At 52.4% G+C, this 57671-nt stretch carries 48 protein-coding genes, 3 pseudogenes and 1 riboswitch (2 of these 52 running past the window's edge); of the genes and pseudogenes, 3 read left to right on the top strand and 48 right to left on the bottom strand.

The genetic code is table 11. The features are described from left to right. The 4 genes from H3M12_RS09080 to H3M12_RS09065 form a co-directional block, all read right to left on the bottom strand. Positions 1–155: the 5' portion of a YozE family protein gene (locus tag H3M12_RS09080; RefSeq protein ID WP_129031449.1), read on the bottom strand. It extends 67 nt beyond the left edge of the window; the window shows 155 of its 222 coding nt (coding positions 1–155); it begins with the start codon at positions 153–155; its stop codon lies off the left edge, out of view. 20 nt (positions 156–175) lie between these two features. Next, positions 176–772, bottom strand: coding sequence for a YpmS family protein (locus tag H3M12_RS09075; protein WP_129031450.1), 597 nt, complete (start codon positions 770–772; stop codon positions 176–178). Positions 773–788: 16 nt separating this feature from the next. After that, a complete protein-coding gene (locus H3M12_RS09070) occupies positions 789–1709 on the bottom strand; it encodes an SGNH/GDSL hydrolase family protein (RefSeq protein WP_129031451.1) in 921 nt (306 codons plus the stop codon). A 74-nt stretch (positions 1710–1783) separates the two neighbouring features. Then, positions 1784–2635, bottom strand: a complete 852-nt coding sequence (locus tag H3M12_RS09065) for a DegV family protein (protein WP_129031452.1) — start codon at positions 2633–2635, stop codon at positions 1784–1786. A 137-nt stretch (positions 2636–2772) separates the two neighbouring features. Between H3M12_RS09065 and trhA the strand changes: the two genes are divergently transcribed. Then, positions 2773–3414, top strand: coding sequence for a PAQR family membrane homeostasis protein TrhA (gene trhA, locus H3M12_RS09060; protein ID WP_182150644.1), 642 nt, complete (start codon positions 2773–2775; stop codon positions 3412–3414). 168 nt (positions 3415–3582) lie between these two features. On the opposite strand, the gene H3M12_RS09055 is transcribed toward trhA, so the two are convergent. The 4 genes from H3M12_RS09055 to H3M12_RS09040 are packed head-to-tail and all read right to left on the bottom strand — an operon-like array spanning position 3583 to position 8183. Next, positions 3583–4074: a dihydrofolate reductase gene (locus H3M12_RS09055; protein ID WP_129031454.1), complete on the bottom strand. Its 492-nt coding sequence runs from the start codon at positions 4072–4074 to the stop codon at positions 3583–3585. A gap of 13 nt (positions 4075–4087) precedes the next feature. Further along, a complete protein-coding gene (locus H3M12_RS09050; protein ID WP_129031455.1) occupies positions 4088–5038 on the bottom strand; it encodes a thymidylate synthase in 951 nt (316 codons plus the stop codon). 19 nt (positions 5039–5057) lie between these two features. Further along, a complete protein-coding gene (locus tag H3M12_RS09045) occupies positions 5058–6950 on the bottom strand; it encodes an ABC-F family ATP-binding cassette domain-containing protein (protein ID WP_129031456.1) in 1893 nt (630 codons plus the stop codon). Between the two features lie 33 nt (positions 6951–6983). Beyond that, positions 6984–8183 carry a CCA tRNA nucleotidyltransferase gene (locus H3M12_RS09040; RefSeq protein WP_182150643.1) on the bottom strand — a complete coding sequence of 400 codons (1200 nt, stop codon included), beginning with the start codon at positions 8181–8183 and terminating at the stop codon, positions 6984–6986. A 171-nt stretch (positions 8184–8354) separates the two neighbouring features. Here H3M12_RS09040 and H3M12_RS09035 point away from each other — a divergent pair, with 171 nt between their 5' ends. Next, entirely contained in the window at positions 8355–9248 is an 894-nt protein-coding gene (locus H3M12_RS09035; protein WP_129031458.1) for a YitT family protein, read from the top strand. A gap of 143 nt (positions 9249–9391) precedes the next feature. Here the strand turns inward: H3M12_RS09035 and H3M12_RS09030 are convergent, their stop codons facing one another. The 40 genes and pseudogenes from H3M12_RS09030 to H3M12_RS08835 all read right to left on the bottom strand — a co-directional run bounded on the left by H3M12_RS09030 (position 9392) and on the right by H3M12_RS08835 (position 56703). After that, on the bottom strand, positions 9392–10663 hold the full coding sequence (locus tag H3M12_RS09030; protein WP_129031459.1) for a tetratricopeptide repeat protein: 1272 nt from the start codon (positions 10661–10663) through the stop codon (positions 9392–9394). Between the two features lie 116 nt (positions 10664–10779). Further along, positions 10780–11055 (bottom strand): HU family DNA-binding protein, encoded by a 276-nt coding sequence (locus H3M12_RS09025; RefSeq protein ID WP_011667553.1) that lies wholly within the window; start codon positions 11053–11055, stop codon positions 10780–10782. 245 nt (positions 11056–11300) lie between these two features. Then, positions 11301–12608, bottom strand: coding sequence for a ribosome biogenesis GTPase Der (gene der, locus H3M12_RS09020; protein WP_129031460.1), 1308 nt, complete (start codon positions 12606–12608; stop codon positions 11301–11303). A gap of 100 nt (positions 12609–12708) precedes the next feature. Beyond that, positions 12709–14019: a 30S ribosomal protein S1 gene (gene rpsA, locus H3M12_RS09015; protein ID WP_129031461.1), complete on the bottom strand. Its 1311-nt coding sequence runs from the start codon at positions 14017–14019 to the stop codon at positions 12709–12711. A gap of 73 nt (positions 14020–14092) precedes the next feature. Beyond that, a complete protein-coding gene (gene cmk, locus H3M12_RS09010; RefSeq protein ID WP_129031462.1) occupies positions 14093–14779 on the bottom strand; it encodes a (d)CMP kinase in 687 nt (228 codons plus the stop codon). Positions 14780–14819: 40 nt separating this feature from the next. After that, the gene (locus H3M12_RS09005; protein WP_182150642.1) at positions 14820–15446 is read right to left on the bottom strand and encodes an SAG1386/EF1546 family surface-associated protein; all 627 of its coding nucleotides are present in this window, start codon (positions 15444–15446) and stop codon (positions 14820–14822) included. A gap of 60 nt (positions 15447–15506) precedes the next feature. Next, positions 15507–16940 (bottom strand): RecQ family ATP-dependent DNA helicase, encoded by a 1434-nt coding sequence (locus tag H3M12_RS09000; protein ID WP_182150641.1) that lies wholly within the window; start codon positions 16938–16940, stop codon positions 15507–15509. Next, positions 16937–17983 (bottom strand): helix-turn-helix domain-containing protein, encoded by a 1047-nt coding sequence (locus H3M12_RS08995; protein WP_129031465.1) that lies wholly within the window; start codon positions 17981–17983, stop codon positions 16937–16939. The genes H3M12_RS09000 and H3M12_RS08995 overlap by 4 nt, the downstream gene beginning before the upstream one ends. Positions 17984–18086: 103 nt before the next feature. Next, positions 18087–18665, bottom strand: a complete 579-nt coding sequence (locus H3M12_RS08990; protein WP_129031466.1) for an ECF transporter S component — start codon at positions 18663–18665, stop codon at positions 18087–18089. Positions 18666–18772: 107 nt separating this feature from the next. After that, a riboswitch (FMN riboswitch) is annotated at positions 18773–18893 on the bottom strand. Between the two features lie 62 nt (positions 18894–18955). Beyond that, entirely contained in the window at positions 18956–19681 is a 726-nt protein-coding gene (locus H3M12_RS08985) for a pseudouridine synthase (protein ID WP_129031467.1), read from the bottom strand. Further along, on the bottom strand, positions 19657–20274 hold the full coding sequence (scpB, locus tag H3M12_RS08980; RefSeq protein ID WP_129031468.1) for an SMC-Scp complex subunit ScpB: 618 nt from the start codon (positions 20272–20274) through the stop codon (positions 19657–19659). Before scpB ends, H3M12_RS08985 begins: the two co-directional genes overlap by 25 nt. Beyond that, positions 20252–21037, bottom strand: a complete 786-nt coding sequence (locus H3M12_RS08975; RefSeq protein WP_129031469.1) for a segregation and condensation protein A — start codon at positions 21035–21037, stop codon at positions 20252–20254. Before H3M12_RS08975 ends, scpB begins: the two co-directional genes overlap by 23 nt. After that, on the bottom strand, positions 20991–21386 hold the full coding sequence (locus H3M12_RS08970) for an N-acetyltransferase (RefSeq protein ID WP_129031470.1): 396 nt from the start codon (positions 21384–21386) through the stop codon (positions 20991–20993). The genes H3M12_RS08975 and H3M12_RS08970 overlap by 47 nt, the downstream gene beginning before the upstream one ends. 22 nt (positions 21387–21408) lie before the next feature. After that, complete coding sequence (gene xerD, locus H3M12_RS08965; protein WP_129031583.1) at positions 21409–22290, bottom strand: site-specific tyrosine recombinase XerD; 882 nt, start codon at positions 22288–22290, stop codon at positions 21409–21411. Between the two features lie 31 nt (positions 22291–22321). Further along, positions 22322–23215 (bottom strand): CvfB family protein, encoded by an 894-nt coding sequence (locus H3M12_RS08960; RefSeq protein ID WP_129031471.1) that lies wholly within the window; start codon positions 23213–23215, stop codon positions 22322–22324. Between the two features lie 254 nt (positions 23216–23469). Continuing rightward, positions 23470–25227: a pyruvate kinase gene (gene pyk / locus H3M12_RS08955; RefSeq protein ID WP_129031472.1), complete on the bottom strand. Its 1758-nt coding sequence runs from the start codon at positions 25225–25227 to the stop codon at positions 23470–23472. A gap of 247 nt (positions 25228–25474) precedes the next feature. Beyond that, positions 25475–26206 (bottom strand): transaldolase, encoded by a 732-nt coding sequence (locus H3M12_RS08950; RefSeq protein WP_129031473.1) that lies wholly within the window; start codon positions 26204–26206, stop codon positions 25475–25477. A 93-nt stretch (positions 26207–26299) separates the two neighbouring features. After that, on the bottom strand, positions 26300–29635 hold the full coding sequence (gene dnaE, locus H3M12_RS08945) for a DNA polymerase III subunit alpha (RefSeq protein ID WP_129031474.1): 3336 nt from the start codon (positions 29633–29635) through the stop codon (positions 26300–26302). A 104-nt stretch (positions 29636–29739) separates the two neighbouring features. Further along, positions 29740–30438 carry a glycerophosphodiester phosphodiesterase family protein gene (locus H3M12_RS08940; protein WP_129031475.1) on the bottom strand — a complete coding sequence of 233 codons (699 nt, stop codon included), beginning with the start codon at positions 30436–30438 and terminating at the stop codon, positions 29740–29742. Between the two features lie 53 nt (positions 30439–30491). After that, positions 30492–31856 (bottom strand): annotated as a pseudogene (locus H3M12_RS08935) (ABC transporter substrate-binding protein). Further along, positions 31856–32677 carry a carbohydrate ABC transporter permease gene (locus tag H3M12_RS08930; RefSeq protein WP_129031477.1) on the bottom strand — a complete coding sequence of 274 codons (822 nt, stop codon included), beginning with the start codon at positions 32675–32677 and terminating at the stop codon, positions 31856–31858. The pseudogene H3M12_RS08935 and the gene H3M12_RS08930 overlap by 1 nt, the downstream one beginning before the upstream one ends. Next, positions 32677–33624 (bottom strand): annotated as a pseudogene (locus H3M12_RS08925) (carbohydrate ABC transporter permease). Before H3M12_RS08925 ends, H3M12_RS08930 begins: the two are co-directional and overlap by 1 nt. Then, positions 33581–34699, bottom strand: coding sequence for an ABC transporter ATP-binding protein (locus H3M12_RS08920; protein WP_129031479.1), 1119 nt, complete (start codon positions 34697–34699; stop codon positions 33581–33583). Before H3M12_RS08920 ends, H3M12_RS08925 begins: the two are co-directional and overlap by 44 nt. A gap of 193 nt (positions 34700–34892) precedes the next feature. Beyond that, positions 34893–37508, bottom strand: coding sequence for an ATP-dependent chaperone ClpB (gene clpB, locus H3M12_RS08915; RefSeq protein ID WP_129031480.1), 2616 nt, complete (start codon positions 37506–37508; stop codon positions 34893–34895). 137 nt (positions 37509–37645) lie between these two features. Further along, positions 37646–38887, bottom strand: coding sequence for a peptidase T (gene pepT / locus H3M12_RS08910; protein ID WP_182150640.1), 1242 nt, complete (start codon positions 38885–38887; stop codon positions 37646–37648). A gap of 39 nt (positions 38888–38926) precedes the next feature. Next, positions 38927–39736, bottom strand: a complete 810-nt coding sequence (locus tag H3M12_RS08905) for a Nif3-like dinuclear metal center hexameric protein (RefSeq protein WP_182150639.1) — start codon at positions 39734–39736, stop codon at positions 38927–38929. Beyond that, complete coding sequence (locus H3M12_RS08900; protein ID WP_129031483.1) at positions 39723–40430, bottom strand: tRNA (adenine(22)-N(1))-methyltransferase; 708 nt, start codon at positions 40428–40430, stop codon at positions 39723–39725. The genes H3M12_RS08905 and H3M12_RS08900 overlap by 14 nt, the downstream gene beginning before the upstream one ends. A 143-nt stretch (positions 40431–40573) precedes the next feature. Then, a complete protein-coding gene (locus H3M12_RS08895; RefSeq protein ID WP_233449237.1) occupies positions 40574–43960 on the bottom strand; it encodes an MMPL family transporter in 3387 nt (1128 codons plus the stop codon). Between the two features lie 43 nt (positions 43961–44003). Continuing rightward, positions 44004–44528, bottom strand: a complete 525-nt coding sequence (locus tag H3M12_RS08890) for an RrF2 family transcriptional regulator (protein WP_129031485.1) — start codon at positions 44526–44528, stop codon at positions 44004–44006. Positions 44529–44786: 258 nt separating this feature from the next. After that, a complete protein-coding gene (gene rpoD / locus H3M12_RS08885) occupies positions 44787–45917 on the bottom strand; it encodes an RNA polymerase sigma factor RpoD (protein ID WP_404820002.1) in 1131 nt (376 codons plus the stop codon). Positions 45918–45927: 10 nt separating this feature from the next. Continuing rightward, the gene (gene dnaG, locus H3M12_RS08880) at positions 45928–47778 is read right to left on the bottom strand and encodes a DNA primase (RefSeq protein ID WP_170954932.1); all 1851 of its coding nucleotides are present in this window, start codon (positions 47776–47778) and stop codon (positions 45928–45930) included. Positions 47779–48014: 236 nt separating this feature from the next. Next, complete coding sequence (gene pepI / locus H3M12_RS08875) at positions 48015–48893, bottom strand: proline iminopeptidase (RefSeq protein WP_129031487.1); 879 nt, start codon at positions 48891–48893, stop codon at positions 48015–48017. Between the two features lie 292 nt (positions 48894–49185). Continuing rightward, a complete protein-coding gene (gene glyS, locus H3M12_RS08870; RefSeq protein WP_182150637.1) occupies positions 49186–51261 on the bottom strand; it encodes a glycine--tRNA ligase subunit beta in 2076 nt (691 codons plus the stop codon). Next, entirely contained in the window at positions 51261–52187 is a 927-nt protein-coding gene (gene glyQ, locus H3M12_RS08865) for a glycine--tRNA ligase subunit alpha (RefSeq protein ID WP_129031489.1), read from the bottom strand. The genes glyS and glyQ overlap by 1 nt, the downstream gene beginning before the upstream one ends. Positions 52188–52476: 289 nt before the next feature. Next, positions 52477–53271 carry a DNA repair protein RecO gene (gene recO, locus H3M12_RS08860; RefSeq protein ID WP_129031490.1) on the bottom strand — a complete coding sequence of 265 codons (795 nt, stop codon included), beginning with the start codon at positions 53269–53271 and terminating at the stop codon, positions 52477–52479. A gap of 18 nt (positions 53272–53289) precedes the next feature. Next, positions 53290–54195, bottom strand: coding sequence for a GTPase Era (era, locus tag H3M12_RS08855; protein ID WP_129031491.1), 906 nt, complete (start codon positions 54193–54195; stop codon positions 53290–53292). A gap of 12 nt (positions 54196–54207) precedes the next feature. Next, the gene (locus tag H3M12_RS08850; protein ID WP_129031492.1) at positions 54208–54612 is read right to left on the bottom strand and encodes a diacylglycerol kinase family protein; all 405 of its coding nucleotides are present in this window, start codon (positions 54610–54612) and stop codon (positions 54208–54210) included. Beyond that, a complete protein-coding gene (gene ybeY / locus H3M12_RS08845) occupies positions 54590–55078 on the bottom strand; it encodes an rRNA maturation RNase YbeY (RefSeq protein ID WP_129031493.1) in 489 nt (162 codons plus the stop codon). The genes H3M12_RS08850 and ybeY overlap by 23 nt, the downstream gene beginning before the upstream one ends. Beyond that, the gene (locus tag H3M12_RS08840) at positions 55078–56049 is read right to left on the bottom strand and encodes a PhoH family protein (protein WP_170954935.1); all 972 of its coding nucleotides are present in this window, start codon (positions 56047–56049) and stop codon (positions 55078–55080) included. The genes ybeY and H3M12_RS08840 overlap by 1 nt, the downstream gene beginning before the upstream one ends. A 207-nt stretch (positions 56050–56256) precedes the next feature. Further along, entirely contained in the window at positions 56257–56703 is a 447-nt protein-coding gene (locus tag H3M12_RS08835) for a GatB/YqeY domain-containing protein (RefSeq protein ID WP_129031495.1), read from the bottom strand. Positions 56704–56847: 144 nt separating this feature from the next. On the opposite strand from H3M12_RS08835, the pseudogene H3M12_RS08830 reads away from it, so the two are divergent. Then, positions 56848–57671: pseudogene (locus tag H3M12_RS08830) on the top strand (zinc-binding alcohol dehydrogenase family protein); it runs 185 nt beyond the window's last position.

Raw genomic sequence — 57671 nt, 5'->3', positions numbered from 1 at the left:
GCATTTTCTTCTAAATATTTGGATAACGCATCAAAATCCGTGGCTTGTTTGGGAAACGCACTGTCATAAAAGGCGTTGTTAGCAAACGTCGCCACCGGGTCATAACTTTCTGGATTGCGCTGCGTCATTAAGAACTGATAAAATGTTTTGCGCATGAGGCGCCTCCTTTGCTGAATTACTGGGGAATCCGGGCTTGGAAGACGAACTTCCCGTTGCCGGAGAGATCGATTTTTTTCGCCGCATACGACAATTTCTTGCCGTTGCCGATGGCGTTCAAGTGCAAGGTCACCGTCTTGTTGGCACTGTCCATGGCCACCCACTTGGGTAACGGATAGGTCTTGGCGACATAGTTCATCACGAAACTGACGGGCACCGGTAACGACCCAATCGACAGTTTTTGAGCGGTCAAGCGCACGTTACCGGACGGCAAAACCTTGGGCTTGAAGAGTAACGCAAAGTTCACGTGGGCGCCTAAGACCTTGGTGGAGCCGGTCAAAAGAGCGTGGTCGGTGACCTGAAAGCGGTACTTCATCGATTGGCCCGATAGCGACTTATCGACGTAGTAATCAGCTAAGGCGTTGACCTGTTTCTTGTTTAAGGTCACGTTCACGTTGGTGGTGGCCCCCTTAGTTGGCTGGGCGGTTGAGGCGACCTTTACGGGCCGCAAGACCTGAATTCCCACCACGATTAAGCCTAAAACGAGTAGCGTGACTAAAGTTAGGCAACTGATTTTCCACCAGTTACGCGACCGCGTGGCCTGATGTTCTGGCATTGTTGATTAAACCTCCTTATTTCTCTAACCACTGTGGGTGCGCCTGCATTTTAGCAAATAACTTGCGGGTCATCAAACGGTACCCTTTGGCATTTGGGTGGAAATGGTCCGCCGTAGACAGGTAGTAGTTGAGCTCGTCATGGGTGTTACTGGCGAGAATCTGCTTTTGAAAGTTCTGTGCCGATAGCTTGCCATTGTTAGATTCCTGCGCGGCACGTTTAAGCTTAGCTTGCTGCGTGATTGACTTATACTGACCCACTGATAATGCTCGGTTGATATCGACCACGTACAGCGCCTTTTGGTGCCGGACCGTGGCCTTAGTGGTGGCATTCCAATCATCGACCGCGTTGGTGATCTGCGGTAGATTAGCGAAGTACACGTAGATTGGATTGTAAATGGTGTAGAGATAAATTGGGGCATGTGGGTTGTATTTTCGAATTGCAGCTAGCAAATGGGTCAGCTTCTTGGTATAAGCGTGTTCAGCCCGGGTCAGTTGGCTGGTCAACTTAGACTGTTGGCTAATGGTCACGTTTTGCGTCAACGTTTGTAGCAAGTCGTTACCCCCAACTGTGAGTGTAATGGCTTGCGCCCGCTTAACTTGATGTTGCATAGGCTGACTGGTGACCAAGCGCTTTTCGATTTGGTCACTGCGGTCGCCCGCGACCCCGTAATTATGCATCGTTACTTTGACGTGTTCGGTCCGGCGAATCTTCGTGGCCAACCGGCCGGGGTAGCCCCCCTTTTGTTGCTGGTCACCGACACCGGCCGTGAGCGAATCACCGAGGGCTACGATGCGCACGTGGGTCCGTTGATTGCTCTGCTTTTCGGTTTGTAACGTGCGGGTGCCCGGGTGCCAATAAGTTAAGGCAGCCACCACCACTAAAATGATGAAGAGTACACTCCCCAGTAGGCGACCGAGATGTTTAACCTGTTTCACGGCACGTCCACCTCCTCCTTGATAAAGAAAAAGCGGTGACCAGGCCACCCCTTTTTCTTTGGTTGTTTAACGTGTTATTTAGTTGGATCCGTGTAGTACATCAAGGCAAAAGCCCCAAGCCCCCCGTGGGTGGCGATAATCGGCACCGTTTCGCGGACTAAGATATCCTTGCCCGGTAGAAAGGCGTGGATGTGGTCCTGGACGCTTTGGACACTGTCGTAAGCTTCGACCTGTGAAATACCAATGGATTGAATTCCTGGTGTCTGTTCCATCAAGTCGTAGACCTTATCGAAGTACTTGTCGATGGTCTTCATCCCCCGGCCCTTGGCCCGGATCTTGAGCTGACCGCCGGTGACTTCCAGCACGATCTTGATGTTGAGCAGTGACGTCAATAAACCAGCCGCTCGACCGAGCCGGCCACCCTTTAAAATGTTATCGAGCGTCACGATCCCCATAAACAAATGCGTCCGGTCACGGACTGCCGCCGCGCGGGCGATGATAGTCTCTTTATCCGCCCCGTCCGCGGCTAATTTAGCCGCTTCGATGACCTGAAAGGCCAACGCTTGGTCGGTAAACTGACTGTCGACTACGCTGACCGTAGCCTTGGACAACTTCGCGGCTTGTTCGGCCGCGTGAATGGTCCCACTGATTGCTTCAAGCATGGTGAAGCAAATAATTTCACTACCATCGGCACCTAATTTGTCAAAAGTCTCGACGAATGACCCAATCGAAGGTTGACTCGTTTTCGGCAACGTCTTCGACAATTTCATCTGGTCGATGAACTCTTTATTCGTGATCGATTCACGTTCTACGTAGATAGTATCATCGATCATAACGGTTAACGGTACGATGGTAATGTGATAATCTTGGATTTGTTGGTCGGTCAAGCCCGCCGACGAATCCGTCACAATTTTGATGTTAGCCATGGGAATCCCACTCTTTCTGACCAAAAATTTGGTTTATGATACAATATTCGTAATGGAACATACGGTAACAGTATAGCAGACTCACCGGCTTTTTTCAGCTGTTGCCGTAAATCTCACCTAAATTAGGAGGATGTCGTTTGGAACCAACACGCAGTCGGAGTTATCGCATCGTGAGTGAGGTCTTAAACGCGGCCACTCACGGGATTGGCGCGGGACTGAGCATTGCCGGTCTGGTCGTTTTATTGCTACAGGCCAAGGCTGAGGGGGGAGGTCTACGCATGACCACCTTTGCCATCTATGGGTCGATCTTAGTCCTGTTCTACCTGGCGTCAACCTTGTTTCATAGCCTAGTCTTCACCAAGGCTAAGCACGTGTTTCAAATTTTTGACCACTGTGCCATCTACTTATTGATTGCCGGGACCTACACCCCGTACACGCTATTAGTTATCGGTGGTGGTCTGGGCTGGACCATGTTTGGGATTATCTGGGCCATGGCCGTCTTGGGAATTATCTACAAAGCCATTTGGTTAGGTCAACACCAAGTTCTCTCAACCGTCATTTACGTGGTCATGGGCTGGATGTGCTTACTAGGCATCAATCCCCTTTACCACGGCTTAGGCCCTATTGGCTTTACCATGCTCTTTGGTGGTGGCGTGGCCTTTACCGTCGGCGCCATTCTGTACAGCTTCAAACGGATTCCCTTTGGTCACGTCATTTGGCACCTGTTCGTGATGCTAGGCACCGCGCTGATGTACTTTTCTATTTTATTTTACGCGTAACCCCGGGTCGGTGAACTTTCCGTGGGTCAACGTGTCGGCTCAATCTAGTCTTCAAAACTAGCTAACATCATAATAAAGCAGGCCACAGATTAGATAGCAAATGCTATAATCTAATCTGTGGCCTGCTTTTAGCTTGCCTAATCTTAACCTAAATTTAATTTCTGCCTTTTAGCGCCGTTCAAAGCGCTCGAATTCGAAGTCATACGGGTTGGTGGCATCCCGTTGACCAACCCGCTCACCAATCTTGATGAATTGGTCATAGTTAATGGTGGGCATCCAGGTATCTCCCGGAAAATCGGCGTGAATCGTGGTCCGGTATAACCGGTCGACATCGTTGAGCAGACCCGAAAATAATTGGGCACCCCCCACAACGTACAGTTGGTCTGTTGAGTGTGCCTGAGCATATTGGCGCACGGCATCTAGCGAGTTCAAGACCGTGACCCCCGTGGGGAAAGCACTTGCATCGCGGTGGCTAACCACCACGTTGGTCCGGTGCGGTAACGGCCGGCCAAACGACGCGAAGGTCTTGGCGCCCGCGATGACGGTATGACCCGTGGTCGTGGTCTTGAAGTAGTGCATGTCGGCTGGCAAGTGCCAGGGCAATTGTCCCTGATAGCCAATCACGCCGCCATTACTTTCGGCCCAGAGAAAAATTAACATACGCGTCCCTCCCTTAGACGGCAACCGGCGCTTTAATCGCCGGGGCTGGGTCGTAATCGGTCACCTTGATGTCGGTCATGTCGTAATCGAAGATGCTGGACTTATCGGGGTTCAACCAAAGTTTAGGTGCGGCCTTAGGCGTCCGTGTCAATTGAGTCTTGACCTGTTCCAAGTGGTTCTTGTAGATGTGGGCATCGCCTAAAGTGTGTACAAAGTCTCCCGGTTCCAAACCGACTTCTTTGGCAATCAAGTTGGTTAATAAGGCGTAACTGGCGATATTGAAGGGTACCCCCAAGAAAATATCACCGCTGCGCTGGTAAAGCTGGCAACTCAAGCGGCCATCATTGACGTAGAACTGGAACAACGTGTGGCACGGTGGTAATGCCATAGATGGCACGTCGGCCGGATTCCAGGCTGAGACAATCATCCGCCGTGAATCCGGGTGAGTCCGTAACGTTTGAATCACATTGGCTAACTGGTCGATGGTCTGACCGTTATGGCCCTCCCACGCGCGCCATTGCCGACCATAAACGAGGCCTAAGTCGCCATATTGATCACCAAATGCTTGGTCGTTTAAGATGCGGTCGCAAAAGGCCTTTTTTTCGGCTTGGTACTGCCGGTTGAAGTCGGCATCAACGAGCGAACGGCGGCCAAAGTCGTGCATATCAGGGCCGTGATAATCGGCACTTTCGACGTAACGTTGAAAGGCCCATTCGTCCCAGATGTGGTTATGGTGTTGCAACAGAAAGCGAATGTTGGTCTCGCCGCGCAAGAACCACAGTAGTTCTGACTTGATCAGGCCAAACGGGACTTTTTTGGTGGTCAACAACGGGAACCCTTCCTGTAAATTGAACCGCATCTGGTAGCCAAATAGACTGATGGTCCCGGTACCGGTCCGGTCGGTCTTCTCGTGGCCCTGTGTTAATACGGTTCGTTCCAAATTCAAATAAGCGTCTTCTAGCATAGTTCTGGTGTGTCCCCCTCTAATCTTCGGCATACTCGCTGAGATATTCCCAGCGGGCTACTTTTTCGTCGAGCTGTTTGTCTAGGTCGTCAAGCTGCTGCTGCAGGTCAGCTAACTTATCATAATCATCACCGTTGGCGTTCATGTCCTTTTGCACGGCGGCCTTCTTGGCTTCGAGCCCGTCAATCACGTCTTCGATGCCTTCCCATTCTTTCTGTTCGGCGTAGGTCAGCTTGACCTTTTTCTTGGGCTGGTTAGGTTCCGGATCCGCGTTCTTCGGTTTCTCGTGCGTTGGCTTCGGCTTAGTGGTCGTCTGTTGTTGCGCGGCCAAGTAATCACTGAATTGACCGGAGTAGCGCTCGATTTGACCGTTACCGTCAAAAATCAATAAGCGGTCGGCAACCTTATCCAAAAAGTAACGGTCATGGGAAACCGTTATGACGGTCCCGGCAAACTGCGCAATGTAGTCTTCCAGTACGGTCAAGGTACTAATATCCAAGTCGTTGGTCGGTTCGTCGAGCAAGAGGACGTTCGGCTGTTCCATCAAAAGCTTGAGCAGATATAACCGCCGTTTCTCCCCACCGGACAATTTTCGAATCAACGTCCCGTGCATGAACCGGGGGAATAAGAATTGTTCTAGCAATTCGGTGACGCTGACGGAGTTCCCCTGTTTATCGGTCACGTGCTGGCCAACTTCGGATAAGTAGTTGATCATCCGCTTATCTTCGGGAATTGGCTCGATTTGCTGGGTGTAGTAAGCCATTTTGACCGTTTCCCCCACGTCAATGATGCCCGAATCGAGCGGCAACTTGCCCGCAATCACATTGAGCAGGCTCGACTTACCGGCCCCGTTCTCACCACTGATTCCAATGCGTTCGCCTCCCTGAATCAGGTCGCTAAACCCATTCAAAATCAGGTGGCCTCCCAGGGTCAACTTAGCATCCTTAAGCTCGATGACTTTTTTCCCCAAGCGTTGTTGGCCCAAGGAAATAGAAACGTGCTGTTGCACTTGCCGGGTACCTTGCTGATTTGCTAACTCATGGAACCGATTGATCCGGGCATTTTGTTTGGTTGATCGGGCCTTGGCTCCAGCCTTCATCCAGGCTAATTCCTGTTGATAAAGACGCTTGGATTTCTGTTCAGCCTCGGCCTCCTGGCTGACCCGTTCGGCCTTTTCCTGAACATATGCCTGGTAGTTACTGGGATACTGGTAAAGTTTCCCAAAGTCAAGCTCCCAGATTTGATTGGCAATTTGGTCCAGGAAGTACCGGTCATGGGTCACGACTAGTAGCGCGCCCTTATACGATGTCAGGTACTGTTGTAACCAGGCGATGGAATCGAAGTCCAAGTGGTTAGTCGGTTCATCCAGCAACAAGAGATCAGGTGACTGAATCAACACTTGAGCCAATCCGACCCGCTTGACCTGCCCCCCCGACAGTGTCTTGATGGGTTGCGACAAATCTGTGATTTTCAGTTGTGTGAGGATGGTTTTAACGTCGCTTTCGGCGGTCCAAGCGTCCTCTTCATTCATTTTAGCTTCGGCATCTAAGTACCGTTTCTGCGCCTTGGCATCTTCAGGGTGTTGCCCGTAGGCCTCGAGAGCCGCTTCGTAGCGCCGAATCGTCACAAAGACGGATTGGTCCCCGGAAAAGACCGCATCCATCACAGTTAAATTGGCATCCAGGGCGGGTTTCTGGGTCAAATAACCAATCGTATAGTCCTTAGGAGTACTAATGGTCCCTGTCTGGTCGTTATTGACACCGGACAAGGTGTTGAGTAGCGAGGTCTTCCCGCTTCCGTTAACCCCAATCAACCCAATGCGGTCGTGTTCGTTAATAATAAAGTTCAAATTATCAAAAAGCGTTTTTTCACCATAAGTTCGGTGTAGGTTTTCCGCGCGCAAAGTTTGCATAAGTTTTCGTCACTACCCTCTTTAGTTCAAAAATTAGTTCAAGGTCTGGGCTTGGGCCAACAGAGCCTCACGGTCGTTGGCCACTACGCCCATCACAACTTGACGTTCTAAGGTTGCTAGGATTTGCCCCAGTTGGGGGCCTGGCTGAACCCCAGCCTGCATCAAGTCCTTACCCGTTAGCGCTACATCCCGCTTTTGCTGAATCGGTAACGCGGCGATTGCTTCAGTCAACTGCTTAGCCCGGTCCGGTGCGCCTAAAATGACCGCCACTTCATTCGCGATAGGGACCCGGTTGGCGCCACAGCGATAAAGTTGCCAGGCATCCAGTGGTTGCGTCATGAGAGCTTGCGCCGCAACGGCCACCGCCTGAACGTCCGTAGCCACCTGGTTAGAGGTCTTCCAATGCTTGAGAAATTGCGTAGTTTGCTCATGGTCCAAGCCAAAACTGAGGCTTAATAACGCCCAAGCTGCCACCTCACCGCTCACCCCAGTGGTCAACCGCTGGGCCAAATGTGTCAAGGCGGCCTCTTGGTGGTCGAAGCCCGGACAATAGCGCCACAATTGTGTCTTTAGCATGGCGTTAAGCCCGCGCTGAGGTGTTTGTCCCGTGAACAGCTTCAGGAGTTCGACCTGGGTCCGTTCGACCGCAATCTTTGCCAGTAAGTTGGCGTGGTCGGCCATGGCCGTTAAGGTCGCCGGCACAATGTCAAAGTCGAGCTGACTGGCAAAGCGGACTGCTCGCATCATTCGCAGAGCGTCTTCGTGGAACCGTTCTTGTGGGTCGCCCACCGCTCTAATCTGACGATTTTTCAAATCAGCTAAGCCATCAAACAAATCGATGACCTCACCATTTTCTCGCATCGCTAATGCGTTAATGGTGAAATCGCGACGTTTTAAATCTTCCCTTAAAGAGCGGACGAAGGTCACGTGGTCTGGGCGCCGAAAGTCCGTATAAGTGGATTCGGAACGAAAGGTCGTGGTTTCGTATCCCGTACCGTGATCGAGAATCATCACGGTCCCATGGTCGATACCGGTATCGACCGTCCGCTTAAAAAGGTGTTTGATATCATCGGGGTACGCACTCGTGGCGATATCGACATCGTGAATCTTCTTGCCTAAAATCGTGTCACGGACACTGCCCCCGACAAAATAGGCCTCAAAACCAGCCTGTTCGATGGTCTGTAAGACCGGTCGGGCGAGCTCAAAGTCCCGTGGTAAATGTTCTAACTGCATAACGTCTCCCCCCTTGCCAGGTTATCGAAAAGTCTTCCTTTGCTAGTCTAACAGATTACCGCGCAGAATTGAATGTACAGACCGCAGTGACCTGGCTGTCCGCTGCGGGAAAACACGTCACTTATGCTATCATGAACCTATCAAGTTTATTTTGGTTGGAGGGGACATGGTATGCAACAAGTTCAAGAGGAAAAAATTCGGGTGTTGGACCTGCTGATGATTGGCTTAGGGTGTGAGGCCTTGGCGTTCAGCTTAGTGTTCTTTAACATTGCAAATCATTTTGCAGATGGTGGTATCTCCGGGATTACCTTGATCATTCGGGCGCTGTTTCACTTCGACCCAGCCTATTCCACGATTCTCATCAACGTCCCCTTGTTGGCCATCGGATACCGCTACTTGGGCAAGCAATCATTGATTTATACCGTTTATGGCACCGTCATGCTCTCGGTCTTTTTGTGGATCTGGCAACGGGTCCCCATCGCTATCGATTTACGGGGAGACCTTTTGTTGGCGGCCCTGGCAGCTGGCATCACTGGGGGCTTTGGGTCCGGATTGATTTACCGTTATGGTGGCACGACCGGCGGGACTGATATCGTCGCTCGGATCCTGGAACGTTTCTTAGGTGTTCCCATGGGTCAGTCGTTACTCTGGTTAGACGTCATTATCTTACTGATTTCGTTAGTCTACATCAATGTTCCCCACATGGCCTACACCCTGATTTATTCGTTCATTATGACGCGTATTGTCAACTTCACGCAAGAAGGTGCCTACGCAGCACGGGGCATCATCGTCATCTCGGACCAATACCAGGTCATCACCAACGCCATCATGGACCGTTTGCAGCGGGGCGTGAGTCTAGTGAATGGTGAAGGCGGCTATTCTCACCGGGAACGCAAGATTATTTACGTGGTGGTAGCCCCGCACGAGTTACACACTCTGCGGCAAATCATCACGGATTGCGATCCTCACGCCTTTGTGTCGATTATTAGCGTCGCCGAGGCCCTGGGAGAAGGCTTCAGCTTTGCGGTCCCCAAACGGCGTCTCTGGGACCGAATTAAGCGTTGACCGGTTTTGCCGGTTTGGTTTCTGGCAACCGCGGGTTTTGCGGTTGCTTGTTTTTGGTGATGGTTTAAGTTAAAGTAATTTTTATATAACTGCTCAATTAAAAAAAGGATTGTTCCGCACCGGCAACAATCCCTCTCTCAGCTTTAATCGATATCTTCGTCGTGATAGCTATCCAGCAGTAACGCCATGTCGGCATCGTCCGGCACTAATTTGACGTAAGCCGTTAGTAATTTGACGGCTTGGTCGCGGGCGCCCTCTTCTCGGTAGAAGTAGACGGCTGGCTTCAAAAAGTCCGGTTGATCCATGAAGAACGGTGCCGCTGCGTCGTAGTACTGCCGCGCATGAGCAAAGTCCTCCTGATGGACCGCCGTAACGGCCAGGTTCCAGTAAAGTTGCGGGTCCGCCCCATCTTCGCTCAGGTACGGCCGGACCAACGCCACGTTTTCGTCCCAGCGTTCTTGCTTGACGTACAAGTTACTCAACTGAATAACGGCACTCAAATCGTCAGCATCCAGGCCGTGGCCCTTCTTCAAATATTTCTCAGCTAATTTCTCGTCATCGAGCCGAGTCGCCACGTGGGCAGCCTGAAGCCAGAGCTTCTCGTTGTACTGGTCGACACCGAGGCCTTCCTGTAACGTGGTCAGCGCTTCGGGAAGGCGATTCTCTTCTTCTAAGGATTGCCCTAGATACGGGTACAACGACGTGTAATTCGGGTCACTATCCTTGAGTTCTTCAAACAAGTGGATGGCGCTCGGCCGTTCCTTGAGTTGCAGGTAGGTAAAGGCCGTCTCAAACTTCACGTCTGCCGTCATGTCCCCGGGGTGAATCTGCTTGAGGTAGCCGATAGCCTGTTCAAACCGCCCCGCGTTGGCATAAGCCACTCCGAGCCGTTCAACCAAGTTCACCCGCGATAGACTGGTCGTGCCAGCCTTGATCAAATCCAAATACAGTGGAATGGCCTTCCGGAACTCGCGCATAGTGAAGTATAACTCGGCCAGCGCAAAGGTGATTACCGGCTCGTCGGGGGCTAATTTCTTGGCCGTCAGGAGCTTCTGTTCACTGACCTCAAAGAGTTCCTGGGTCTGATACAGATCTGCAGCGACCATCAAGGACTGGACGTACGCCGGCGAATCCGGCTTGACCTGGTTCAAATAATCGAGAGCCTCATCGTTCTTATCCTCATCGATGGCGATGTCGGCTAAGTTAGTCCGTAACTCGTCTTCATCGGGGTACTTCGCCAACAGTTTTTCATAAATTCGCCGGGACTGGTTCAAGAAGCCTAACGAATACAGCTCCTCCGCTAAGCTAAACAGCGTGTCATCGTCATCGTGCCGCAGTGCTAACGCGTACTGCTTCTTAAACGCCGCGAGTTGTCCCTTTTCCAGTTGATCCAATGCGGTTTGTGCGTAACTCATCTGCTTTGGCCTCCTCAGCTCATCAAATTACAACTCTTCAACTTATTATCGGTGCGTAATAAAAAACCAGTCCGACGACCGGGCTGGCCTTTTATCCATTAAATAGTTAAGGTTAATTATTTAACGGCGTCCTTTAAAGCCTTCCCTGGCTTGAACGCAGGGACTTTGCTTGCAGGAATTTGGATTTCTTGTCCAGTTTGTGGGTTACGGCCCTTACGAGCTGCACGTTCACGGACTTCAAAGTTACCAAAGCCGATTAATTGAACCTTTTCGCCTTTAGCTAACGTTGCTTGGACAGAATCGAAGACTGCATCAACTGCAGCCGTTGCGTCCTTTTTAGTTAAACCCGTTGCAGTTGCAACATCGCTAACCAATTGTGCTTTGTTTGCCATTTTGAATTCACCTCCTGAACAGAAGATTAGACGTTGGCCATCTAGTGATCATTTTTGAGTGGTCCAAAAATGATGAAACAAATACGGGGAAACCGCATCATTTCTTTTCTTTATCAAAGATAGCACAGGAATCCTTATATGACAAGGGATAACGGCATTTTTTAAGCAGATTCCCGCATTATTTTATGATTTTCGTCATTTTCGCCGATTTTTCGACGAAAAGGTTGACATCGCGGGGCTAAACACTACTTTCGCGCCCGTTCGATTAGGTGCAACGGGGTCCCCTCAAAATCGAAGTGTTCCCGAATTTGGTTTTCCAAAAAACGTTCGTAGGAGAAGTGCATCATCTTCGGGTCGTTGACGAAGACCACGAAGGTCGGCGGTGCTACCGCGACCTGCGTCGCATAGTAGACCCGTAGCCGCTTCCCGTTATCTGAAGGCGTCGGGTTCAAGGCAATCGCGTCCATGATGACGTCGTTCAACGTTGCAGACTGGACCCGTTGCTTGTGGTTAGTGGCCACACGCTTGATCAGTGCCGGCAATTGGTCCAACCGTTGGCCGGTTTTAGCGGACACAAAGAGAATCGGCGCGTAACTCAGGTACTGGAATTCAGCGCGAATCAGGTTTTCGAAATCCGTCAACGTATGATTATCCTTATTCAGGGTATCCCACTTATTGACCAAGATAATAATGCCCCGGCCCGCTTCGTGCGCGTATCCGGCGACCCGTTTATCCTGTTCCCGGATGCCTTCCTCGGCGTTCAAAACCACCAGGACCACGTCAGAATCGTCAATCGCACGCATGGCCCGCATCACACTGTAACGTTCCGTGTTCTCGTAGACCTTCCCGCGCTTACGGATCCCAGCCGTATCGACCATGGTGAAGCGGGTGTCATTGGCCGTGAACTTGGTATCGATGGCATCTCTGGTGGTCCCAGCAATGTCAGAAACGATGACCCGTTCTTCGCCCAACAGGGCATTGACCAACGAAGATTTCCCCACGTTGGGCCGGCCAATCAAGCTAAAGCGAATCGAATCGTCCTTCGGTGCCCCATCATCGGTCGGAAAGTTCTTCACGATTTCGTCTAAGAGGTCCCCTAAACCTAACCCATGGGCCCCCGAAACGGGATAGGGATCTCCGAAGCCTAACGCGTAAAAGTCATAGACTGTTTCGCGAACCTCCGGATTATCGGCTTTGTTGACCGCCAAAATCACCGGTTTCTTCGAGCGATAGAGAATCTTGGCCACCTTTTCGTCAGCGTCCGTGACACCTTCCGGGGCACTAGCCACCAACACGATCACGTCGGCCTCATCGATGGCAATTTCTGCCTGCTGGGTGATTTGGGTGAGAAACGGTTCGTCACCCATATCAATCCCTCCGGTGTCAATCATCCGAAACTCCGTCCCCAACCACTCTGCTGGGGCATAGATCCGGTCCCGGGTGACCCCGGGCGTATCTTCTACGATGGAAATGCGTTCGCCAGCGATCCGATTAAACAGGGTAGATTTACCCACGTTTGGCCGACCAACAATGGCGACTACGGGATAAGCCATCGTCATCCCTCCTTTTAGCAATGTTTTTTAACCGACAAGAAAAGGATCCAGAACGCAACTCTTCAAGTTTCGCTCTAGACCCTTTTAACTCGACTTTTAACTAGTCTTTGTTATTTTCCTGGTTTTCGATGTCCTTTTTCAGGCTGTCGCCAATCAGGTCACCTAAAGAGAAGCCAGTGCTTTCTTCTGGGGCGTTAGCCGTTGAAGTTTCAGCAGAGTTCCGGTTGTTCCGGCGTGAACGGGAACCACCATTGCCGCGGTTATTGTTCCGTGGCCGGTTGTTGCCGTTGTCGCGACCTTCGTCACCAGATTGTGGCTTTTCTTCCAAGGCCTTGATGGACAACGCTAAACGGTGATCGTTTGGCCGCACGTCCAAGACCTTGACCTTGATTTCTTGACCTACTTGCAAGACGTCAGCTGGCGTCGCAATGTGTTGGTGAGAAATCTGGGAAATGTGAACTAACCCTTCAACGCCAGGGAAGACTTCCACAAAGGCGCCGAAGCTGGTCAGGCGCTTAACTTTACCTTCTAAGACACTGCCTTGAGGGGCCTTGTCTTCGATGCCTTCCCAAGGTTCTGGTAAGGTTTGCTTGATGGACAAGGAAATCCGGTTCCGGTCTGGATCAACAGATAAGACCTTAACCTTCACTTCTTGGCCGACCTTCAAGACGTCACTTGGCTTTTCAACCCGTTCGTAGGCGATTTCGGAAACGTGAACTAACCCGTCCACACCGCCAAGGTCTACAAAGGCACCGAAGTTGGTCAAACGAGCAACCTTACCTTCAACCGTGTCACCAGCTTGTAACTCAGCCATGATCTTTTCCCGTTGCGCAGCGCGTTGCTTTTCAACAATGGCCCGGTGGGATAAGATTAAGCGGTTTTCACTAGGTTCGATTTCCACGATCTTGAATTCCAAAGTTTGACCCTTGAATTGGGACAAATCTTCAACGAAGTGGTCAGAAACCATGGATGCCGGAACAAAGCCCCGGACACCAGCATCAACGACCAAGCCACCCTTAACGACCTGGGTCACTGGAACCGTCAACGTATGACCGGCTTCGTATTCTTTTTGAATATCGTCCCAGACCTTCCGGGCTTCCAAACGACATTGGGAAAGCAAGTAGCTTCCGCCTTCCTTATCGTTACCAATCCGTGAGATTACGACGAGGTCTAAAACGTCCCCGACTTTAATTACTGATTTAATATCATCAACTGGCTTCGTGGAGAGTTCCTTACGCGGAACGACCCCTTCGATTCCAGTTTCACCGATTCCAACGATTGCTTGTTGATCGTCGTCGATTGCTAAGATTTCACCCTTAACAACATCGCCGACCTTCACGTTATCCACGTTATTCAACGCGTTTAGCAAATCGTTGTTATCATTGTTTTGACTCGTGCCATTTTCACTCATGCGAATATTTCCTCCTTGCGACAACTCTAAACACCATTTTATCTGATTATAGCGATAAAAGCTAGTAAAATGCCTATTTCTCTTGCATTTCTTTTTCGCGAATAATTTCAGCGATCCGATCCGCCACTTGTTCAATCGATAATGACGTGGTATCTAACCGAATGGCATCGGTTGCTTGGGTCAACGGAGAAACAGCTCGAGTCGAATCTTTCCGGTCCCGTTCTTCAATTTCGTGCTTCAACGTGGCTAAAGGTGTGGTGATGCCTTTAGCCGCATTATCCTTCAATCGGCGTTGCGCCCGTTCTGCCACGCTCGCCACCATGAAAATTTTGACCTGCGCGTTAGGTAGCACGGTAGCGCCGATATCGCGACCGTCCATGACGATGCCGCCCTCGGCCGCAATTTGCCGTTGGCGCGACGTAAGTTCTTTACGAATTGCAGGTAAAGCCGACACCTGTGAGACCGAATTGGTCACGTCCGGTTGCCGAATCGCTAACGTCACTTCGGTGTCGTCGACGAAGACCTTTTGCGTCGGGGTCCCTGGTTCAAACCGAATCTCGCTGTGTGCGAGTAAATCGGCGATTTTGGCTTCATCGCCTAAATCAGTTCCCGTTTGCAGTGCCTTCCACGTGATGGCCCGGTACATCGCCCCGGTATCACAATAAATATAATGAAAACGTTGTGCCACAATTTTGGCAACCGTGCTCTTCCCTGCGGAGGCCGGCCCATCAATGGCAACTTGTAACCCTTGCTTAGCCATACTGTCTAACTCCTATAATTAAAATGATTTTAAAGGTTGATTAACGAATCCGTAACCGTTGGCCTGGATGGACCGTCGCCCCAGAAGATAACCCGTTCAGCTCTAGTAATTTCTGTTCCGAGATACCCGCATTGGTTGCGACCCGGTAGACCCCTTGGCCAGATTCAACCGTGGTGTACTTTTTACTGGTACTGCTGCTGGACGACGAGGTCGCCTGGCTACTGGATGCCGCCTGACTACTCGAAGTTGTTGTCGTGGTGTCGGCAGCCGAAGAACTGCTAGTCGCGGTCTCCGTCGAACTAGCAGTTGTCGTCTTCGTATCCGAACTATCTTTGGCCTTTTTGGTCGCTTGTTTCTTCGCGTGGTGACTCGAACTTTTGGCACTCGTCGACTTAGAACTCGACGAGCCGGCGGCGACCTTCTCCGTATTGTTGTTCTGGGGCCGATTGACCGAACTCTGCCGGGCCAGACCGTAAACCAATGAAGCCGCCGCAATAACAATAATAATAGCCACCAAAATGACCGTTACCATGGTATTACTATGATTTTGGCGTCGCATCTTCGTTCGCGACAGGTTCCCCTGATCGTCCCGATCATCAGCAAACGACTGTTCCCACGGCCGCGACGTTTGGTCCTTAGGCGTTTGCTCGTCACGTTTCTGACTCATCATCTAACCTCCCTGAAAAACTTCCACCGGTAATTGTACCATACCCCATCGTTGAATTCCTTAATTATTCGATAAAAATAGCGTTTCTAAACGGGCGCGCCAGTCCAGTGTGACGGGGTTTACCGCCGGTTGAACCGTCCGTTTTAAGCCAAGGGCAGCTAAGTCTAATGGGACCTTAGCCGGGGCACAACACTTCGCCGTGTGTGTCGAGTCCGCCTGTCCAAATGCCGTTAACCAGCGGTCACGCAAACAATCTGGTTCACGGGCATACGCCAGCATTTGGGCCAGTGCGTGATGCCGTTCTTGCTCACGACGGGTAAATAACGTCTGCACCGCTGCCAGCGAAATCCCATGTTGATAGTAAAACGTCAACAGAGCGATGCCCGGATCATCGGAATCGAAAGCCTGCGGATGGGCGTAAAACCGCTGTATGGTCGTGTCATCGGGCCGGTTGGCCTCCATCAAGGTCAGTGGCAAGCGTTCATCTCCCGGCGCCGACAATAACACGGCCAAGCTCTGTTGCCCATCCCGGCCAGCTCGGCCCATTTCTTGGGCGTAACTCCCTAAATCAGTGGGCAAGTGGTAATGGATCACGTAGCGAATATCGTTCTTATCGATCCCCATCCCAAACGCACTGGTCGCACAGATCACTGCCAATTCGCCTGCCATAAACTGTTGTTGAATCTTAAAGCGATCCTCGCTGGACAAACCCGCATGATAAGCAGCAATCGGTAACCCCGTTTGTTCCTGTAACCATTGGGCCATGTCGCTGGCCAGTTGTTTGCTTGAGAAGTAGACCACTCCCGGAAAAACTAACTGAGAGACCAATTGTAAGAGGCGCTCCCGCTTCTCAGCATCGTTAGCGACCGCCTCCACATCGAGGAAGATGCTTGGCCGGTCAATGGATTCCGTGATGATCTGCGGCGTTGTGCGCAACTGTTTGGCGATTTCGTGTTGGGTGGCAGAATCGGCCGTGGCTGTTAACATCAACGTCAACGGTCGTGCCAATCTTTCCCGGATTGCCCCCAACAATAAGTATTCTGGCCGAAAATCCGGTCCCCACTGGACGATGCAGTGGGCCTCGTCGATCACTAGCAAACTGAGCCGCAGTTGTTGGACTTGCGCCAACATCGTGGGCTGAGCTAACATCTCTGGCGACAAGAATAAGAACTGATAGTCCGCGAAGTGGGCCAAAATCACCTGGCGTTCCGCGTAACTGGTCAACGACGTAATGGCTGCGACCCGGCGAAACCCGGCCACGCGCATCCGGTTGACTTGGTCGGTCATCAACGCTAACAACGGTGACACGATAAGGACGCAACCAGCATGCCGGTACCCGTAGAGCTGATAAATTAAGGTTTTACCGGCTCCAGTCGGAAGAACGGCCAAGGTATCCTGGTGTTGTTCAAGTGCCGTCAGGGCGGCTTGTTGTCCTTCACGAAAGGTTGTGTGCCCGAAGCCACGTTTCAAACTCGCCGTCAATGATTCCATCATGCCATCTCACCTTGCTTTCCGCACCAAATCGCGAGTAACCGAAAGGTGAAAAAATCGTAACGTGCCTGCAGTTCTGGCGTCAACGCCATATATTCCCAGTCATCTAGTGCTCCGGGCAATGCTGCGAGCAGGTCCTGGCGTGTCGTCTGCGGCAATAAGCGGTCGTAAGGCACCGCGGTCACCGGCAACATGATGGCGGCTTCTAACAGATGTTCGCGCACCGTGCTGGGTTTGATGTGCCGCTGTTGAGCGACCTGATCTAACGATAACGACGTGGTCGTCACAGCAGCTAACGTGGCTTGCGCACTACGCGTCACCGGCGTTTGCCAGGCCGGTGCCAAGAGGGGGTGTAACGGATGGTCACGCTTTCGAGCATCGGTCGCAATTTGAATCACCCCGTCGACTCGCCGTAAGTAAATCTCCCAGGCCGATTCTTGGTAGGTCCGCGCTAGCTGGGCCGTGGTCTGGCCAGGTTGCTGATACCCACTCAAACCAGCCGTTGTCACCATCGCCGTCAATTCTGGCAATTGGGTCAAACTGTGCGTCAAAGCCGTGAGCACCATTTGTGCTAAAGCTGTGCTTTTAATTTGGTGAAACCACTGTCGAACCGCTTGCTGCGTCGCGAGATCCGTCATCAAAGGATAGTACTGCACGTTATGATGGGCGTACTGTGAGACCACCTGGACAGCTAAAAAGAGTCGTTGCGTCACTAATTTCAAATCAACTCGTGGCCAGGTCAAAGCCGTTTGCGGGTGATAATAAGTCGTCGCCTGTTGCTGCGTATGCCCCGCTGGCGTTAGTCGTAACTGGGGCTGCTCATCTTGCGTCCAGGCGGCTAATCGTTGGGTCACCAAAGTCTGCGCTACCTGGTCCAACGCGCCCCGCTGTAACGCCTTATCGAGGCCTAGTAAGTAGAGGAGTCCGTACCGTTGCCCCCAATACAGAGTGGACACGGTTTTACGGCCCCGTAAGAGATTCTCAATCACCCGCAAGCGCCGCACCTGCCGCTGGCTTAACAACTGTAATAGGTCTTGCGGTGTCACCGCACTCCCCCCTTTCGTTCGTTTAGTCTTCTTTAGTTTACCATAATCAAAAGGGGGCCAACCACACGGTCGACCCCCTTCAACAAAACTTTACATGAAATTTTTAATTTTGATGCTGACCGAGCCAATTACCGAGACGCTTATGCAACAAGATGAACAGGAAGCCCAGGACGGCCCCCTTGATCAGGTTGAATGGCACGATACCAAACAGGACCAACTTCGGAACGGGCAAGCTCAAGGACATGCCCCAAACCTTTAAGTACAACGGCGTGATGAACCACAGGTTAGCGAGCGACAACACAATCGTCAAACTCAAAGTCCCCGCAATAACCGCTAAGACCTGCCGGGAAAGCGTCGCTGGCTTATGCTTCAACACGGCACTGATCGGCACGATGTACACGATGTCCGCAATAAACGCCGTGAAGATTCCAATGAAGTTCATGACGTCTAGCCCCGTTGACACGAAGTAGAGCAGTTCCTTAACCGCTGCAATCAAAATCGCACCCCCGGCGCCGAAAATACTCATCCCAAGTAATACCACCAAATCACTGAAGTCGAGCTTCATGTAGGGCACAATCGGGATAATCGGTAACGAAATAAACATCAGGACGTACGACACCCCTGCAAACAACGCCATCTCGACCATCGCGCGAACGCTAATTCCCTGTTGTCGACTTTCCATAACTCTGTTCCTCCTTACGGTCATCTCACACACGGCGGGACCAAAAAAGGCCTCGCCGCAGAAGGGCAAGACCTTGTTGATTACGTCAGGAAGCGCAAAGAGCAACGTCTCATCTTCTGCATACCAGACTTTACTGTCGGCTTCGGAATTGCACCGAATCAACCACATCGCTGTGGGTCGCGGACTTTTACCGCCGGTCGGGAATTTCACCCTGCCTTGAAGATGAACCTAATTAATTTTAATTACACACTTAATATACAAACTTTCTTAAAGTTTGTCAAGACTTTCACTTACTTTGTTAAGCCCGTGAGGCGTTTTAATTCCTTTAATTCTTCGGGTTTTAAGTGGCGGGACTCTCCCGGCTGCAAACCCTTGAGAGTCAGGAAACCGTACTGCTCGCGCTTTAGTTTTTCAACGGGATACCCCACGGCCTCCAGCATTTTTTTGACCTGATGGTTGCGCCCTTCATGAATCGTGAGCTGCACGATCGCCGTCTGTTTCTTTTTGTCCGCGCTCAGGACCTTGGACTTTGCCGGTGCATAGTGATCGTCGTCCACGGTTATTCCTTGACGCAACTGGCGCATGGCGTCGTTACTGGGAATCCCCGTGACCCGGGCCACATAAACTTTCTCGACTTCGTAACGGGGGTGGGTCAACCGATTCGCCAGTTCCCCATCGTTCGTCAAAAGCAATAGGCCTGACGTGTCGTAATCCAGACGGCCGACCGGGTAGATCCGTTGGGGCACGTCTTCAATCAAGTCCACGACCGTCCGCCGCTTTTTCTCGTCGTGGGCCGTCGAGATTACCCCACGGGGCTTATACAACAGCATGTATACCGGTGTTTCCGTTGTGATGGGGACGTTATCGACTAAGATCTTATCGTGCACGCCCACCTTGGTCCCTAGTTCGGTCACCACGGCTCCGTTGACCTTGATGTGGCCACTCATAATCAGTTTCTCCGCTTGCCGCCGGGAGGCTACTCCCGCGTGGGCTAAGACTTTTTGGAGTCGTTCCATGTCTTGTCATCTCCTGAATTCAATTGTTGGTTAAAGGCCTGTAAAAACAAGTCCCCTTCATCGCCGTTGGCTTCAGCGGGGGTCGCCGCAGCCGGTAATGGGGGTAAGTCTTGTAACTGTTTTAAGCCGAAGTAATCTAAAAAGTAATCGGTGGTCCGATAAATTTTGGGCCGTCCTGGTTCATTTAACCGCCCAGCAGGTTCGATCAGCCGGCGCAAAACCAGTTTTTGGACCGTCGACGTGCTCTGTACGCCCCGAATCTCATCAACTTCGATTCGGGTAATCGGTTGCCGATAAGCAATGATGGCCAGAACTTCTAAGGCCGCCGGGGACAAAGCCGTACTCAGTGGACTTTCAAAGTAGCGCTGAATCACGGGGCTGAGCGCCGCCTTAGTGACCAAACGATACGTGGTGTCATTGACCATCAGTTCCAAAGCCGAATTCTCATCGGCCGTATACTTTTCGGCCAACCGCTCTAGATTCGCCAAAATGGCCGGGCGTAATAGCCCGGTCACGGTCGCCAAATCGGCAACCGTCATCCCCTCGTCACCGCTGACGAACAGTAAGCTTTCAATCTGTGCGAGTGGTGTCATCGACCAAGCCCCCTTCTTGACGTGCACTAACTTCCAGTGGCACTAACCGACTGGCTTGGCGTAGCGTGACCTGCCGCTGACGAGCTAATTCGAGTACCGCCAAAAAGGTCGTCACGACTTCGTCTAAGACTGGTGCCGGCCCAAATAACCGGTCAAAAGCTACCGGTCGCGTTGTCCTCAGCAATCGTTGTAGGACCGTATGCATCTGGTGCTTGATTGTGAAATGTTCCGATGCCACGTGCTGGGTCACCGGCCGAGTCGCGGTCGCTCGGTGCGCTAAGTGAATCAACGTCGCTTGCAGATCGTTGACCGTTACTCCGGGAGCCACGGTCAACGGCGTATCTGCCGGCACCGGCATGGCTGGACGGGTGAAGTGTTGTTGACGTGCTTGCGCGCGTTTTTTTAACACGGCCGCGGCGCGTTGGTAACGCTGATACTCGACTAGTTGGGCCACCAATTCGGCCCGCGGATCATCAGGTTCATCGTCATCATCCGCCGGGGCTAAGGTCTGCGGCTTCGGCAGTAAGAGTTTGGCCTTAATAGCCATCAAATTAGCCGCCATCACGAAGTATTCCCCAGCAACGTCCAACCGCAACGTCTGTAACTGGTGTAAATAAGTCAAGTACTGACTGGTGATGGTGGTGATGCGGATATCGTAAATATCCATTTTATTCGTTTTAATCAGGTGTAATAAAAGATCTAATGGGCCTTCAAAGTCACTGACTTGAATCAGTGGCTGGCCGGTCGAGGTGGTTTTGTCCATGCTGAAATTCCCACTTTGCAATAATCTGTGATGTCGCGAGGGTCCCCATCAGTCGCTGTTTTGGGGTCGCGGTCGCGAGTTGGTCGAGCATTTGCCATTCATTGGTGGTCGATTGTTTGTCCGGCATCAGCCCGACCAGCCGGACGATGATGTAATTGGCTTGCAGTTCGGTTCCCACGACCCCTGCAAAATCATCGTACTGGTCTTTCCATAAATATAACGTGCGGTCGTCACCGCCCTGGTACCAGGTCAATTCCTGTTGGAGTCGGTCCCAGTCCTTAAATGCGGGTAACAAACTCATAATTCCCATCGCAATTTTTTGATAGTCACTCCGATACTTTAATAACATCCGTGCGCCTCCAATTTTCGCGTTAGGCCCGGGGGTGATACCGGTCATAGACGGCCGCCAGGCGCTGCTTCGAAATGTGCGTGTAAATCTGTGTCGTGGTGATATCGGCGTGCCCCAACAATTCCTGCACGACCCGCAAATCAGCCCCGTTCTCCAAAATGTGCGTGGCAAACGAGTGGCGCAGGGTGTGGGGCGTTACGTCTTTTTTGATATCCGCTAACGCCACGTAATGCTTGATCTTTTGCCAAATGGCCTGGCGGGTCAAGCCGCCGCCGTGAGCGTTCAAGAACAAATATGGACTGGTCCGCCGCTTCAATAGAACCAGGCGACTGGTCTTGAGATACCGGGTAACCCAGTCACAAGCCACGTCGCCGATGGGGACGATGCGCTCCTTGCCTCCCTTACCTAGGGTCTGCAAGAGGCCCATCTCCAGGTGCAAATCACTGAGCTTCAAATGCACGAGTTCGCTGACCCGCAAACCCGTGGCGTACAGGACCTCCAGCATTGCGCGGTCGCGCACCCCGTATTTCGTGGTCACGTCGGGCGTCGCTAAAAGCCGGGTGACCTCGGCGACCGTCAAGACCGCCGGTAAATGTTCGGCGTGCTTGGGGGCGGCCACGTTAGCCATCGGGTTTTCTGTGAGCTGATGAGTCTCCATCAAGTATCGGTAATATTTTCGCAGGGCCGAGACCGCGTGAATCACCGAATTCCGCGATTTTCCCTGTTGGGTGAGCGTCGCCAAATACGCCATCAACTGGGACCGGTCGCAAGCCTTAAAATCGTTTATCTGCCGGTGCTGTAAATACGCCGCTAGTTCGCGTAATTCCTGGGCGTAGCTGGTCACCGAATTTCGGGCCAAGCCCTGCTCGACCGTCAAATAATGGGTGAAATCCGCAATCGCCATTTCAAATGGTCGCACCCGACCGCCCCCTTACTTAAGCCTGCGGTGCCGAATCGTCGGTCGCTTGATCGGTGACCAACCAAAGCTGTCCGTCGTGTTGGGTGATCTTGCGGTCCTTTAAGAGGTGGCCGATGGCCCGCTTGAACTGGCCCTTGCTAATGCCAAAGTAGGCCCGAATTGCGGCCGGCGAACTTTTGTCGCTGAACTCTAAATGGCCAGCTTCGCTATGTTCCAACGCCGCCAGCAACATGGCGGCATCGTCATCGATAGCTTCGTAGGCTCTAGGCTTTAAGGATAAGTTCAACGTCCCGTCGTCGTGCACGCCGATGATTCGCCCGTGGACTTCCGCCCCTAAATGCGGTTCAACGTCCCGTTCATCCGGGTGAATGAACCCCAACTCGTAGTGGTCGGTCATGACTCGGGTCCCGACGAGTTTGTTTTGGACCACGGTCGCCGTCACGTTGGCATTTTCCATCCGCTTCTTACCCGGTTGTGCAATCGCATGGAAGATATCCATGTCGGCCAGTACGCCCCAAAGGCGTTGCTTGTGGTCTTCGCGCAACGCGATCAACAGCTTGTCACCTTGCTGTGGCCACAGTTCCATCATGCTCGGCAGGTCATCTAACGAGACGACCATATCCTTGTTGGGCAAGCCGATGTCCACAAATACTCCGAGCGTTCGCTGGCTCCGGACTACCGTGCCCCAACCATAGTGGTCCACCTGGACCTGCGGGGCGTTCCGGGTAATGGTCAGATGATGATCTTCACTTTCGTACGCGAAGCCCTTAAACGTGGCCCCCGCTCTCAAAGGTTTTTTGATTTCTTGCTTGGCCAGCCGAAAAGTGGTGCCTTCCGCTTGAACGAAATAGTCCGTTTCGTTTTCGTCGGTCACACTTCCCGTAATCATACGGCCTAATAAGTTTTCCATAATTTCCTCGTTTCTGGATGGGAATGACCCCATCCGGGTCTCAATCGATCGATTTTGTGGACCGTACCGGATAAATCAAGTACCTAGTACCGGCCACTGCCGTTCGTTCTCAAAGTCGCTAACTTGTATTCTACACGGAAATCTCCCAACTAGCGAGGGGCGCGACGCAAAAAAGCCGTTTTTCTCCCGGTCGACCCGTAAAAAAACGGACTCACCAATTGGCAAGTCCGTTTCAATCATTAATTTAATGTCGCTTAAAGTGCGTTAGAAGCACCGTGGTAAACGATTCCCCGACGAGAATCGACCGTAATCAATTCACCATCAGAAATCTTATCACTGGCCCCAGCAGCGCCCACGATCACTGGAATTCCCATGGAAATTCCAACGACTGCGGCGTGAGAAGTCAACCCACCGTTTTCAACGATAACGGCGCTGGACTTTTCGATAGCTGGTAAGTAGTCCTTGTCGGTGTTCTTGGCAATCAAGATACCACCTTCAACGGTCTTGGCGTTGGCTTCAGCAGCAGAGTTGGCAATCACTGCCTTACCGATGACCGTATCGTCGCCGACACCTTGACCTTGAACGAGCTTGGAACCAATCAATTGGATCTTCATCAAGTTCGTCGTGCCTCGTTCGCCAACTGGAACCCCAGCGGTGATCAGGATTAAGTCGCCTTCCTTAGCCAAGCCCGTTTCAACGGCCTTAGCTGCGGCTAAGTCGAACATTTCATCGGTGTTGGATGGCTTTTCGGTCACGATTGGGTAAACGCCCCAGTTAACCATTAAGCCACGCCGAGTCCGGTCATCAAAAGTGACCGCTAAGATGTTCGCGTTTGGCCGGTACTTCGAGATCATCTTGGCCGTGTAACCTGATTCGGTTGCCGCCACGATAGTCTTAACACCCAATTGTTGCGCAACCCGAGCAACGGAAGCCCCGATAGATTCGGTGACGTCACCGTTGTCAAAGCTCAAGTTGTCACGACCAAAGTCAGCCAAAGCATTTTCAGCCTTGATGTCGATTTGGTTCATGGTTGCAACGGATTGAACTGGGTATTCCCCGTTGGCACTTTCACCGGATAACATGGTAGCGTCAGTCCCATCAAAGACGGCGTTAGCCACGTCAGAAGCTTCGGCACGCGTTGGGCGTGGGTTTTCTTGCATGGAGTCCAACATTTGGGTAGCCGTGATAACTGGCTTACCTAACAAGTTGCACTTCTTGATGAGGGCTTTTTGAACCAACGGGACGTTTTCCGTTGGGATTTCAACCCCCATGTCCCCACGAGCAACCATTAACCCATCGGACACCTTGATAATGTCGTCAAAGTTGTTGATACCTTCTTGAGATTCGATCTTTGGGAAGATTTGAACGTGTTCCATGTGCTTTTCTTCGAGCAGTTCACGAATGTCCATCACATCTTGTGGCTTCCGAACGAAGGAAGCAGCGATGAAGTTGATTTCGTGGTCCAAACCAAAGCGAATATCGTCGGAGTCCTTTTCCGTGATCCCAGGTAAGTTGATGGAAACACCAGGGGCGTTGACACCCTTCCGGGAACCTAAGACACCGTCGTTTTGAACCTTAACCAACAATTCCTTAGTAGCATCGTCCTTCTTTTCAACGACCGTGTCTAACAATCCATCGTCGAATAAGACGTGGCCACCTTCATGGACGTCATCGAACAAGCCAGGGTAAGTGACCGCAATCTTGTCCTTCGTTCCCTCTAAGGAAGCATCCATGGAAATACGGAATTCGTCGCCAGTGTTGAATTGGAGCTTGCCGCCCTTTTGAACGGTCGTCCGGATTTCAGCACCCTTCGTGTCCAGCATAATGCCGACAGTCTTACCAGTAATCTTTTCCGCCTTGTGGACGTTTTCCAAACGGCCAAGGTGTTCTTCGTGATCACCATGGGAGAAGTTGAACCGGAAAATGTTAGCTCCGGCCTCGATCAACTTAACGATGGTATCCACGTCAGTACTTGCAGGACCAAGGGTACTTACAATCTTGGTTTTCTTCATTAGAAAAATCTCTCCTTTAGAATTGGCACGAATTCGGTCGCCAAACAGAAAGTTTGGTAGACCAAAATCTTCAGCACAAATTTGATTCCAGAAGTATTTTAGCACTTTTAAAAATTTATGTCTGCTATGTTCGCTGAATTTCAGCGACTTTGTTGCCAAATTCTCAAAGTAAGCGTTTTCCGTTGACGCGCAATCGAATTTTGACAAACCAATTACAGTTTTTCCTTATCTTTAAATAAGCCCACCATTACTCACTAGTGGTTGACGTCGGCGTCGGAATCGTGAAGCCCAGGTCCCGGATGTCGGCATCGAAGGTCTTAACCGTGTCGAGGGAAACTTGAAGCGCTTTCTTGCCGAGTTTCGGTAACTTGGCCAAAATTTTTGGTGGTACCGTGATGATATCGCACCCCGTTTGGTCCGCTTGAACGATGTTAAAGACTTCACGAGTGCTGGCCCATAACAGCTCGATTCGTGGCTTAGCGTGGCATAATTTCGCAGCTGCCCGCATCAATGGTACCGGGTCGACTCCGGTATCGGCGATTCGGCCCGCAAAGACAGAGACGATCCCCCCAGTTCGTTCACTTAACGCTTGAACCGCCAATTTAACTTGCTCAAGTGTCGTGATAGCTGTGACGTTGACCTTTACACCAGCTTGCGATAATCGTTGGATGACCGCCGTGTTGTCAACACCGGTGGCGCGAATGATAGGTACCTTGACCGCAACGTGCTTCCCTAAGTCCGCCAAAACCAGGGCCTCTTTTACCATCTGATCCGGGTCACTGGAGAAGACCTCGAAACTGATCGATTGGTCGGGAAAGGCAGCTACGGCGGCCCGAGCAAAAGCCAAATAATCCGTAATCCCCGCCGCCTTCATCAAGCTGGGATTCGTGGTAAATCCCTGCACCCGCCCCGTTTGTGCGACCTGTTGCATGGCGGTCAATTCCGCCCCATCCGAATATAGCTTCACGTTTAATTGCATGAAAAAAGCCTCCAAATTAAATGATATTAGTTATTGGTATAATCGTATCAAAGCTAATATAAATAGTCTAGAGGCATTTTTATTTAAATTGGTCTATCCATTTTTAAAGACGACGTTACCGGCGCCCATCAATCGTTCTAACGATGCCGTCAGGGCCGCATCAGCCGTTAACCACTGTTGCCGGGGCAGGACTCGCTTCTGGTCGGTCTGCGGCTGATACACAATCACCGGGACATCTCCCGCATGTTGGGTCAAGACCTGGGCCAATTGCGCCGCCACTTTTCGGTCATCGTGATCGGCATCAACGCGGATAAACCAACGAGCCCCCGCGGGTAACGTCACCGGCTGAGGAGCCGCGGACAAACGGTTGGCCACTAGTTGCAGCCCGCGTTTGCGTTCCACCTTGCCCGTAACCACGACGACTTGACCGGTCGCTAACCAGGTGCTAGCTTGGCGAAATTGGTTGGGAAAGACCGTGATGCTCACATCAGCGGATTCGTCGCTGCCGGTGAGAAACGCCATCGGCTCGCCTCGCTTGGTGCGAATCTTGCGAATCCCCGTGACGTAGACCACCACGGTGGCCCGCTGGACACTGGCCAAATCACTGATTGGCACTGCGTGGAGCTTTCGCCTAAGGTCCCGGTACTGCTCGACCGGGTGACCGGACAAATATGCGCCCAAGACCGCTTCTTCCTTTTGAAGCTTGGTCATCAAATCTAAATCGGGTTGATGTTGGACCTTGGGTGCTAAGGCCGCAAACAGGTCCACGTTGTTGCCCGAAAGTTCGACCGTGCTCAAAAATTCGGGAATCGCCGCAATCAGTTCCGCCCGGTTGTACCCAAAGTGATCGAAGGTCCCCGCATAGACCATGGCGTTCAACAGGTCGGCCTTGCGGTACTTAGGATCAGTGCGGTTCAAAAAGTCATGTAAGGTCTTGAACGGCCCATTCTCGTGCCGTTCGGCTAAAATCGCTCGCAAAAAATCGCGTCGCACGCCCTTGATCGAACTCAACCCAAAGATGATCGCCTGATCTTGCAAATTAAAGTAAGCCGTCGAGCGGTTGATATCTGGCGGTAACACGGTCACCCCGTGGCGTTTGGCTTCGGTTAAGTACATCTTAGTCTTTACCGGGACGTTGATCACCGAATTCAGCAACGCCGCATAAAATGGTCCCGGGTAGTGGGCCTTCAAATAGGCTAGTTGAAACGCCAGCTTACTGTAAGCCACCGCGTGGGAGCGGTTGAACCCGTAGTTGGCGAACCGGTCCATATAGGCGAAGACGCGTTGGGCCACATCTTCTGAGTAGCCCTTCTGTAAGGCCCCCTGGACGAATTGCTTTTGCATGGCATCCATGGTCCGGTGCTTCTTCTTACTCATAGCCCGCCGCAATAAATCGGCTTGGCCCAGTGTAAAGCCCCCCATGGCTGACGCTACCTGCATAACCTGCTCTTGGTAAACCAAGACGCCATAGGTGGGACCTAAAATGGGTTTCAACGCATCGGCCGCATAGGTCACGGGTTCCTTGCCCTGTTTGCGGTTAATGAAGGTACCGATATTTTCCATCGGCCCCGGCCGGTACAGCGCGTTTACGGCCGCGACCAGTTCAAAACTATCGGGTTTTAATTGGCGCAAGACCCGCTTGATACCGGCCGATTCAAATTGGAAGACCCCGTTAGTCTCTCCTTGGGCAAATAGCTGGAGTGTCGCCGCATCGTTGAGATCGATATCGTTCACGGATAGTGCGTGACCCGTTTGCTTGCGGACTAACCGCAGGGCGTTCGCCAGGATACTAAGATTTCGTAGTCCCAGGAAATCCATCTTCAACAATCCCACGGCTTCGACGGTGTCCTTAGGATACTGGGTCATGAGCAAGCCTTCACTCCCCGGTTGGAGCGGCACCAGATCCGTCAGTTGTCCCTGGCTCAATACGATACCGGCCGCGTGGGTCGAGTAATTTCGCGGTAAGCCTTCCAATTGTCGCGCCGTAGTAAAGAGCAAGCGATTGCGGTCGCTATCGGCCACCAGATTGCGCAACCGTTGCGATTGTTGGTAGGCAGCTTGCAAGGTGATGTGCAACTGGTTCGGAATCGCCGCACTCCAATCACTCATTTCAAAGGCACTCACGCCTAAGACGCGACCCACGTCGCGTAACGCTGCCTTGGCCGCCAGAGTCCCGAACGTAATAATTTGGGCGACTCGTTCGTGGCCGTACTTGTCGTGAACGTACTGGAGGACCTCCTGCCGTCGATCATCCGGGATATCCAAATCAATATCAGGCATCTGGGCCCGTTCCTCGTTCAAGAACCGTTCAAACAACAGGTGGTAGGCCAGTGGGTCCACTTCCGTGATGGCCAGCGCATACGCCACTAACGACCCGGCCGCTGAGCCTCGGCCCGGACCGGTCTGGATATGAGCGCGGTGCGCAAAGTTCATGACGTCCCAGACAATCAGAAAATAATCATCAAAGCCCATCCGGTGGATCACGCCCAATTCATGGGTCAACCGCTCTTGGTAGGCGGCTCGGTCTGCCGTTGCGTGGCCTTGCAAACGCGCAGCTAGTCCCCGCTCACAAAGTTGTTGAAGGTAGGCTTGTGAACTCAACTGTTGCGGCGTTGGAAACTGGGGTAATTGTGGCTGTTGAAAGTGCAAGGTCACCTGCACATCGGCCGCCAACTGCCCGGTCGCCGTCGCCGCTGCCGCTAGCTGACCCGCATACCGATTAGTCTGGTCCGCCGCCGGCATCAACCAATGGTCGCCTAATTCGTGCTGTTTGGTTTGGGGGTCATCAATCGTGGCCCCCGCCGCAATCGCCCGAAGCACGTTTACGGCGAAATCGTCTTCGCGGTTCAAATAAGTCACCGGACTCAACGCGACCAACGTGGTTTGCGTTTGCTCAGCGACCGCCGATAACCCATCCTGGAGAACCAAAGCGGTATCTGCAGCGACACCCAAATACAGGTGTTTTGCGGGGACCCATTGTTGTAAGCGTTGGACCACCTGAACGGCTGCCGGAGCATCCCCCGCAACCAACAATTGGTGAACTTCGCTATCCAGCGGAGCGATTACGTCTAGATGGGTCAAATTCGCTGATTGTCGCGCTAAGTCGACGGGGGCTTCGCCGACCTGATAGGCTGTCGTCAGCTGCATCAACTGCTGGTATCCCGTGAAGTCACGGGCAATGAAGACCCAGTTGAGTTCGCTTTCCCCGTTGACCACCAGTCCCTGCGTGGTCAACGTCAACCCCAGTAACGGTTGGATTCCAGCCGTTTGGCAGGCGTTATAAAAGGCTACCGTGCCGTACATGACGTTTTTATCAGTCAGAGCTAACGCCGTGTAGCCCCGTTGTTTCGCCGTTTGCACCAATTCGGTGATTCGATTGGTACTTTGTAACAGACTGTAGGTGCTGAAGACTTGTAATGGCACAAACACGTCGCTTTCTCCCCTTCCTAGTTTGCTCTATTATACCAGAAAAACGCGCTCGTTTAACTGCAAACGAACGCGTGTTCTGAATTTTATCTTGAGGGGTAACAGTCTTATTTGACCAATAACATCCGGTCACGTAACCGCGTCATGGTCATAAAATCATCCGTGAAAATACCAGCGACTTGTTGCTGAAACAACTCATAAGCTTCAGCAGGCTCATCGACCGTCCAAATTCGTTCCGTTACCGGAATATCGGCTTGGTAATGCTTTAAATGTAATCCCTCGAGGTGTTCGTTAGTCACAAACGCCTTGGCGTTCACCACCGGTTTCCCAGTCAACCAGCAACAAGCCTCGTCGGGTGCCAACAACTGGCAAGCCTTTAAGGATGGCAGGTAAAACGACGAGAAAATCACGGGCCGCGCAAGGGTCACGGTATCTAGCATATCCAAAACGATCTTCTCAATCCCTGGGTAGCGAACTTTGTTGGTCTTAAACTCTAGGTTGAGCTGCACATCCTGGTCGCCCACTAACGCTAGCAGTTCCGCTAACGTGGGAATTACTTCGCCACGATCCAAGTGAAACTGTCGTAGTTCCGCTAGGGTGTAATCCTTAATGAACCCTTTGCCATCAGTGGTCCGGTTGAGCTTTTCGTCATGCATGATGACGGGGACTCGATCCTTCGTCAGTTGAACATCAAACTCCAAGCCATCGATGTGGTGGGCCAACGCATAGTCGAACCCGGCTAAACTATTCTCTGGGAATTGCGCTGGATACCCCCGGTGGCCAAAAATTGCCGTGCGGATTGCCATAATTTTCCTCCTCATAACCCTTCTTTTAACTGATCAACGCCACCTTAACTTACTCAAGAATAGCCGTTAGACCGATTATTATTGCTGATGTAACTATTCATTGATTTCTGGGCGGTAGCCAATGCTTTTTGTGGGTCACTCCCCTGATAAATCTGTTCCATGGCCGTTTGGGTCAGGGTCCGGGCCTGAATCAAGCCCTGTAAAAAGATACCCGAGTTGGTATTGTTCGGCGTAGCGGCGCGCAATTGTTCTCCTGGAACTTTAGTTGCCGGCAACTTTTGATAAAGTGCCTGTAATTCCGGTTCCTTTTGCGAATCCTTGTTCAACGCCAAGTACCCGGTCGCAACTTGCCAAGCCGCCTGATTCTTAGCCGTCAGCAAGTACTTGATGAAGTCCCAAGCCCCCCGTTGAACGTGGGTCGTCTTGTCGTTAGAGATCCACAGCGAGGCGCCCCCAATGGCGACTCCGTTGGCTTTTTGACCATCCGGATGCGGGTAATAAGTGATGCCCAATTTGTCCGGGTTACCCTTGGTCAGTTGCCCAATCGTAGCCGAGCTTTGGAGAAACATCCCCAACCGGCCCGATAAGAAGCTCGCCGTTTCGTTATTAACAGCGTTGGCGCCGGCCCCGTAGTTCACGAAGCTGCCGCGCTTCAAATTCGTTTGGATCCACTGCATAGTCTGGACTGCCGCCGGTCCGGTGAAGTTAACGGCCGTTGGGGTCCCAGCATGCCCGTCTTCCCGGTTAGCTAATGACTCCCCCGAGTTAGCCAGGAACTGTTCGAACAGCCAGCCATAGATTTCCACGGTGATCCCCTGGACCTTTTTATGCGAGCGGGTCATTAACTGAGTCGCCACCCGGGTGATATCCTGATACGACGGGTTGACCGGCGGTGGCGTGATCCCGTACTTTTTCAGTAACGTCGCGTTATAGTACAGGACCGGTTGTGACGTATTGAACGGCATCGAGAGTTGCACTCCTTTATTGGCGTAAAAGGCGCGGGCCCCCGACGCAATCTTTTGGACCGGATAATGGTCCTCGTCGATAAACTTTTGGACCGGCGTGGTGTACCCCGTGTGGTGCAACTGGCTAGTCGAGATATCCATCGATTGGAAGACCGCCGGTGAGGCATCAGTCCCGTGAGTATCGATGATCTTCTGGACCGCCTCATTATAGTTCCCTTCAAATTCGGGAACGACTTCATACTTTGTTTGTGAGTGGTTAAAATTTTTGACCAACGTCAATAATTATTGCTGGGCAGGACCGGTCATTTCGTGCCAAAAAACCACTTTCGTCCGGGTATTGGCCTGAGCCGTGGTCGCCCGCTGATGCGTGGCCCACCCTAAGCCAATAGCAGCCACAATAATCAGACACAGGCCAGCTAATCCCCAGCGTTCCCAGTTACGTATCCGTCGCATTATTTCGTGGCCCCCTCGTTCAACCCGTTCTTGAAGTAGTGCTGCCCAACGAACAGAACTAATAACGTTGGGATCACTACGATCACGGCACTGGCTTGGATCATCCCCCAATTGTTGAAGGTTTCTTGGGACTGCAGTTGCCGCAAACCGTCTTGCACGGGACGAAACTTATCGCTAAACGTGGTCAACATCGGCCAGAGGTATTGGTTCCAGCTTTCCAGAAAACTGTAAGCCGCCAGCGTGAAGATGCTAATGCGGGCGTAAGGTAACGCCACGCGCCAATAGAATTGCCAGTGATTCAGGCCCTCGATATCGGCGGCTTCCTTGAGTTCCCCGGGAATCTGGCGAAATGCCTGGCGCAACATGAAAATGCCAAAGGCCGAGGTCAGAAACGGAATCACCATGACCGCGTAATGGTTCAACAGGTTCAAGAACCGAACCGTAGCGAAGTTTGGAATCACCTCAGCTTCAAATGGGAGCATCATGGTCGCTAAAATGACGTAGAATAGGAAATCTCGACCTTTGAATTTAAGAAAGACGAACGTGTAAGCCCCCAGTGAACAGAATAAGACCTGCGCCAACATGGTCAGCGTCGAAATCACCAGGCTGTTGACCAGATACCGCAGAATGGCTGTCTGTTGCACCGCATCGACGTAATTGGCCAGCGAAAGGTGGGAACTGATTAGAATCCCCTTGGCAATATCAGCCGTGGGCATCAAACTGGTCCAGAAACCAAGAATAAATGGTCCTAAGATTAACAGAGCCAGGAGTCCCAAGCCTAGATACCGAAGGGATTTGTGCGTTTTGGTCAGACTCATCATTAGTAAGTCACCCGCTTTTCGAGGAATTTGAATTGCAGTAACGTGAACAAGGCAATGACCAGAGCCAAAATGATCGACTCGGCACTAGCCATGCCATAGTTCCCGGTCAAAAAGGCATCCTTATAAACTTAGTAGACCATCAGGTTCGTCGCATTGTTCGGCCCCCCGGCGGTCATCAGATCAATCAGCCCGAAACTCTTGAACGCCCCGATCAACGTGACCGTTGCGGTAAAGAACAGCGTAGGTGAAATCATCGGCAACGTCACGTGCCAGAATTGGTACCTCTTAGACGCCCCTTCAATATCTGCTGCTTCGTACAACGTCGGGGGCACCATCTGGAGGGCCCCAAAGAGAATCAAGAAGGTGAAACCGAGGTTCATCCAGACCGTCGAAACGATGATGGCGACCATCGCCCAGCCGGGATCGGTCAACCAATTGATCACCGGTAAATGGAAGAAGGCGGCAATCTGGTCCAATAACCCGACCGAAGGACTAAAGATGAACAGCCAGAAAATGGCTGCGACCGAGACCGAGACCCCCATCGTCGCCGAAAAGATGGTCCGGAACCACTGAATCCCGGCCAGCTTTTGAACGGTCGCTTGCGCCAGCAAGATACCTAGCGCGAGGGTCAAAACGACGACCCCGACCACGTAGAACCCCGTTGCCGTAAGACTGGCTCGGTAAGCCGCCGAGGTCAACAAGCTCACGTAATTTTTTAAGCCCACAAAGACAGTCGGTCGCCCCACATTATTGGTTAAAAACAAGCTCAAATAGAGCGTCCGTACCATCGGGTAAAAGACAAACACGCCTAAAATCAGGAGCGATGGTCCTAAAAAAGCGGCGGCATAATACTTATCATTGACGTGGACGTTAAAGCCCTTGGCTGCTGTTTTGGCAAAGGACTTAACGGTTGGCTGCGACTTGGGAACGCTGTGTCCGGCTTCCATTGGTCATACCTTCTTTCAAAATGAATTGGGCCTGGCCTTGTGCATCAAACACATAAACCGTCCCGGTGATCTTGACCGCTAGTTGTTCTCCGGGACGATAAGCCATGGCGGGGTCCCCCACTAATTCCAAGGCCGTCCCGTCGGCCAGTTGCGTTTCTAGTAGCATGTTAGCGCCCAGGTACTCTACCGTCTGGACTTGCACGTTAGGTGTCGCGGTGTCCCGCGGCAGAATGGTCAAGGCGTTGGGCCGAATCCCAACTGTGTAATCAGCTACCGCTAAGGGGCGGGGTAGAGGCAACTTCAACGTCTGGGCCAAAGTCAGTTCTTCATCGCCACTCACCCGTGCCGGCAAGAGGTTCATCCGGGGAGCCCCGAAGAAACTAGCCACGAACGTGTTGACTGGCTGGCTATAGATTTCGAGGGGCGTCCCAATCTGTTGCACGTGGCGGTCGTGTAGCACCATGATGTGGTCAGCCATAGTCATGGCTTCCACCTGATCATGCGTCACGTAGATCACGGTCAAGCCTAATTTTTGCTGGAGGTTCCGCAATTCGGTACGCATCTTGACCCGCAACTGGGCGTCAAGGTTCGAGAGCGGTTCGTCCATCAAACAAATCTTGGCGTCACTGGCCACCGCACGGGCCAGTGCGAACCGTTGCCGTTGCCCACCGGAAAGGTCGCGGGGCTTACGATCCTTGAATTCGGTGAGGTTGACCAGTTCCAAGGCTCGATTGACGCGGTCAGCCACTTCAGCTGCTGGGAACTTACGAGCTTTCAGTCCAAACCCAACGTTATCTGTGACCGATAGAAACGGAAAGAGCGCGTAACTTTGAAACACCATCGTGAGCTTACGATCCTTGGGCGGCAGATTCGTTGCGACTTGACCATCGATGGTCAACTCGCCTGCCGAAATGGGAATCAACCCAGCAATCATACGTAATAACGTACTTTTCCCACATCCTGACGGGCCGACGATAGCGAAGAACTCACCACTTTCGATTTCCGCTTGAACGTCGCGTAAAACCCAATCCTCAGCGTGATATGCCTTACTGAGGCCATCCAATTTAATTGACATCTTGCCACTTCCCTTATTAAAAACTAGTCTCAGTGTAAGGAAAGCATGTAAAGGACCCGTATGTTCCGTGTAAATGGTTTGTATTATCCCCGCAACCAACCACCGGCAACGGTAAGCTCAGTGAACAATCCATTAAAAAAAGCCCCGCCTCCACGGCCTGAATGGCCATTGAGACTGGGCTTATACTGCGTTGTTACTGTTGAACTTCGGCGGGCGTTTGCACTTGATGCGTGAACGTCAGTTGATCATCCGCCACGTCGATGGTGATCAAGCTGTGAGCAGGAATCTCACCCGCAATCAACAACTTGGCCAACGGCGTCTCGACGTGGGTGGTGATGAACCGTTGCAATGGTCGCGCCCCGTAAGCTGGCAGGTACCCAGCTTGGGCAATCCATTGTTGGGCCGCTGGCGTGATGGTCAAGTCTAACTGTTGTTCATGCAGGCGCGTCGCTAACCGGGCGACCAATTTGACCACGATTTGTTGGACGTCGGCTAACGTCAGTGGCGTGAACATGATGGTCTCATCGATCCGGTTCAAAAATTCGGGCCGGAAGTGTGTTTGCAACAATCGAGCGACCTGTTCTTGCGCGTCCTTGGTCAGTTTTCCCTGGTCATCGGTCCCTTGTAACAGGATGTCGGACCCCAAGTTCGAGGTCATGATCAAGATCGTGTTCTTGAAGTCCACGGTCCGACCCTGACTATCCGTCAAGCGGCCATCGTCTAAGACCTGTAATAACAAGTTAAAGACGTCCGGATGTGCTTTTTCCACCTCATCAAACAAGACGATGGTGTACGGGTTACGCCGGACGGCCTCGGTTAGTTGGCCCCCTTCTTCGTAGCCCACGTAACCGGGCGCTGCACCAACTAGCCGGGACACGGATTCCTTTTCCATGTATTCGCTCATGTCGATACGGACCATGTGATCTTCGCTGTCGAATAAGTTAGCGGCCAACGCTTTGGCCAGTTCTGTCTTTCCGACCCCGGTCGGACCTAAGAAGAGAAATGAGCCCAACGGTTTGGTCGGATCCTGTAACCCGGCGCGGGACCGCAGGACGGCATCCGCCACGGCAGCTACGGCTTGGTCCTGGCCCACGACCCGGTCATGCAACCGGTCACCTAATTTCAAAAGCTTTTCGCGTTCGCCTTGGACCAACCGAGTGACCGGGATCCCCGTCATCCGACTGACCACGGCCGCGATTTCGTTCGCCGTCACGGATTCGGAGACCAGCCACTTCTTTTGATGGTTGCGGGCTTCCAGTTCCGTCAGTTCCTTTTCCAGCTGCGGAATAGTCCCGTGTTGGAGCTTAGCCGCCTTGGTCAGGTCGTACTGACTTTCGGCGTCAGTCAATTCGCGCTTGGCCCGGTCAATTTCGGTCTTCTTGGTCCCGAGTTGTTGGATTGCCGTCTTTTCGTCCGTCCACTGAGCGCTCAAACGGTCGACCTTCTCCTTGATGTCGGCCAGTTGCTTGGTGAGTTCTTGTAAGCGAGTCTTCGATGCGGCGTCGGTCTCTTGCTTCAATGCCGTTTGTTCGACCTGCATCCGCATCATCTGACGCTGGGCTTGGTCCAGTTCGGTTGGTGCCGAGTTCATCTCGACCCGAATCGAAGCCGAGGCTTCATCCACCAGGTCGATGGCCTTGTCGGGCAAGAAACGGTCGGTCAAATAGCGGTTCGACAACTTAGCGGCCGCTACCAGGGCATTGTCGTGAATGCGGACCCCGTGATGGATTTCGAAGCGTTCGCGAATCCCCCGCAGAATCGTGACCGTGTCGGCCACGCTGGGTTCGTCGACCACGACTCGCTGGAACCGGCGGGCCAAGGCCTTATCTTTTTCCATGTATTCCCGGTACTCATCGAGCGTGGTGGCCCCAATCAGGTGAAGCTCACCGCGAGCTAGCATTGGTTTCAAGAGGTTCCCGGCGTCCATGCTGCCTTCCGCCTTACCAGCCCCCACAATGTTGTGAATTTCGTCGATGAACATGATGATTTGACCGTCGCTCTTGGTGACTGCCTTTAAGACGGCCTTCAAGCGTTCCTCAAATTCACCGCGGTACTTGGCCCCGGCAATCAATGCGCCCATATCGAGGGAAAAGATAGTCTTGTCTTTCAAGTTGTCGGGCACGTCGCCGCGCACGATTCGTTGGGCCAAGCCCTCCACGATGGCGGTCTTCCCAACGCCGGCTTCCCCAATCAAGACGGGGTTGTTTTTGGTTTTCCGTGACAAGATCCGAATCACGGACAAGATTTCGTCATCCCGGCCAATGATCGGGTCGATTTTTCCACTGCGCATAGCTTGGACTAAATCAATTCCGTACTTCTTCAAGGCCTGGTACTGGGATTCCTGATTTTTCGAGGTGACTCGTTCGCCGTTGCGAACTTGGTCCACGGCCAGCTTTAATTGTTTAGTGGTCAAACCTTGTTGCTTCAAGTAGTCGGTCAGGCTTTCCCCACTTAACTGCATCAGCGCCAAGACCACCATGTCGATAGCCAAGTACTCATCATGGTAACTGTCCTTCAACTGGTCGGCCTGTTGCAACAGAGTGGTCAAATTATTGGAAAAGGTCTGACCATATTGCACGTTACTGCCCGTGACCTGACTGATACCGTCCAGTTCTCGGTCGAGTTCAGCGTCCAACTGCGCAACGTCAACGCCAGCCGATTCAAAGAGCTGGCGAGCTAATTCACCTAGTTGAATCAAAAATTTAAATAGGTGTGCCACCGTGACCGCTTGGTGTCGCCGGGTGACCGCAATCCGTTGGGCCTCCCCTAAGGCGTCCGTCAAGGCTTGCGTCATTTTTTCTGGATTCATATCTCTTCCTCCGTTTCAACTTAGACTTAAGTTGTGGCTAAAAAAGAGGCCCCGTTAAGGTCACCTCAATTTTCACTCATATTCTAACTGATTTAAGCTGAAATTCAAAATAATTTGACCAAATTTGACCAATTAATTTAAGCGCGTTGTTCCGCTAAGGTCACAATCTTTAACAAAACGTCGGTCGCCCGTTCCATGGTTTGTTCGGAAACGTACTCGTAGTGCCCGTGCATGTTCTCGCCCCCGGCAAACAGGTTCGGCGTTGGCAAGCCCATGAAGGAAATCTTGGACCCATCCGTACCACCCCGAACCGGGAAAATCAACGGCTTGATTTGTAAGGCTTCCATAGCGTCTTTAGCCAAATCGACCACGGTCATATTCTTTTCGATGATCTCACGCATATTGTAATACTGGTCCTTGATGGTGACTTCCAAACGCTTTTGACCGTAAGCCCGGTTCATCCGGTCGGCGATGCCCTGGAAGAGCCGTTTGCGGTCTTCGAAGAGTTGCCGGTCGTGGTCGCGGATGATGTAGCTGAGTTGGGCCGTGTCCACATCCCCCGTGATGCGGTAGAGATGGAAGAACCCTTCCCGGCCTTCAGTCGTTTCGGGCCGGTCATGCGCTGGCAAAGCCGCGTGAAAGTCCATGGCAACTTGCGATGCGTTGACCATCACGCCCTTCGCCTCGGCCGGGTGAACGTTGGTCCCAGTTATTTTGACCTGAGCATCCGCGGCGTTAAACGTTTCGTACTCCAATTGCCCCAAAGGTCCGCCATCGACGGTGTAGGCCAAATCGGCACCAAAGTCCGCCACGTCAAAGTGGTCCGCCCCGGTCCCGACTTCTTCGTCGGGACCCAGACCAATCTCGATTTCACCGTGCTTGATTTCCGGGTGGGCCAACAGATATTCTGCGGCCGCCATGATTTCGGCGACTCCGGACTTATCGTCGGCGCCTAGTAGCGTGGTCCCGTCGGTGGTAATCAGGGTGTCTCCTTGGTAATTTTTCAAATTCGGGAACACGGCGGGGTCTAACTGGTACTTGCCCGCCTCATCTAAATTAATGACGGATTGCCCATCATAGTCTTTCACGATTTGCGGCTGAATGTTTTCGGCGTTAAAGTCTGCCGTATCGAAATGGGCAATGAACCCAATCTTTTTGACCGCTTTATCCGTGTTTGCCGGTAGCGTCGCGTAAACGTAGGCCGATTGTGAGTTGATGTGCACGTTACTTAAGCCAATCGCCTTCAGGTCTTTGACCAAACGTTGCGCAAAGTCCGTCAGCCGTGGCGTTGACGGAATCGTGGTCGAGGCCGGGTCCGAGCGGGTGTTCACTTTCACGTAATCTAAAAATCGCGGAATCAGGTTTGCATACTTCGTCAATTCAATCATCCTTTCATTTTTTACTCGTGTGATTAGCAGTCACATCATAAAGGTAAACGGTTCGGTGTTGATAGCCAACGGTTGGATAGTCAAGTCCCAATTGTTCTCCGTTTGCCAAGTCGTAAATAACTTAGTCAATTGCGGGATACAAATACTTTCGATGTGGTGGCCGGGATCCACAACGCTGAGCCCCGCCGCCAACATGTCCTGCGCCGGGTGGTAGGACACATCCCCCGTCACGTACACGTCGGCGTGCTGGGCCAACGCAGCCGGGTAAAATTCACTGCCACTGCCGCCTAAGATGGCCACCCGGCGCACCGGGGCGTCCGGCGTGTTACTAATTAACCGTAATCCGGCCAGGTGAAAGGCCGTCTGACAGTCCCGTGCAAAGGCACGCACCGTGGTCGGTGTCGGCAGATTACCGATGCGGCCCATCATAATGGCCGACATTGCTTCGCGGCCGTTGCTGGGGACCAAGCCGGTACAGTGCGTTAACCCTAAGGCCGCCGCCAACCAATCGTTCATCCCGCCAGGGGCACTGTCCAGGTTGGTATGTGCGGCGTACACCGTGATGTGATGCGCCAGAATCGTCGCGTACATTTGGTTCTGGGGCACCTGTAAGTCCAGTGTTTTAGCCGGATGGAACATGGCCGGATGGTGGGCAAAGATGAAATCTGCGCCTACCTTGATGGCTTCGGCCACCGTTTCGGGCCGGACGTCTAGCGTTACCAAAATCTTATGGATTGGCGCGTCCAAATCCCCCAGTTGTAACCCCGGGACATCCCAAGGTTCCGCCCAAGATTTCGGGGCAAACTGTTCAAAACGTTCCACAAATTCACGTGCGCGCACGTTGCAAGACCTCCTTGATCTGTGTTAATTCCGCCCTTAACGTGGCGACCTTCGCCGTCGGCACCTGCTTAGCCGCTTGCATCTGCTGTAAGACCGCTTGGGTTCGCTCGGCTTCGTGGGTCCACTTGGCCACGAAAGCGGCGTTGGGGGCCGCCAACAAGAACGGGCCAAACCGTAAGTCATCAGCCGTATAGGTCACCGGCGTAGTCGTTCGGTCAGCCACCAGTACTTCATAGATGTGGCCATCTTCAGCCAAAATCTCTTCGGCTACTAATTTAAAGCCGTGGGTCATCAAGAACTGCCGCACCAAATGGGCGCCCACGTTGGGTTGTAAAATCAGCCGCTGAACACCAGCTAAGCGCGCGTAATCCTGGGTCAGAATCTGGGTGATCAGTGTACCGCCCATCCCCGCAATAACCACGGTATCGATGTGGTCCGTGGCTTCGATAGCTTGCAAGCCGTTGGCTAGACGGGCCGTCAACTGGGCGGTGAAACCTTCGCGCTTTATCTCGTGTTGCGCGTTTTCAAACGGCCCGCGCACTACCTCACCGGCCACGCCGCCAGCAATCAGGCCGCGTTTCAATAGGTTCACGGGCAAGTAAGCGTGGTCGGTCCCAATATCCGCTAACCGACTCCCCTCAGGCACGTATTTGGCAACGGTTGCCAGCCGTTGTGATAAATGGTCTGCATCCATGGTCGTAAACTCCTTCTCTACATTTGTTCAGTCTCCTTTAGTATAAGCTAAACCCTACCGTTTGGGTACCCGTCAAAAAATCCCCCGCCGGTGACAAATCGTCACCGACGAGGGATTCATTTAACGCCAACTAAATTTTAACCTTAGTCATCTTCGTGATGGGACGCGCGCTGCTCGTCATCCGCGTGCCGGGCAATCCCGGAATACGGGTACGGGTAGGTGATCTTCATCACGGCTGGCATCACGATTGGTAACAGGATGACCAGCAAGATAATCCCGATGATGACGGCTAACGCGATTTGAATCAGGGTCATGACCCCGGATGGCATCAGCGCGGCGAAAGTCCCGCTCAAGATAATGCCGGCCGAGATGACCACGGTCCCAATGACCGTTGCCGCCTGTAGCATCTTGTCGCTCGTGGCCCCCGGTTCATGGAGGTATTCCCGGTACTTACGCATCAGGAAGATCGAGTAATCGACCCCAAGTGAGATCAACATGACGAACGTGAAGAACGGTGTGTTCCAAGTCAACATGTCGGTCCCTAGTAATGGCTTGGTAATCCAGTGGACCAGCGTTAAGGCCCCGGAGTAAGCCAGTAACAGGATACCTTCGATGATGATCGGTTGAACCAGCGAACGGGTCACGACCATCAGGGCAATGAAGATGCCGGCTAACATGATGATGACCGTTCGCGTAAAGTCACTCGACGCCATCTGGTTGATGTCGTTGGTCTGTGACGTGTTGCCGCCAAAGGCGACCTTGGCATCGCCCAAACTAGTGCCCTTCAACGAGCCGTTAACCACCTTTTCCAGTTGTGGCAACCGCGCCATGGCGGCCGACGAACTTGGGTCGTCACTTAACACGACCGTCAGCTTAGTCAACTTCTTGTTCGGGGACACGTAAGTCTTCAACGCGGGGGCAAAGGACTTGCCGTGCAACTGCTTCTTTGGAATGTAGAAGGTCTTGGCTGCGGCCGACTTCTGCAAGCCGTCCAGGTAGCTGTTGGCCGACCCCATCCCGGTCGAAACCGTGCTGAGGCCGTTCGTGGCGGTCCCTAAGCCCTTCTTCAAACTGGTCAGTTGTTTACTCATGCTGGCCAATTGCGTGGCCATCGTCTGGTTCCCCGTCGCGACTTGACTCGCCCCGGAAACCAGTTGACTGGTACTGGAAGCCAATTCGTTGGTCCCCGAAGCCAGCGCCGTGGCACCAGTGACCAATTGTGGCATCCGGCCATTGATGGTGTTCATGGCTGAAGACAACTGGCTCGTGGCACTCGAGAGTTGACTAGATTGAGAGCTAGCCGACTGTAGCGCCGTCGCGGCTCCCGGTAGGACAACGTTAGCCTTCTGTGCCAGCGTGGCCACCGCAGTTTGTAACGTACTGGTCGATCTTTGCAAGCTCTGGAGTTCACTAGCGACGCTTTGATCGGCGTTGCCGATTGCCGTGGCGTCACTGCCAATCTTCGCTAAAGAACTGCTTAAGGCCGACGACAATTGTTGTTGCGCCTGCGTTTGCTTAGCGAGGACACTCGCCATGACTTGCTTCTGAGCAGCCGACAACGGTACGCCTGCCGCTTCAAAGGCCGCGTTGACCTGACTGGACGAGACGGACGACACGTTACCGACCGACTGCTTGATGTTCTGCAGTTGGGTCGCAATGTCCTTGGTCTGCGTGCCAATGGTACTCAACGAATTGGTGACACCACTGGTGCTCGTCGAACTACCAGCGACCTGGTTGTTTAATTGCTGAATGGCCGAATTCAATTGCGGTAAGGCACTTTCCAATTGGGCCAATTGGGCAGCTTGTTGCCCCCCGGAAGCCGAGGAGACTTGGGTGTTCAATTGGTTCAACCCGGACGTGACTTGGCTAATCCCGCTTTGTAACGTCTTGGTCCCAGAGCTCAAGCTCTGCGCCCCAGACGACAAGCTTTGCGACCCACTATTCAGCTTTTGGGCGCCATTGCTAACTTCTTTGGACCCGGACGCTAATTTATTAGCGCTGCTGACGGCTCCCGAAACGTCTTGACTCGCTAACTGCTTATGGGCTGATTTGAGGCCCTTGTTGATCTTATTGACCCCGTTTTGCGCCTTGACCAATCCGGATGTGACGGTACTCATCTGGTTACGGACGTAGAGCTTCTTAATAGCTTTACCCCCCGGCTGAGTGGCCGACGCCACGGTCTTGACCCCGTCGCTTTGTTGCAACTGCTTAGTCAAGCGGTCGATCAACATTAATGATTTTTCGTTATCAAGCTTGTGTTTGCTTTGAATATAAATCGTGGTCGGTTCAGCTGTTCCCTTGGAGAAGTGTTGCTGAACGACCTTGAACCCTTGCTTGGCCGGCACGTTATCGCCAATTTCGACCAAGTTATCGTAGTCCAAATCGCCGTGTGACGTTAAGGCCAGCGGAATGAAGATGATACCAACTAGGATCAACGTAATCACGGGGCGAATCATGGAATGCCGCGCCATGGTGTGCCACAGCTTGCTATCCCCTTCACCCTGGAATTTCTTGACCGGCCAGAACATCTTCGGCCCACAGACCGCCATGAAGAACGGGTTTAAGGTCAGCAGAACAGCCAGTAAGACCACGACCCCAACGGCAATGCCGACGGCGGAACGGTACAGCGAGAAGTTCGCAAAGCTCAGGACACTCATCCCAATCAAAACGGACACGCCGGAGTACAGGACCGTACGACCCCCGATGCGGATAGCTTGCTTAGTCGCCGAATACCTGTCCGTTCCGCGGGCGAGTCGCTCGCGAAACTCGTTATACAGTAGAATGTTGTAGTCGGTCCCAATCCCGAAGAGTACGATCACGATAAAGACTTCCGTGAAGTTCGAGAATGGGAAGTTGAAACGGTCGACTAAGTTCGCCACCACTGAGATAGACGTAATGACCGAAACACCCACTGTCAGTAATGAGAACAGTGGCGTAATCGGTGACTTAAAGACCAGCCACAAGACTAAGAAAATGAAGACGGCAGCAATGATCTCGGTCTTCTGAATCCCCGCTTGGGTGGCATCCGAGAAGTCTTGGTTCAAGACATCGGCCCCCGTCACGTAGGTGGTGACGCCCGACGTTTTCGCCAAGTTCGTGATTTCCGAGCGAATCTTGGTGATGGAATGCTTCGATGTCTGGTGCACGTTCAGTTGCAAAAGTTGCGTGCTCTTATCTTTCGAGACTAACTGATCAGCAGCGGTCGAACTATCGCTCGCCGCCGTAATCGCACGAATCTGATACTTTTGTTTGTGGTTTTTGATTCGCTTGATTGTCTGGTCAATCTTGTCGTTTTGCGAACTGGTTAACGCCGAGTTCCCATTATTGAAGACCACCACGATTGCGGTCGTCCCCCGTTGCGAACGCCCCCACTTCTTTTGCATGTTCGTGGCCCGCGTACTTTGATAGTTGCTGGGGACTGTGATTTGCCCTTTGTCGGCAACTAATTTGCTCATGTTGGGAATCGTGATGACGGCTAGTAAGACGATAACCAGCCAGCCAATCATGTTCCATAAATAACGCTTGTTCATCCAACGCACAGCGTTCGTGACCTCCTTTTATAACTTAACTTAATTAACGTTGTTCTTTATTTGAACGGCTTAACCATTCAGTCCAATCCAATTGCAAAGCGGCTGACCCTTCCGTGGGCAGGACCGCGCCAATGGTCAAGGTGGCTAATTGCTGGCGATACTGCTTTTCCGCTTGGTCAAAGACCGCTAAAACGTTCGCCACCGGCTGACGATCTTGAAAATTCTTGAGGTGAAAGGCGCGCACCATTTCATGTTCGTGGTCCAGACCAAATACCTTGTCGACCAACCCCGTATTCTTCACGAACGGCACCGAACTCTCAATCGCATCAAACACGTCTAACAACGTAATCTGTTGCGGATCCCGGGCCAAAACAATGCCACCATCGCGCCCCGACACGGTCTTGACTAGGTCCGCCTTGGCCAATTTTTGGACGATTTTTTTCAAATAACTCGTGGAGATGCCTAACCGTTCAGCGACCAATTGGCTATGTAGCGGAATCTTTCGGTCCTGAATCCCCAACAACGCCACGATACACAGTGCCTGCTCCAAACTTGGCTTGGCTTTCATCAACTTCTCCCTCCCTTTTATTAAGGTTCTTTTAAACGAGATACATTATATCCCCTTTAAGGTAAAATTCAAGACTTTTTACTCGTTAAATCACTATGGGGGCACTTAGTCGTTAATGTAAACGGTTTCAATTAGAGGTAACGCCATACTTTCGCCACCCCTAACTTATCCACAGCATAGCCCCATCGACTCCTTTTAGCCACAAAAAAAGCCCGGAAAAATCCGGACTTTTTAACCCCCTTAAGGGTAAATTCAACTTTATTCTAAGAAATCTTTTAATTGTTTGCTCCGGGATGGGTGCCGTAACTTCCGCAACGCCTTGGCTTCAATTTGCCGAATCCGTTCCCGGGTAACCCCGAAGACCTTACCGACTTCTTCCAGCGTCCGGGTCCGCCCGTCATCCAGGCCGAACCGGAGCCGCAAAACGTTTTCTTCCCGGTCAGTTAAAGTATCCAGCACGCTTTCGAGTTGTTCCTTGAGCAATTCGTAAGCCGCGTGGTCTGCCGGACTCGTCGCGTCTTGGTCCTCGATAAAGTCACCCAGATGCGAGTCGTCTTCTTCACCGATTGGAGTTTCCAACGAAACAGGTTCTTGGGCAATCTTCAAGATTTCCCGGACCTTTTCGGTCGGCATATCCATTTCAGCTCCAATTTCTTCTGGCGTTGGTTCCCGCCCAAGATCTTGGAGTAACTGCCGTTGAATCCGAATCAACTTGTTGATGGTTTCAACCATGTGCACTGGAATCCGAATGGTCCGTGCTTGGTCAGCAATGGCCCGCGTAATCGCCTGCCGAATCCACCAAGTAGCGTACGTCGAGAACTTGAACCCTTTACGGTAGTCGAATTTTTCGACGGCCTTCATTAGACCCATGTTCCCTTCTTGAATCAGGTCTAGGAATTGCATCCCCCGACCGACGTAACGCTTGGCGATAGAAACCACTAACCGTAAGTTGGCTTCAGCCAGTTCTTGTTTGGCTTCCTCTTCGCCCTTTTCGATTCGTAATGCCAAGGCAACTTCTTGGTCCGCCGTCAACAGACTGACCCGGCCGATTTCCTTCAGGTACATCCGTACAGGGTCGTTGATCTTGACCCCGGTCGTCGTGGAGGCCGCCTTCAATTCCTTCTTGGTAACGGCTTTTTGAGCTTTAACGGCCCGTGGGTCAGGTTCACCCTTTGCATCGACCACGCTAATACCCGCATCGGAGATCGTCTCTAATAACTTATCCATCTGCTTGGCATCCAGCGCGTATGGTGACGCCACCTGATCAGTGAGTTCATCGTACGTAATGTGCCCGGCCTTTTTCGTATTTTTGATTAAAGCCCGCACCGTTTTGTTGTATGCCTTTTGATCAAACATTGGTTGATCCGTGGTCTTTTTTGCCATTAAAATACCCCCTAGACTAAACTTGCTTGTTTGCCTGTCGTTGTTGTTCCAACCGGACAATCTCAATGACGAGCTGTCGCTGTTGGTCGGCATCACCTAACCGGGACGCCTCCGTTAACGCTTGCTTCTTATGCCGAATCTGCGCGTCGAGCGGTGCCTCATCCATAATCACCTTCAAATAGTCCTCAATCTCGCGCGGGGTCACCGCCGCTAACGAGATGGTCGACTCCAACTCGATCACGAGTTGTTGCAGGCGCTCTTCTTGAATGAAATCCGTGAACTGGGCGCTTTGATACGTTTCGTGAGTCTGAAAATAGCCCTGGGCCAGGGTGTAGATCACTTGATAATCGTCGTGCACAAAACTAAAGTCGGCCACCTGCGCGACCCGCGCCCAAACGTTACGGTCGTGCAGTAACCAATAGAGCAACTGGCGTTCCGCCCGTTCCAAGCGTGTTAACGGCGCGCGTTGCTGATGGACAGTCACGGCCGGATCATTTGCTGCCGGACGTGGCCGCGCTGGTGTGGGTCGTTGCCGTTCTCGCGTAGCTGCCGTAGTCTGCCGAACCTGCTTGAGTTGCGCCACGAGTGCTGATTGGTCGAGATTGAACTCATTAGCTAATTGCTTCAGATAAAGGTCTAATTCCACCGGTTCATGGACCTGCGCCAATAGTGGCATCACGTCGTTCAAATAGGCTAAGCGTTCGCTGTCAGTCTCTAACGCCCGATTCTGCCGCAAATACCGTAACTGAAAACGAATCGGTGTTTCCTTCGCACTTTGCATCACCTGCTGAAACGCCTCATCACCGTGCGCACGCCGATACTCGTCCGGATCTTGCCCCTGCGGTAGTTGAATCACATTAATCTTCATCTTGCTGTGAGCTTGTAGTAACCCGATTGCCCGTTGCGTCGCGCGTTGTCCCGGTTCATCTCCATCATAACAGATATCGATCTGGTCTGTCGTTCGTTCAAGCGCATAAATCTGCTCGGTCGTAAGGCTAGTACCCATCGAGGCAATCCCGTTTGGGACCCCTGCTTGGGTCGCCGAGATCACGTCCATGTAACCTTCAAACAAAATAACTTCACCCCGTTGGCGAATCGCCGAGCGGGCTAAATCAAAATTGAACAACAACCGACTTTTGGTAAATAACGCCGTTTCTGGACTGTTTAAATACTTGGGCTGGTCATCACTTTTCTTCAGCACCCGACCGGAGAAAGCTGCCACGTGACCACTGGCGTTCCGTAACGGAAACATCACCCGTTCGGTGAATCGGTCCCGTAACTCGCCCGCCGTGTTCTCAATGAACAACCCACTTTGCCGCAATAATTGATAATCTGCTTGCCGCTGCTCAAAGAAGGGCTTCAACAATCGCTGGTCGGGGGCAAACCCCAACTGGTACTGCTTGATGGTCGCATCGGTCAACCCCCGCTGGTGCAGATAATCCAGGGCGGGTTGCCCCATCTCGGTATTGACCAAGATATGATGGTAGAGTTTAGCCGCCTGTTCGTGCAAGTCGATCAGTTGGCTGGTCTTCGAATCGACCGCGGGGGCGTCCGCCTCCGTGCGGTAATCCGTCGCCAAATCCACGTGGCTAAAATCTGCGACCTTCACGACTGCCTCGCGGAAACTAACATGTTCCAACTCCATTAAGAATTTAAAGACGTTGCCACCCCGACCGCAACTAAAACAATGAAAAATCTGTTTGCCTTCCGATACGGAAAAGGACGGGGTCCGCTCTTCGTGAAAGGGACATAAACCAAACAAATTCTTACCCGATTTTTTTAACTGAACGTATTGGCCCACGACATCGGCAATGTTAGTCGCAGTCCGAACTGTTTCAATCACATCTTCCGGAATTTTCGCCATCATGAGCCCCCTTCCGGTTCTATCCACTCACGCTAGCCTTGAAAAGTCGCACCCCGGGAACCCGAAAAGTGCGACTCTTTGATTGGAATTCGTGCGTAGAAATACATAATATATAATACCACGAAGCTCCGATTTGTCCAAGTAAAACCACTCGGTCGCGACCCAAATATAAATTCGGTCTTCACAACCTTTGCGGCTTTCCATCATAAAACTTTTTGTCAATTCTGCAAGCAATTGGCTTAGTCATGAGCCGTCAACCAGTGATCCAACACGTCAATGAACGCCTCGTGTTGATCGAGCAACGCCAAATGGCGGCTGTTGGCAAACAAGTGCCACTTGGCGCCCGGAATGTGGTCGTAGACGGATTTGGCAATCAAGGGCGTACACAGATCGTCGGTCCCACTGGTAACCAGGACCGGCACGTGAATCTGATGGAGTTGGTCGGTCACGTCAAAATCACTGATAGTTCCGTTTTCCGTAAACTCGTTAGGTCCTTCGGCAATTCGACTCGCTCGTTGGCCATTCGTCGCCCGGCGCATCGGTTCCGGCGAGTTTTCATCGGGTGCGTCCCAACAGTACCGTTCCATATACCGTGCATTAGCGGCTTGATATTTTGGCCCCGAAAAGTCGCCGGTTCGTTCCGCCACGGCAATCGCCTCTTGGTCCTCATAACTTAGATAGGTGAGCAGACGATGTTGTTCTTGAGTCCACAGTTTAATGGACGCCGGCGATCCGTCGATCATCACGCTCTTGACGCCAGCCTGGCTGTAATTGGTCAAATAAAGCATCTCTAGCATCCCACCCCAGGACTGCCCTAACATGTGGATTTGGTCCAGATGTAAATAGCGACGCAGCGCCACTAACTCTTCGGCCCAAGTCTCCTTAACGTAAACGCCCTCATCTTCGGGAAGCGACGACTTACCACAGCCTACCTGGTCATACATGATCAATTGCCGGCCCGTGGCCGCATAATCGTCAAGCAATTCAAAGTAGTTGTGTGACGACCCCGGACCCCCGTGAATCAGCAATAGCGGCGCCTGTCCCGGTGTGCCTTGACCCACGATGCGGTAATACGTTTTAAACCCGTGAAACGGCATGTAACCTTCTTGAACTTCCATCAAAATCCCCTCTTCTAACCGCGTAATCCTCGCAGCCCTTATTATTTTTTAACTTATTTTTAATCATTTCATAATTTTGTGGAAAATGCAAGGACGTGAGGCCCCCCGCTCAACCAACGTCCCAATTACTATCGTGCCGGGGAGCTGACATCGGCCTTGAACCACTGGGGGTTAGTTTTTTAGGTTAAAGTAATTTGTTTAATTCCTGGTTTAATTATCAAAAAAGAGTCAGCCCCGTTAGTCGCTAAACTAACGGGGCTGACTCCGATAAATTCAAATTTAAGACTGGCCCTTACTTGACGACCAATTGATCCAGGTCACCTAATTGTAAAGCCAAGTTCGCCAAGCGACTCAGTTCGGCCAGACGGTTGTTCCGGACGGCCTCATCGTCGACCATGACCATCGTGGCGTCAAAGTAAGCCGCAATGGCTGGTTGCACGGCAACTAACGCCGCGTACAGGGTCGCTAAGCCCTTTGGTGCGGCCGCAGCAACGGCGTCAACACCTTGGTGGAGCTGACTTTCACTGTCATTTTCGAACTTGTCAGCGTCGATTGTGACGTTGGCGATGTCCTTAGGGGCCTTTTGAGCTAAGCGAATGACCCGCGTCAACGATTCAATGACGGCCTTGAAGTTCTCGTCAGCCGCATGAGCCGTCAAGATATCCGCCGCCGTGAAGAGCTCGGTGATATCACTACTCGTGCCGCCTAAAACGGCGTCGATGATGTCGTGACGGACCTTTGCGCCGCGGAAAATCTTGCGGACCCGATCCTTCAAGAAATCAACCAACGCGTCGATTTGACCAGCTTGGTCCAACTCAGGCGCCACGTTAGCCGCTTGTTCGGCCGCGATGAAGGCCGTCGCCAACTCATTGACTGGTAACGACCATTTCTGGTCGGTCGCGATCCGCACGATTCCCGTGGCTTGTCGCCGCAAAGCGTACGGGTCGTTGGACCCACTCGGAATCATCCCCGCCGCAAAGAAGGTCAGGATACTGTCGAACTTGTCAGCTAATGCCAAAACGGCACCCGGTACAGACGTTGGTAGCGCACCATCAGCCGAAATCGGTTCGTAGTGTTCCCGAATGGCCTGAGCAACTGCCGGATCTTCACCCTGGAGCAGGGCGTACTTTTCACCCATGACCCCTTGGAGTTCGGCAAACTCACCGACCATCCCGGTCACCAGGTCAAATTTGTAGATTTGGCTAGCCCGCACGACGGCCTTAGTTTGGGTGGCGTCTAAGTTTAACCGGTCGGCTAAAACAGTCACGATGGCTTCGACCCGTTGCATCTTTTCGGCCATGGTACTGATCTTATCGTGGAAGCTGACACTCTTCAAGCGTTCAACGTCATCGGCAATGGTCTTGTTCTGGTCTTCCTTGTAGAAGAACATCGCGTCTTCCAGCCGCGCCGCCAAAACCTTTTCGTTTCCGGCAATCACGTTTTGGAGATCGTGGTCGGTCCCGTTACGCACGGAGATGAAGTTCGGCAACAACTTACCGGCTTGGTCCCGAGCGTAGAAGAAGCGCTGGTGGTCCCACATTGAGGTAATCAGGACTTCTTCGGGGATCGTCAAGTACTTCTGGTCGAAGCTCCCGGCAAAGGCGGTCGGCCATTCGACTAAGTTGTTGACCTCTTCCAATAGGCCGGCATCGATGTCGACCGTCCAGTTGTGGTCCGTCGCTAGTTGCTTGATCTGTTCAGCAATCAAGGCCTTGCGCTTCGCGGCGTCCGCAATCACGTACTCGTCGTGCAAGGCACTTTCGTAGTCGGCCGCGGTCTTTAACGAGATGGCCTGGCCTAGGAACCGGTGGCCTTGGGTGACCCGGTCGGTGGTCACGTCTAAGATGCTAAACGGAATCACGTCTTGGTCCAACAAGGCGACTAACCAGCGAATCGGCCGGATGTACTCGAAGTGGTGGGTGCCCCACTTCATCATGGTCGGGAAGGTCATGGCCATCACGATGTCACGTAAGCCCGTTAAGACTTCAGCCACCGGTTGACCGGCGATGAACTTATCGACGTAGACGTACTCAGTGCCCTTGAATTCTTTGAACACGATGTCGTCCGGCGTCAGGCCCTGACCTTTAGTGAAGCCAATTGCTGGCTTGGTCCAGTTGCCGTCGGCGTCCTGGGCGATCTTCTTGGCCGGCCCTTTGACCGATTCACTGATGTCATCTTGCTTATCCGCTAACCCGGTGATTTCTAACGCTAAGCGCCGAGGCGTGGAGAACGGTTGGATGGCGTCATAGCTGACCCGTTCATCCTTCAGGTAATCGGCAACGCGCTTCTGAAGTTGCCGCACGGCCGGCGTGACCACGTGGGCGGGCATTTCTTCTAACCCAATTTCTAATAAAAATGTGTGTGCCATTAGTTTGCCTCCTCAGAATCTGCCAATAACTTTGCCCGTAATTTCTCGTCTTTGACCAACGGGAACCCGCGCTTCTTACGTTCCGCCACGAAGGCCTTGGCAATGGCCCGCGCCATCCGCCGAATCCGGGAGAGGTAACCGGCGCGTTCGGTCACAGAGACCGCGCCACGCGCATCTAATAGGTTGAAGGTGTGGCTGCACTTCAGCACATAATCGTAGGCCGGGTGCACCAGACCGTTAGCAATCTGCTTCTTGGCTTCGGCTTCGTATTCGTCGAAGTGCCGCGACAGCATGTCCTGATTGCTTTCTTCAAAACTGTACTTAGAGTGTTCGTATTCGGGTTCCTTGAAGATGTCACCGTACTTGACGCCGTCGCCCCATTCCAAATCAAAGACGGAATTCACGTCTTGGATGTAGGATGCGAGCCGTTCCAACCCGTAGGTTACTTCGGAAGTCACGGGATCCACGGTCTGACCACCGACGACCTGGAAATAGGTGAACTGGGTGACTTCCATCCCGTCCAACCAGACTTCCCAACCGACACCGGCACAACCCATGGACGGGTTCTCCCAGTTATCTTCGACGAAGCGAATGTCGTGTTCTAATGGGTCGATGCCCAGTTCTTTCAGGCTACCTAAATAGAGGTCCTGAATGTTATCCGGTGAGGGCTTCATCACCACTTGGAATTGGTGGTGTTGGTACAACCGGTTCGGGTTCTCCCCGTACCGCCCGTCAGCGGGCCGCCGAGATGGTTCAACGTAAGCGGCGTTCCACGGTTCTGGTCCGATGGCCCGTAAGAAGGTGTACGGACTCATGGTTCCGGCCCCTTTTTCGGTATCGTAAGCCTGCATCAGCATGCAGCCCTGAGCGGACCAATACTGCTGTAACTTTAAAATAATCGCTTGCATGGACAGTTTTTCTGTCATGGCTACTGTTCCTCCTTATTGATCTAAATAAGCACACAAAAAAGTCCCCGCGCGAATCTACACTAAAGAGATTCACGTAGGGACGACTTAATTTCGCGGTTCCACCCTACTTCTAGTCGCTAGCGACTAGCAGCTTACTTGGTAAACGACTCCGAATGTGCCAACGTTTCAAAATCTCGCTTCGGCTTACACCGTCCCGAAGTCGCTAACTCGTAGATCTTGACACTTTTCATTCATCATGGTCGACTTATTTAACTGTGACTAATCATAAGCGTCTGTTGCGCGCTTGTCAATCGTCTTCATCGTGAGCTGGCGGCGTTTTCAGCCGGGGCGCCCAGTCTTGCATCTGGTCCAAGAAACGCTTACTGCGCGGGTGGACCCCAATCTGACTGGCATAGATTTCATCCATCAATTGTCGCAGAGCGTGTTCGGTACTGGGTTTGACCTTGATGTGGTGGACCCGGTCCAAATCGAGAATCGAGAATTGCCGCAGGTAGTAAATGGTCCGCGGCCCCAGGTGTAAGCGCCGGGGATCAGCCGACCAGTGTTGCTGACACAGGAGTCCCCCGTAACTTTCCGAGTAGTCAAACGGCAAATCCGTGCGTCCGCAGATGGCGCACCCCTGCAATTGCGGGGCGACCCCAAAGGCGGGCATCAACTGAATCTCGATGACGTTGGTCACGATGGCTGGGTTCTGCCCTTCGTCAATCAGTTCCAAGGCCCGGTAGACTCGGTGATACCAGTCGGGGAGCGGTTGACTATCTGGAAAAGCGATGTCGACCAGGCTCATGATGTAAGTCGCGTAGGCGTTCTTGAAGATGTCAGCCCCAATGCCTTGAAACTGAGTGGTCTCGCGGGCCGTGCGGATATAGGACAATCCTTGGTCGGGAATGTCGCCGACGTAACTCCCCACGGTAAATGGCAGAATGTCAGCCGTCATTTTAAACCCCCGTTTCTTGGCGCCGCGGATTAAAAATATCTTTTTACCAAACTCCAGCGTAAAAAACTTGATTAAAAAGTCGCGTTCAGCATAATCGCGGCGGTACAGAAGGATGCCGTGAAAGTCGGTCACGTGTTGTGCCATGGTCATCCCCCCTAATCGTTAAATATCGCTCTTGCGGTACCCGTAAGATTTCAGCAGGCTGGACTTATCCCGCCAGCCGGGTTGGACCTTGACGAAGAGCTTCAAGTAGACCGGACTGCCTAAGAGGTGTTCGATATCTTGCCGGGCCAGCGTCCCGATTTTTTTGAGCATACTGCCGCCCTTACCAATCATGATGCCCTTTTGGGTCGGCCGCTCCACCACGATGGTGGCATCGATACGGACCCGGTCATCATCCTGGGTCCGCATCCGTTCGACTTCCACGGCCACAGAATGGGGGACTTCTTCGCGGGTCAACATGAAGATCTTCTCGCGAATCAGTTCACTGACCACGAAACGTTCCGGGTGGTCCGTCAATTGGTCATCAGGATAGTACTGTGGCCCGTGAGGCATCTGATCCACTAAGTCTCCCAGAAACTCATCGACGTTGTTGCCTTCGAGCGCCGAAATCGGGTAGACGGCCTGCCACGGCAAGGCCTTCTTATATTGGTCCATGACCTTCAACAAGTCGTCGGGGTGAATCTGGTCGATCTTGTTGATCAACAAATAGACCGGTGCCTTGGCATTCTTCAAGCGGTCGATAATAAAATTATCCCCCGCACCCCGCTTTTCGGCGGCGTTGATCATGAACAAAATGGCATCGACTTCGTTCAACGCAGACAAGGCTGACTTGACCATGTAATCGCCCAATTCGGTCTTGGGTTTATGCACCCCTGGTGTGTCGATAAAAACGATTTGGGCGTCATCAGTGGTGTAGATCCCTTGAATCTTGTTCCGGGTGGTCTGGGCCGTGTTCGACATAATGGCGATCTTTTGACCAATCACCCGGTTTAAAAACGTCGATTTCCCCACGTTTGGGCGGCCCACGATGGCCACGAACCCGGATTTGTAATTTGGATTATCCATTGCTATTTCTCCTTAAAACCAGCGGGCAAGCGCCGGCAACATGACTAAACAACCAACCACTAGGGCAAACAGAGCCGCGAGTAGCACCCCGCCGGCGGCCACGTCCTTGGCTCGCTTTGCTAAATCGGCGTAAGTCTTGCCTACGATTAGGTCCACGACTGCTTCCACGATGGTATTGAGCGTTTCGGCGGTCAACACCAAAAAAATGGCCAGCGTCAGCCACAACCACTCATTGACGGTCAAACGCAAGATGATGCCAACGAGGACGGCGAGGCCCCCCACCAAAAGGTGTTTGCGAAAGTTCCGCTCCAGATGATAGAGCACGTGCAACCCTTCGAGGGCGTGACCCAGCGACTGCCAAAAGTTATGATTTTTCCCCGTTTGCCGGGTCGGTTTACCGTTTGAGGCCATAGGCATCCAAGATATCGGCCTGCAATTTGAACATGACCTTTTCGTCTTCTGGTTTCATATGGTCATACCCGTTCAAGTGCAGGAAACCGTGGACCACTAAAAAGCCCAGTTCCCGCTCGTTCGAGTGGCCCAAATAGTCGGCTTGTTCACTGACCTTATCTACGGACACGAAGATATCACCGATGTTTTCGGGAATCTCGGCCGCAAGTTCCGGGTCCATCACCAGGGGAAAGTCCGTGTCGGCATCCTCCGCGTCTTCAATGGCAAAACTGATGACGTCAGTCGCCCGGTCCACCCCACGATACTGCTTGTTGATGCGGTGAATATCTTCATTGTTCATCAAAGTCACCGACATTTCGGTGTTATCGGCTAGCTTGAGGTAGTTCCCCGCAAACTGCAAGACGTCGCGAATCAAGGTCAAGTATTGGTCGGAAACCCCGGCCTGGGTCTTATCGTAAATCTCTAAATCCATTATTTGTTAGCTCCATTTGGTTTAGTTTCGTGTTGCTCGTACGCGTTGATGATGCTGGCCACGACGGGGTGCCGGACCACGTCATCGGCACTGAAGGTCACAAAGGAGATGTGGCCCACGTTTTGCAGGATTCCCTGGGCCTGGACCAGTCCCGACCGGGTGTTGTGCGGCAAGTCAATCTGGGAAATATCCCCATTGACGATCATTTTGGAGCCAAAGCCCAACCGGGTCAAAAACATCTTCATTTGCGCGTTCGTTGTATTTTGGGCTTCGTCTAAAATCACGAAGGCCGACTCTAAAGTCCGGCCTCGCATGTAAGCCAGCGGCGCGATTTCAATCACGCCCCGGTCCATCAACCGGGTGGTGTGTTCGGCGCCTAAGATGGCATACAACGCGTCATAGATGGGCCGTAAGTAGGGGTCCACCTTTTCCTTCAAATCTCCGGGTAGAAAGCCTAAACTTTCGCCGGCTTCCACGGCGGGCCGCGTCAAAATGATCTTTTCCACGTCCCCTTTTTTCAACGCGGAAATGGCCATGACGACGGCCAAATAAGTTTTCCCCGTCCCGGCCGGGCCAATCCCAAAGGTGATGTCGTTATGCTTGATGGCGTCGATATACTGGCGCTGACCAAAGTTCTTCACCCGCACGGGCCGTCCTTTGGCATCGTGAATCAGCGTTTCCGTATAGAGGTCTTGGAAGTAAGTTAACGTCCCGCGTTCGGCCATCTTCATGGCGCTGACCACATCGGCACTGTTCAGCTGAATCCCCTTGGCCAGTAAAGCACTCATATTGCGTAGAATGCTTAATGTCTGGTCAACCGCGGTGGCGTCACCCGCAACTTTGATTGAATTGCCAAAGGGACGAATGGTGACACTGAGCCCTTCTTCCAGTAAAGTTACAAATTGATCTTGGGCCCCTAACAAAGCCGGTTCATCGGCCGGGTGCGCCAAGATATATTCTTTTTCAATCATCGCGTTTTCAGTCAAATACGGTTGCTCCTTTATTTTGCCAAATTAAGTCTACTGATACTTGAATTTTAGCATACCACTCAGGATAGTAAAAGGATTGGCCGTTAAAATCCCCTGGGCACGCCAGTTTCTGGGGCAATGGTGCTTGAAAAACGCCCTCGCCACCGAAAAAAGCCCCCACGAAGAAGGTTCCCCGTAGTGGCTTGAACGTTACTTATTCAATTGGGCTTTGACCGTTTGGTTGACCACGTTACCGTCAGCCTTGCCCTTCACTTGCGGCATCACGGCGCCCATGACCTTGCCGAAGTCGCTCATGTTGCTAGCGCCGACCTTGGCGATACTATCGGCCACGATCTTTTCAATTTCGTCAGCACCCAATTGCTTTGGGGCGTATTTTTCAACGATCTTGATTTCGGCTTGGACTCCAGCGACCAGGTCGTCGCGGTTACCCTTTTGGAATTCGTCCAAGGACTCTTTTCGTTGTTTCAATTCCCGGGAGACCACCGTTAATTCTTCATCGGCACTCAAGTCGTGACCCTGCTTGATCTTTTCGTTGGTCAACGCGGCTTTCATCATCCGGACCACGTTTAAGGTCAACTTATCGTGGGCCTTCATGGCCGTCTTTAAATCGGTGTTCAGTTGGGTTTCTAAACTCATGTTGAATTCCTCCTAAATTTAAGTACTGTCTCAGTTTACTACTTATTCTGAGTTCCGTCAGGTCCAGACGCACGCCGCTTGCGTTTTTCTCGTGAGCTCAGTACGCTAGAAGTAATCTCCGATTTTAGAAAGGACTGGTGTTTCATGCGTGCCATTGGTTACACGCAACATTTACCCATAGATGATTCTCATAGTCTAATAGATTTTGAGATGCAACGACCCGACCCCACCGGCCACGACCTATTGGTCCAAGTTCAAGCGGTGTCCGCCAATCCCGTTGATCTCGCCGTTCGTCGCAACACCGAGCCGTTAGACCCCCAAGCACCTAAAGTTATCGGCTTTGACGCTTACGGCACCGTCACAGCGGTGGGCAATGCCGTGACCCTCTTTCACCCGGGCGATGTGGTCTTCTACGCTGGATCGTTTAAACGGCCCGGCAGCTACAGCGAGTTTCAACTCGTCGATGAACGGCTCGTTGGTCACGCCCCCACTAAGCTTACCCCGGCGCAAAGTGCGGCCATGCCATTGACCGCCTTGACCGCCTGGGAAGCGCTATTCGAGCAACTGGGCATCGACCCGCACGCCGACAACCACGGCAAAACCATCCTGGTCATCAACGGCGCTGGGGGCGTCGGTTCCGTGGCGACCCAACTGGCCCACTGGGCAGGATTGACCGTTATCGCGACGGCTTCCCGTGACGAAACGATTGCCTGGACGCGCGACCACGGGAGCGACTTTGTCGTCAACCACCGCCAGGACCTAGTGCCTCAGGTCCACGACTTAGGCGACCAGGTCGTCGACTACATTTTAGAGCTTAGCAACTTGAATCAGCACTGGCCCGAAATCGTCGATTTGATCAAACCCAGTGGCCATATCGTGTCCATCACTGGCAGCGACACCCCCATCGACTTACGGGCGTTAAAGAACAAGCGGGCCACCTTTGCTTGGGAATGGATGTTCGGCCTACT

The sequence above is a fragment of the Levilactobacillus suantsaii genome, from assembly GCF_014069315.1.
Classification (GTDB): Bacteria; Bacillota; Bacilli; order Lactobacillales; family Lactobacillaceae; genus Levilactobacillus; species Levilactobacillus suantsaii.
The sequence above is the reverse complement of the archived record's forward strand: the minus strand, read 5'-3'. Positions and strand labels throughout refer to the sequence as shown.

Coding starts and splice junctions, on each gene's coding strand:
- H3M12_RS09075 (WP_129031450.1), bottom strand. CDS start 772: ATGCCAGAACATCAGGCCACGCGGTCGCGTAACTGGTGGAAAATCAGT.
- H3M12_RS09065 (WP_129031452.1), bottom strand. CDS start 2,635: ATGGCTAACATCAAAATTGTGACGGATTCGTCGGCGGGCTTGACCGAC.
- H3M12_RS09055 (WP_129031454.1), bottom strand. CDS start 4,074: ATGTTAATTTTTCTCTGGGCCGAAAGTAATGGCGGCGTGATTGGCTAT.
- H3M12_RS09050 (WP_129031455.1), bottom strand. CDS start 5,038: ATGCTAGAAGACGCTTATTTGAATTTGGAACGAACCGTATTAACACAG.
- H3M12_RS09045 (WP_129031456.1), bottom strand. CDS start 6,950: ATGCAAACTTTGCGCGCGGAAAACCTACACCGAACTTATGGTGAAAAA.
- H3M12_RS09040 (WP_182150643.1), bottom strand. CDS start 8,183: ATGCAGTTAGAACATTTACCACGGGACTTTGAGCTCGCCCGACCGGTC.
- H3M12_RS09035 (WP_129031458.1), top strand. CDS start 8,355: ATGCAACAAGTTCAAGAGGAAAAAATTCGGGTGTTGGACCTGCTGATG.
- H3M12_RS09030 (WP_129031459.1), bottom strand. CDS start 10,663: ATGAGTTACGCACAAACCGCATTGGATCAACTGGAAAAGGGACAACTC.
- H3M12_RS09025 (WP_011667553.1), bottom strand. CDS start 11,055: ATGGCAAACAAAGCACAATTGGTTAGCGATGTTGCAACTGCAACGGGT.
- der (WP_129031460.1), bottom strand. CDS start 12,608: ATGGCTTATCCCGTAGTCGCCATTGTTGGTCGGCCAAACGTGGGTAAA.
- rpsA (WP_129031461.1), bottom strand. CDS start 14,019: ATGAGTGAAAATGGCACGAGTCAAAACAATGATAACAACGATTTGCTA.
- cmk (WP_129031462.1), bottom strand. CDS start 14,779: ATGGCTAAGCAAGGGTTACAAGTTGCCATTGATGGGCCGGCCTCCGCA.
- H3M12_RS09005 (WP_182150642.1), bottom strand. CDS start 15,446: ATGAGTCAGAAACGTGACGAGCAAACGCCTAAGGACCAAACGTCGCGG.
- H3M12_RS09000 (WP_182150641.1), bottom strand. CDS start 16,940: ATGATGGAATCATTGACGGCGAGTTTGAAACGTGGCTTCGGGCACACA.
- H3M12_RS08990 (WP_129031466.1), bottom strand. CDS start 18,665: ATGGAAAGTCGACAACAGGGAATTAGCGTTCGCGCGATGGTCGAGATG.
- H3M12_RS08985 (WP_129031467.1), bottom strand. CDS start 19,681: ATGGAACGACTCCAAAAAGTCTTAGCCCACGCGGGAGTAGCCTCCCGG.
- scpB (WP_129031468.1), bottom strand. CDS start 20,274: ATGACACCACTCGCACAGATTGAAAGCTTACTGTTCGTCAGCGGTGAC.
- H3M12_RS08975 (WP_129031469.1), bottom strand. CDS start 21,037: ATGGACAAAACCACCTCGACCGGCCAGCCACTGATTCAAGTCAGTGAC.
- H3M12_RS08970 (WP_129031470.1), bottom strand. CDS start 21,386: ATGTTATTAAAGTATCGGAGTGACTATCAAAAAATTGCGATGGGAATT.
- xerD (WP_129031583.1), bottom strand. CDS start 22,290: ATGGCGATTGCGGATTTCACCCATTATTTGACGGTCGAGCAGGGCTTG.
- H3M12_RS08960 (WP_129031471.1), bottom strand. CDS start 23,215: ATGGAAAACTTATTAGGCCGTATGATTACGGGAAGTGTGACCGACGAA.
- pyk (WP_129031472.1), bottom strand. CDS start 25,227: ATGAAGAAAACCAAGATTGTAAGTACCCTTGGTCCTGCAAGTACTGAC.
- H3M12_RS08950 (WP_129031473.1), bottom strand. CDS start 26,206: ATGCAATTAAACGTGAAGCTATATTCGGATGGGGCGGAATTGACCGCC.
- H3M12_RS08940 (WP_129031475.1), bottom strand. CDS start 30,438: ATGGCAATCCGCACGGCAATTTTTGGCCACCGGGGGTATCCAGCGCAA.
- H3M12_RS08930 (WP_129031477.1), bottom strand. CDS start 32,677: ATGATGAGTCTGACCAAAACGCACAAATCCCTTCGGTATCTAGGCTTG.
- H3M12_RS08920 (WP_129031479.1), bottom strand. CDS start 34,699: ATGTCAATTAAATTGGATGGCCTCAGTAAGGCATATCACGCTGAGGAT.
- clpB (WP_129031480.1), bottom strand. CDS start 37,508: ATGAATCCAGAAAAAATGACGCAAGCCTTGACGGACGCCTTAGGGGAG.
- H3M12_RS08900 (WP_129031483.1), bottom strand. CDS start 40,430: ATGGATGCAGACCATTTATCACAACGGCTGGCAACCGTTGCCAAATAC.
- H3M12_RS08895 (WP_233449237.1), bottom strand. CDS start 43,960: ATGAACAAGCGTTATTTATGGAACATGATTGGCTGGCTGGTTATCGTC.
- H3M12_RS08890 (WP_129031485.1), bottom strand. CDS start 44,528: ATGAAAGCCAAGCCAAGTTTGGAGCAGGCACTGTGTATCGTGGCGTTG.
- dnaG (WP_170954932.1), bottom strand. CDS start 47,778: ATGATGGCGAAAATTCCGGAAGATGTGATTGAAACAGTTCGGACTGCG.
- pepI (WP_129031487.1), bottom strand. CDS start 48,893: ATGGAAGTTCAAGAAGGTTACATGCCGTTTCACGGGTTTAAAACGTAT.
- glyS (WP_182150637.1), bottom strand. CDS start 51,261: ATGGCACACACATTTTTATTAGAAATTGGGTTAGAAGAAATGCCCGCC.
- glyQ (WP_129031489.1), bottom strand. CDS start 52,187: ATGACAGAAAAACTGTCCATGCAAGCGATTATTTTAAAGTTACAGCAG.
- recO (WP_129031490.1), bottom strand. CDS start 53,271: ATGGCACAACACGTGACCGACTTTCACGGCATCCTTCTGTACCGCCGC.
- era (WP_129031491.1), bottom strand. CDS start 54,195: ATGGATAATCCAAATTACAAATCCGGGTTCGTGGCCATCGTGGGCCGC.
- H3M12_RS08850 (WP_129031492.1), bottom strand. CDS start 54,612: ATGCCTATGGCCTCAAACGGTAAACCGACCCGGCAAACGGGGAAAAAT.
- ybeY (WP_129031493.1), bottom strand. CDS start 55,078: ATGGATTTAGAGATTTACGATAAGACCCAGGCCGGGGTTTCCGACCAA.
- H3M12_RS08840 (WP_170954935.1), bottom strand. CDS start 56,049: ATGATTGAAAAAGAATATATCTTGGCGCACCCGGCCGATGAACCGGCT.
- H3M12_RS08835 (WP_129031495.1), bottom strand. CDS start 56,703: ATGAGTTTAGAAACCCAACTGAACACCGATTTAAAGACGGCCATGAAG.